The following is a 56,605-nucleotide window of genomic DNA, read 5'->3' on the forward strand; positions in this document are numbered from 1 at the left end:
TGTTGCTTGCCGATATTCCGAAAATTGGCTGATTGCTCTCGTCAACAAATTGGATATACCCGCCGGTCTCCGTTACCGCAAAGAGCACACGAGAGCAACGAGCAACGGCTACGCGGGACAGCGAATCACTGCGATATGCTCAATGAGACATGGACGATTGGCGCGTGCTGCTATCCTCGCCAGCGAACGAAAGGAGCACGCATGGACATAGAGGCAGTAGAGGCCCTGTCCCGGGCTGCATCGGCCCTAGAAGCAGCCTCTGAGGCAATAGTCGCAGACCCCGGGGAGCGGCCCGGGCTGTGCGGGATGATGGCGCTGTGGCTCGCCGAAGAGGCCGAGCGGGCACGCGATGCTGTCGAGGGCGCGTCTGGTTAGGCGGCCATGGGAAGCGCCTCGGGCCATGCGGGCTTGAGAATGACGCCCCTGTACATATCGTCGCTCGTCTTGCCCAGCAATCGCCGGGACACCCTGCGCTGTGCCCTGGTGACAGCGGCGCGCGTGAGGGCGTAGTAGTAGCGATAGCTGGTGCCCACGTTGGCGTGTCCGAGCATCGAGGCCACCAGCTCGATGGTAACGCCGGACTGGGCGGCGATGGTGGCCCAGGTGTGCCTGAGGTTCTTCATCGTGACCCTCGGCAGCCTATGCTGCTTGATCCACCTCTGTATGCGGTATGTGACCTGCCCCGGCTTCAGGGCGCCGATGATGCGGCCCCTCGGTCTGCCGCGCTCCACCCATATCTGGTGGAGCCTGTCCAAGGCCCAGGGCGGCAGGTACAGGTCGCGCTCGCCCTTGGCGGTCTTGGTGGGCCACAGGTTCAGGCCGTCCGAGGCCAGTTGGAGCGTCTTGCTCACCGGCACCATGCCCGTGCGCCAGTTGATGTCGCCCCAATCGACAGCGTAGCTCTCCCCGGGCCGCAGGCCCAGGGCCGCGCTCAGGACGAACGTGGCCTCGCACTCGCATCCGACCATCCCCCGGATGAGGCGCTTGAGCCGGCGGTGCGTCAGGGTCTCGGGCTTGTAGGCGGGGACGCGCGGCTTCTCGACGTGCTGGGTCGGGTCGTAGACCCGCATCTTCCACTTTGCCGACGCCCAGCGGATGATCTGCCTCAAACATTTGAAGGCCTTCCAGGCCCCGCCGGGGCCTGCGTCGGTCTTGGCCAGCTCGTCCACCCACGCCTGAACGTCGTCGGGGTCTATCTCGGCGATGGCCATATCGCCCCATCTCTTGTCAACGTAGAGCCTGATGCTGCTCTCGTATCCGTCGCACGTGTTGGTGCGCCTCCGCTGGCGCTTGGCTGGCAGGTAGTGGCTCCAGGCGATTTCTCCGATTGTCATGCTCATAGCGTTCATTGCTCCTCCTTGCCTTCATGGGGGCGCACTGCGCTGTGCGCTCCGCTGCGGTCTGCCTTGCAAAAAAATATCTGAAAGGAGGTGAGACTATTGGTTGATTTTTCTGTGCTGGCGTCTTGCGCGTTCACGGCGCTCATGGGGTTCATCGGATCGTGGGTGGCGTTCTCAAACCGCCTCACGCGGGTCGAGACGAAGATCGACTGCCTGAGTGATCGCGTCGAGAAGCACAACGGCGTGATCGAGCGTACCTACAAGGTCGAGAGCGACCTTAAGACCTCTTTTCGGCGTTACGACGAGATGCGGGGCGACCTGCACGAAATGAGAGAGAAGATCGATGAAAGGATGAAACATGATTAACTGGAAAGTTCGCGTCAAGCAGAAATGGTTCTGGCTGACTATCATTCCTGCCGTGCTGATGCTGCTGGACCAACTGTGGGGTCTCTTCGCGCTGCTCGGCAGCATCGAGGCGGGTCACCTCTACGACGGCCCCCTTATGGAGGCCCTGCTGTCCCTGGTCGGCACCGTCTTCGCGGTGCTCGTGCTGGTCGGCCTCCCTGTGGACACAACCACCGATGGATACGGCGACAGCGCCCGCGCCTTGGCGTACCGGGAGCCGGCGCCCAACGCCAGCGCCTACGGCCTCAAGGAGTACGAGGAGCAGTGCGCTGCGGCCGATGCGAAGATGGTTGACTTGTCAGATCTGGTTCACAGGGGACCTGTGGCGTGCACTATCTCGGCGGCCGAGCTGGCCGATGCCGTCTCTACCCCTGTGCGGCCGGCCGATGGGGAGGGGGCGGACGATGGCGACCGCTAAGGACCTGCTCGACTTCGCCGCCGGGGAAGTCGGCTACGACCGCTACGGCGACCCGCAGAAGGGCACCAAGTACGGGCGCTGGTACGAGGAGCACGTGGACGGCCGCGCCGACAACTACGACTTCGGGGCCAACGGCGTGGCGTTCTGCGCCATGTTCGTGAGCTACTGCCTCGCCATGGTCGGCGTGGAGTGCGCTGGGTTCCCCGGGGCGTACTGCCCGAGCATCCACCACAAGCAGCACCTCTCGGTGTCCGAGCTCAAAGCCGGAGACGTGGTGCTGTTCGACTGGGAGGACGACGGCACCGACGACCACGTGGGCTTCGTGGTGAGCAACGATCCGAGCGCCCGCGTCATCCATACCATCGAGGGCAACACCAACGGCGGCAAGGTGGCGCGCCGCACGCGCGCTTGGAGCACCATCTGCGGAGGAATCCGCCCGAAGTATGGCAACGCACCTGCATCGACGGCCAAGCCCGCGCCGACCAAGCCCGCAACTGCGACCAAGGAGGAGAAGGTGTATAAGTTTCCGACCATCCTAAAAGGCTCGAATGGAAACGCGGTGAAGCTGTTCCAGGCGGCCTACAACGCCCGCTACGGTGGCAGCCTCGCCATCGACGGGGATGCCGGGAAGAACACGGATGCGGCTATCTACGACGTCCAGAAGCGCACCGGCATCGAGACCGACCGCGTCTGCGGTCCAGATACGTGGGGTAAGATGTTCCTGGTCTAGTAATGGCTGTTCAGATGGCACCTTATATCGTTGGTGTAATATCGAGATCTTCGCCAGCTAGTCTTCGCTTGCAAGCGATAGGTTGAACGAACGGCGCCCCCGCCTCACCCGAGGCGGGGGCGCTTTGCATGCGAGGGGAGTGCCAGGTGCAACGAGGCCCCCGGAATATCCCGGGGGTCTCGTTGCGGCCACGGGGCGCGCCGCAAGGGGAGGAGGCGCGGCGATTCCCGATGGTCGGTGGAATACGTTGCGCCTCTTAGGCGGCGGGCATGGCGGTGCAGAGCGCGGCCGCCGCCTTGGCGAACACACCGGCGATGCCCTCATTGGCGGTGAGGGTGCCTTGATCGTAGGAGAAGATGCCCTCGACGGCATCGGCCCTTACGATATCGGAAGCGGCCGCGTCGTCGGCAGCTACGGCCATGGATGCCGGCTGCGCCTCGGGCGCGTCGGGCGATGGGCGCCCTTCTCGCCTGCCCCGTGCTCTTTCACGGCCACCGCAGCGCCCTCCCCGTGCGCCGCTTCTGTTGATTTGCCCCCCGCTTGCTTTCGGACGCGGCCCTTCTCGTGTATCGTAAGTCGCAACGGAAGATGGCCGCCTCCGTCGACGTGCGCGGGCGGTGCGCAGATGAGGTGAGGTTCGGCATGGCGTTCGTTGAGTTTCGCGATGTGAGCAAGATGTACCAGATGGGCGAGGTGTCGGTGGCCGCTGTGCGCGCCATGAGCTTCCAGATAGAGCAAGGGGAATTCGTCGTCATCGTGGGGCCCTCGGGCGCTGGCAAGACGACGCTGCTGAACATGCTCGGCGGCATGGACTCGGCCACTTCGGGCACCATCATGCTGGACGGGGCCGAGGTGAGCTCCTTCAATCGTCGGCAGCTGACCCAGTACCGCCGCCACGATATCGGGTTCGTGTTCCAGTTCTACAACCTTGTTCAGAACCTCACGGCCCGGGAGAACGTGGAGCTGGCGAGCCAGATATGCCGTGATCCGCTGCCGGCCGATGAGGTGCTGGCCGCCGTGGGGCTCGCCGATCGGGCGCGCAACTTCCCCGGACAGCTCTCCGGTGGCGAGCAGCAGCGTGTGGCCATCGCCCGCGCCCTGGCGAAGAACCCCAAGCTGCTGCTGTGCGACGAGCCCACGGGTGCCCTGGACTTTGAGACCGGCAAGGCCATTCTGCGGCTTCTGCAGGACACCTGCCGCACGACGGGCCGCACCGTCGTGGTGGTCACCCATAACAGCGCCTTCACGGCCATCGCCGATCGGGTCATTCATGTGCGCGAGGGCTCTGTGGCCGCAGTGGAGCGCAACGAGGCGCCCTTGTCCGCCGAGGTGCTGGAATGGTAGGGGATCGACCGACCCGCAGCGTCCTCGCGAAGGCGGAGGGGCGCCGATGAGGGCCTTCAGCAAGGACGTCGTCCGCTCCATCCGTCACTCTCTCGGCCGCTTCGTGGCCCTGGCGGCCATCGTGGCCCTGGGCACCGGCTTCTACGCTGGCCTGCGCATGGCGCCGCCCGATATGAATCTGGCCGCCGACGCCTACTACGACGGCACGGCTCTCATGGACGTGCGCGTCGTGTCCACCTTGGGGCTTACCGAGGAAGATATCGAGGCCCTGCGGGCCGTCGACGGTGTGGAGGCGGTCATGGGGGCCTATTCCACCGATGTGCTGGCCACTATGAATGACGAGCAGTACGTCATGCGCGTCCACTCCCTCTCGCCGAGCGCGGCGGCGAGCGTTCAGGAGGGCTCCGCCGTCGCCTCCGATGACAGCGACTACTTAAATCGCCTCGAACTGGCCGAGGGACGCTGGCCGGCGGCCCCGGGGGAATGCGTCATCTTCAACGATAAGGTCATGAGCGGGCCCTCGGAGCTGGGGGATGTCATCGTGGTGGACGCCTCGGTGGGCGAGGGGGCCGGAACCCTGGCGCGGACGGAGTTCACTGTGGTGGGCCGGGTGCACTCGCCGCTCTACGTGAGTTCCACGGCCATGGGCACATCAACCATCGGCTCCGGTGCCGTCGAGCAGTTCATGTACGTGATGCCCGAGGATTTCGATCCCGACCTGCCCTTCGTGGAGGCCTATCTTACCGTGGCCGGCGCCGCCGACCTGCCAGCGAACAGCATCGCCTACGACGATCGCGTGTCCGCCGTGGTGGCCGCCATCGAGGCCATCGCCCCCGAGCGGGAGCAGGCCCGCGTGGCCGGGCTTCAGGCCGAGGCCCAGGCCGATCTGGACGAGGCCCGGGCTGAGTTCGAGGAGGAGAAGGCCCGGGCCCAGACCGAGCTGGGGGATGCCCGTGCCGAGCTGGACGCGGCCAAGGCCGAGCTGGATGACGGCCAGCGCCAGCTGGATTCCGCGGCGAGCGCCCTGGCGGCCAGCGAGAAGAAGATCAGCGACGGCGAGAAGCGCTACGCCCAGGGTACCGAGGCCCTCGCGAAGCGCCGGGCCGATGCCGAGGCGCAGTTCGCCGAGGCCCAGGCGGCGGTGGAGGCCAACGAGGCGAACCTGGCCGAGGCGAACGCGGCCCTGCCGACTTTGGAGGCGTCTGTGGCCCAGGTGGAGGCGGCCCTGGCCGCGCCCGAGCTTCCCGAAGAGCAGCGGGCCCAGCTTGAGGCCCAGAAGGCGGAGCTGGAGAAGAGCATCGCCGATATCGCCGCAGCAGCTGCGGCCCTGGACGAGGCCAAGGCCCAGCTTGCGGCCCAGCGCACGGCCGCCGACGAGCAGATGGCCGCGGCCCAGAAGCAGCTCGACCAGGGCAAGCTGGACGTGGAAGAGGGCACGGCTCGCCTTCAGGAGGGCCGTGCCGAGTACGAGCAGGCCAAAGCCGACCTGGAAGCGGGCCGCGCCACGTACGAACAGGGCGTGGCCGACTACGATGTTGCGGCCGCCGAGGCCAACGAGAAGCTCGATGAGGCCGAGCGGGAGTTGGCCGACGCCCAGCAAAAGATCGATGACATCGAGCCGCCAGATTGGCTCGTCATGGATCGATCCAAGAATTTCGGGCTGGTCAGCTTCGAGAACGATGCCGCTCGCGTCGATGCCATCGCCTCCTTTTTCCCGCTCATCTTCTTCCTTGTGGCCGCCTTGGTGGCCCTTACCACCATGACTCGCATGGTGGAGGAGGAGCGCATGCTCATCGGCACCTTCAAGGCCCTCGGATACTCCCGGGGCCGCATCACGTCGAAGTACCTCATCTATGCGGCTTTGGCTGCCGGCCTCGGCAGCATCGTCGGCATCGGGGCTCTCTCCCAGCTGCTGCCTTGGGTCGTTATGGAGGCCTATTCCATCGTCTACTACGTACCGAGCGGCCCGTTGATCGTCGATTGGCCCATCGCCCTGGCCGCCGCCGGCATCGGCGTGGGCATCACCTTGGCCGCTACCTGGGCGGCCGCGGCAGCCACTCTGCGCGAGACCCCGGCCGCCCTCATGCAGCCGCCGGCCCCCAAGGCGGGCAAGCGCATCCTCCTGGAACGGGTCGGTCCCCTGTGGCGGCGCCTGTCGTTCTCGTGGAAGGTCACCTTTCGCAACATCTTCCGCTACAAGCGGCGCCTCGTCATGACCTGTGTGGGCATTGCCGGCTGCACGGCCCTGCTGCTCACGGGCCTGGGGCTCCAGAACTCCATCAACGACATCATCGATGTGCAGTACGGCGAGATCGTGGACTACAACGTCGTCATAACCGAGAAGGAGGACGCCTCCGATGCCGATCGCGAGGCCGCCCGCGTCCTGCTGGACGATGAGGGCCGGCTTCCCGTGGCCGTACGGGCCACTGAGGCCTCCCTGATCGCGGTGGGCGCCAATGGCACCGAGGCCATGACCACCATTGTGGCCCCCGACGACCCCCTGGCCTTCCAGGGGCTCTGGCACTTCCGCGCCCGCGAGGGCCATGAGACGCGCGACCTGACCGACGATGGCGCTGTCATTACCGAGAAGCTCGCCACCAAGCTCGGCGTGGCCGCCGGCGACGAGATCACCTTCGCCGAGCAGGACGACCTGGGCAACGCCACGGCCGTTACCTACACCGTGCCCGTGGCCGCCGTCGTCGAGAACTACATCGGCGACTACGCCTTCGTGACGCCCGCGGTCTTCGAGCGCACTTTCAGCGAGGAGCCGGCGAACTTGACCGTGTACGCCCGGGCCACCGATGACGCCGCCGAGCGCGCGGCCCTCTCCGAGGCGCTGCGGGCCACCGGGGCCGTGGATACGGTGGCCTTCAACGACGAGGTCATCGATTCCTATCGCCAGATGCTGAAGTCGGTGAACATGATCGTGGTGGTACTCGTGGTGGCCGCCGCGGCCCTGGCCTTCATCGTGCTGTACAACCTCACGAACATCAACATCACCGAGCGGGCCCGCGAGATCGCCACCTTGAAGGTGCTCGGCTTCACGCCGCGGGAGGTGAACGCCTACATCTTCCGCGAGATCGTGCTGCTCACTATCCTGGGGGCGCTTGTGGGGCTGGGGCTCGGCGTGGTGCTGGAGGGATTCGTGGTGGTCACCGCCGAGGTGGACCAGGTGATGTTCGGGCGCACTATTCACGCCGTCAGCTTCGCCGTCGCCTTTGCGCTCACCATGGTGTTCACGGCCGTGGTGATGGCTGCCATGCGGCCCAAGCTGGCGAAGATCGACATGGTGGAAAGCTTGAAGTCGAACGAGTAGGGGCCGCCCGGCCGCTGACCCCGGCAAGGGGGCACTGCGCTCGGGCAGGTCATCGCCTTGGGGAACAGCCCAGTGGACTGTTCCCGTCGCTGCGGAATCTGCGCGCTGACCCCCCTCGCCGAGGTCGGCGGCCTCCGTTGCCTCGGCCGCTCGCTACTTCGTGACCTTGCCCTCTTCCACCCACAGGCGGATGCGGTAGTTCACCCCCAGCTCGTCGCAGATGCGTTGGCACTCCGCTTCCTCCTCGGGGGTCAGGGTCGTCTCCACGGTGGTCATGGTCACACTCGGCACGTAGCGCTTCACCTCGCGGGCGAAATCGAGCATGGCGGGGAAGGCCGCCTCTCCGAACCGGCTGCGCGTGAGCTCGGCGTAGCGCTCGGGATTCGGCGTGTTCAGCGAGATGGACACCGCGTCCACCAGCCCCGCGAACTCCGGTGCGATGTCGCGTCCGCAGATGAGCGAGCCCTGGCCGTTGGTGTTCACACGCACCGGCAGCCCGAAGGCCTCCTTCACATAGGCGGCCACCCGCTTCAGCACCTCCCAGGCCTCGGTGGGCTCGCCGAAGCCGCAGAAGACCACTTCGTCGTAGCGGCTCATGTCGAACTTCGCGAACTCGTCGCGCACTTCCTCGAAAGTGGGCTCGCGCTCAAGCCACAGGCTGTCGGAGCCGCACACGCTCTCGCCCTGGCTGCGCAGGCAGAACGTGCAGCGGCACGAGCAGCGGTTCGTCAGGTTCACGTACAGGCCGTCATACACCTCGTACAGCAGGGTCATGGTGCGTGTCATGGGTCTTGTGCCTCCTTCGGCTTCTCTTCTCCGACGCAGGGCTTCCCGCCCGCATCGGCGGCGGTTAGTCCAGTTCCCGAATAACTTCCTCGAAGGCCACCCCGTCAGTGACGGGGATGCCCATCTCCGCCGAACGCTCGATGCATCGCCCGACGAAGGCCGCTGCCCGCTCCACCGAGGCGCGGAAGGCAATGCCGTTCACCGCGTCGGCGGCGATAATGGCCGCGAACACATCCCCGGTGCCCGAGCGATCGCCGCCGCACTGGGGCGTGGCCACGGTAAAGGAACCTTCGCCGCGCTGGAACCCCACGTTCACCACCTGCCCGTCACGCACGTTGCCGGTAATGACAACCCGAGTGGGGCCGGCCTCGCTCAGCCGCTCGGCCAGGGCGGCCACGTCCTCCAGGCTCGCATCGGCGCGATAGGGCTCGCCGGCCAGAATGCAGGCCTCGGTGAGGTTCGGCGTCATGATGTCGGCGCGGGCCGCCAGCTCGCCCATGCGCGCGCACATATCCGGCGTGTAAGTGGCGTAAGGGCGCCCGTAATCGCCCATCACCGGATCGACCACCACGGTGGTACCCGCTTCCGCGAATTCGCGGATGAACCCGTCGACGATGGCGATCTGGTCGGCCGAGCCGAGAAACCCCGTGCAGATGCTCGCGAACCGCAGATCCAGCTTGCGCCACTCGGCGATGTGCTCTTCCATGTGTGCGGTGAAATCCTGGATGCTGAAGCTGTCGAACATGGTGTGGTTGGAAAGCACCGCCGTTGGCAGCGGGCAACACTGCACGCCCAGGTGCGAGATGATCGGCAGCTGCACGGCCACCGAGCAGCGTCCGAACCCGGTATAGTCGTTCACGAGCGCGATCTTCTTCTGTCGGTTGTGCGGCACGGGGCCTCCTTTTCAGGGCGATGCCCTCTTCTGCTCTCTTGCGGGGCGCCTCCTATCATAGGCCTCGATGTTGCCCTCGGGTTTCGAAACTCCTCAGCGTTGGGAGGCTGCCCGCCAACGGCAGAGGCGGGGGCGCCGGATGAGAGGGGGCGGGACGGCTTTCGGCGAGCGCGGTTGCTCGGACGCTGGTTTTCGATTGCGGCATAGGGCTGGAGTTGCGCGGGTCCATGGGGCCTTCGCGCGCTGCTTATTTGTGGGCTTCCCCATGCGGGCGATGGGTCCGTGCCGCCTTGTGCTACCATAGCCCCCAAACCTTTTGAGGGGTCGCACAGGAGCGGCCCCCGTTCATGGAGAAGGAGCATTCAACCGTGAAAGTAACCGAGAAGAAGCTGGCCGACGGTGTCATCAAGCTCGACTGCGAGGCGACGGCCATCGAGGTGAACAATGCCTTGAAGGAGGCCGGCGAGGCCTTTGCGCTGTCTATGGGCGTGCGCCCCCAGCCTGGCAAGACCATCGAGCAGCTGTGCCAGGAGCAGATGGGCATCGCCGATCTGGACAAGATCGTCGAGACGAGTGCCATCGAGGTGCTCGTGCCCCGTGCCCTCGATCGCCGCAACCTCGTGCCCGCTTTCCCGCCCAAGGCCACGCCCGCCACGAAGTTCGAGCGCGGCAAGAAGTTCTCCTTCACGCTGAGCGTGACCGTGAAGCCCACCTACGAGCTGTCTTCCTACGATCCGGTCGAGGTCACGGTGCAGCCCTTCGCCTTCGACGAGAGCCCCATCAACCAGCAGCTGGAGGAGATCGCGAAGAATTCGGTGACCTACGTGGCCGCCGACGCGAAGCCGCTCACGGCCGGGGATGCCTGCTCCATCGCCATGAAGTGCTTCGACGACGGCGAGGAGATCAAGGCGCTCACCTGCGAGGATCGCACCTATCTCATGGGCCGCGGCTTCATGCCCGACGGCTTCGACGAGGCGCTCATGGGTATGGAACCGGGCCAGACCAAGGAGTTCACCTTCGAGGCGCCGCTGGGCACCGAGAACGGCGAGGTGGTGAACAAGCCCATCTCCTGCACCGTTACCGTGAAGGACATTCAGCAGGAGGTCGTGCCCGTTATCGATGATGCCTGGGTGAAGGCGAACATGCCCATGTTCCCGACCAAGGAGGCCCTCGTGGCCGATATGCGCCGCGTCTTCGAGGCCCAGCAGCGCGAGGCCTACGAGGGTTACGTGCAGCAGATGTGCGTCGGCCAGCTCACGCGCCGCTTCGAGGGCCGCATTGCCGACGAGATCTACGAGGCCACCCGCGACCACCTCATGCAGAACCTCCGCGCCGAGCTTTCCCAGGCCGGCATGACCTGGGAGCAGTTCGTGGCCGCCAACGGCGGTGAGCAGCAGTTCGGCATGATGCTCATGATGCAGACCCGCGAGGTGCTCGTGCAGGGCTTCTGCCTGGACGCAGTGTACCGCCACGAGCGCATGACGCTGACCGACAAGGACCTGGAAGACGCCTGCTACGGCATGAACCCCCAGGGCAACCCCAAGGCCATGCGCGAGGATTTGGAGGCCTCGGGCCGCGGCTTCGCCCTGCGCGAGACCGCCGAGCGCCTGAAGGCCGCCCGCTTCGTGGCCGCCAACGCCAAGATCACCGTGGCCGAGGCCCCCGCGGCTCCCGTGGCCGCCCCTGCTGCCGTCGAGACCCCCGCCGCCGAGCCTGCGCCCGAAGCGGCGGTCGAGAAGCCGGCCGCAGATGCGAAGACCGACGAGAACTAGCTGGCGCGCCCTCCCGGGCGACCCTACGCCATAAGATCTGCCAGGGCGGGGAGCTTCCCCGCCCCTTTCTATGAAGAAGGTAGCTGTGTCGAAGAAAACCCCATCGAAGCGCCCGATGTCTCCGAAGGACGAGAAGACCAGTCCCCGGCCATCGCGCAGCTCTGTGCCCGCCTCGGCCTTCTTGCCCACCACGCGGGCCGAGGCCGACGAACGCGGCTGGGACGAGCTCGATTTCGTCTATGTCTCGGGCGACGCCTACGTGGATCACCCCTCCTTCGGAAGCGCCATCATCACTCGCGTGCTGGAGGCCCACGGCTACAAGGTGGGCGTCATCGCCCAGCCCGATTGGAGCGACCCCGAGAGCATCGCCGTGTTCGGCGAGCCGCGCTTGGGTTTCCTCGTGTCGGCGGGCAACATGGACTCCATGGTGAACCACTACACGGTGAACAAGAAGCGCCGCCATGACGACGCCTACACTCCCGGTGGCCGCAGCGGGGCGCGGCCCAACCACGCGGCGGTGGTGTATTCCAATCTCATCCGCCGTACCTTCAAGAAAGCGCCCATCATCTTAGGCGGCATCGAAGCGAGCCTGCGCCGCCTGGCTCACTATGACTACTGGTCCGACTCGCTCAAACGCTCTATCCTCATGGATTCGGGGGCCGACCTCATCTCCTACGGCATGGGGGAGCGCTCCATCGTGGAGATCGCCGATGCGCTCGCCGCCGGTCTTGCGGTGGAGGACCTCACCTTCATCGACGGCACGGTGTACCGCACTCGCTCGCTGGATCATGTGGTGGACTACCAGATGCTGCCGAGTTGGGAGGAGGCGTCCGCCAGCAAGCGCGCCTTCGCGGAGAGCTTTGCCATCCAGTACCGCGCGAGCGATCCGGTGAAGGGAGGGCGGCTGGTGGAGGCCTATCCCCACGGCGTGTACGTGGTGCAGAATCCGCCCGCTGCCCCGCTGACCCAAAATGAGATGGACGCCGTCTACCGGCTGCCCTACGCCCGCACGTGGCACCCGTCCTACGACGAGGCCGGCGGTGTGCCGGCCCTTTCCGAGGTGAAGTTCTCCCTCACTTCCTGTCGCGGTTGCTTCGGCGAGTGCTCCTTCTGCGCACTCACTTTCCATCAGGGGCGCATCGTCACGGGCCGCTCCCACGAGTCGCTTTTGGAAGAGGCCCGCGCCATGACCGCCGAGCCCGACTTCAAGGGCTACATCAACGACGTGGGCGGTCCCACGGCGAACTTCCGCGGGCCGGCCTGTGCCAGGCAGCGTGCCCGGGGCGCCTGCGTCGACCGCCGCTGCCTGGGGGGTAGCCCCTGCCCGGCCTTGAAGGCCGACCATCGCGACTACACGGGTCTGCTGCGCAAGCTGCGTCGGCTGCCCGGGGTGAAGAAGGTGTTCGTGCGCAGCGGCATCCGCTTCGACTACGTGATGGCCGATCCCGATCCCGAGCGCACCTTTTTGTACGAGCTGGCTGCCCACCACGTGTCCGGCCAGCTGCGCGTGGCCCCCGAGCACGTGTCCGATAGGGTGCTTGCCGCCATGGGCAAGCCTCCGCGGGAGGTCTACGACGCCTTCTGCGACGCCTTCGACGAGGTCAACCGCGCGGCGGGGAAGGACCAGTTCGTGGTGCCCTACCTCATGAGCTCGCATCCGGGCAGCACGCTTGCCGAGGCCGTCGAGCTGGCGGAGTACGTGCGCGACATGGGCTTCAACCCCGAGCAGGTGCAGGACTTCTACCCCACGCCCTCCACCATCTCCACGTGCATGTACTACACGGGTCTCAACCCGCTGACCATGGAGCCCGTCTACGTGCCGAGAAGCCCTCGCGAGAAGGCCATGCAGCGCGCGCTCATCCAGTATCGCAACCCCGCCAACTACGACCTGGTGCGCGAGGCGCTGGAGAAGGCCGGCCGCCAAGACCTCATCGGCTGGGACGAGAAGTGCCTCATCCGGCCCATCCGTCCCAAGAAGCGCGACGAGGACGCGAGCGTCCCGCGCAAGGGGAAGGGCGGCGCGCCCGCGAAGGCGGCAAAGAGAAACGCGCCCGCGAAAGCGGCGAAGGGCGGCCGGTCGGAAGCGGGGAAGGGCGGTGCGCCGGGCAAGGGCGGCAGAGCCGAATCGGGCGCCCGCGACCCGAAGGCCGGCAAGGGCGCCGGCAAAGCAGGCGCCTTCAAGCCCGCGAAGGGCCGCCCTGCTCCGAAGGCCCAGCGCCCCGGCAGGCCCCCGAAGGCCAACGGCCGCAAGGGCGGCATCCGCAAGGGCCGCTAGGCAGGTTGCGCCACGCGAGCCTCAAGCGACGTGCGCGGAACATTTCGGCGCTCTTTCAGCCCAGGGAGGTGCTCGGCTCCCATACTCGTTACGAGCCTGGAAAAATCTGCTTCCCTCATGTCCTCTCCGATACTGGCGAGAAGATCGAGTATGTCGTTTGTGAGCAGTGCCGCCTCATTTTTCGGCAGCACGAGTTGAAGGTCGGACAGCGCATCGACGACGGAGATGTCGTGTCCCGGTGATACTCGCGCGCAATACAAGCGTTCTTCGTGGGCGCAGATATTGCGGAAGTCTTTTATGTGGTCATAGGCTTGCGTCAATCTGCGCGGTGAGACGTTGATTTTCTCTCCGTAGGACAGCTCGTAGAGAACGGCGAAGCCTTTGGCGATCTTATTGCGCATAGACTCGGTTTGGTAGCAGTAGAACTTGAATGTTTGCCCGAGGGTCATATAGCGCAGCAATACCCAGAGGGGCACCTCATCGTGGTTTTCAGATAATGCTCCAGATAGGCTTTGGGCTGCGGTTTTTTGCGGGGGTTTCTCGCAAGTGCTGACTCGAAATCGCTGATGAGCCAATCGACATAGGTGCGCTGGCATTCATCGTAGTTCGTGGCGTTAAGGTAAGGCTCGGGCTCGTCTTGGTGCGCTTCCGCAAAGTGATAGGCGCAAAGGGATTTGAGAGCTGCCTCGGCGATGGCAAAGTATCTGAAGAATGTTTGGCGCAACGCTCGATCGAATCGAAAGAGCCGACAGATGTCTTGGAAGGTTGTACCTTTGCGAAACACATCTTCGCCGGCGGTTTTGGTTGCCGCAGGATCGAGGTAGAGATCTTTGTAGCCGTTGACTACCGAGTAATATCCCTCGCGGGCGAGCACTTCCGGCGTTGACTTGTCGGTGGCGACGCCACGCGAGTTGAGGATGGCGATCTGCTCCTCAATGGTACGAAACGGCTTGTCCATCATGCTCCCTCCAGAACGCAAGAGGCCGCCTTGCGGCGGCCTCTGCGAACTTGGCCGGACGTACCGTCGCCAAGTCTCTTCACGCCGCTAACTTTATCAGCAACGGCGCCGCTCAGTCAACCGCCGGAGCGCATTTTCTTGCCGAGACGGCACTTATCGCGCTGCCTGCAGGCCCGACCGCGGCCGCCCTACAGCGCAGCGCTCCGGCAGGCCTCCGAAGGCCAACGGCCGCAAAGGCGGCATCCTCAAAGGCCGCTAGGCAGACTGCCCCGTGCGTGCCTCCAGCGACGTGCGCAGGGCGGCCACGGTCTGGAGGTGCGCCGGGCTGCCGTAGTCGTCGCCGAACAGGTTGGCGAGCAGCGCATCGGTCTCTTCTGCAATGAGGGAGGCGTATTGCAGGCCGATGGCCGTGGGTGTTGCCTCCACCTCGCGTCTGCTCGCTCCGGCTTGGCGCGAGATGAGGCCGCGATCGGCAAGGGCGGTCAGGGTGCGTGAGAGCGTCGGTGCGTCGAGGCACAAGTGCCCTCGCAGCTCCTTGGCGGAAATCGACTCCCGCTGCGCGACATGCACGAGGGCATGAGCCTGAATCGAGCTGACGCCTTGACGTTTGCACAGCCGCCCGAATTCGATGGATATCTGTTGGCAGGTCATAATGAACGTGCTATCGCCGCGCACGAGGTTGCCCATCATTCGTTTCTTGTCGCGGCGCTTGCAGGCGCTGAAGAGCAGGTGCATGGCCCGAATGCGTCCCTCGCCCTCAAGAGGATCCAGCGCTATTTTGGCTATGCCCATGAGGCTCTGATCGAATGCCGCTATGCGCTGCGTGCCTGTCGCGGTGAGAGAGATGAGGCTGCGGCGGCCATCGTCCTCCGAGGTCGTTTTCGCGATGGTGCCCGCTTGCGCCAGCTGGGCAGCGCATTCGGCGGTAGTGGTGTAGTTCAGCTCCAGCACATCGGCGGCAGCGCCCACGGGTATTCGGGGGCGCTCGCTGGCGAGGAGCAGTATCCAGAACTGGTTGATGCTTCCGGCGCCTTCATCGCGCAACGACGCGGCGATAGCTCTCATCCATTGATCGAATATGAGCGCGGTCTCGGTGGCCAGCTCCCACGAATTTAACGATGTACCCATTAAGACCCCTCCTGTCTTCGGGTTGCGCCCATCTTACGCTCGCTGCCCTCCCTTTGGAAAGATATTCCAAATGCGCAATGGTCGCTATGGACGCCATCGTGCACGATGGCGTCAACAATTGATCCATTGATGCAACCTTTGCCGCCCTTTGGCGGTCTGTGTAATCTTTCCGTCTGTCTGATCCCGACTTGAAAGGAGAAAAAGGGATGGGGAAGACGCAAGGAGAGAAGGAGATGCGCAGCATCGATCGACGTTCGTTCTTCAAGCTGGGCGGCCTGACCGCCGGCGCTGCGGCCCTTACCGGTGGCATGCTCGCCGGTTGTGCGCCTCAGAGCCAGACCGACATGGCGGCTACCGGCGGCGAGAACGAGACGGTGGACGCGGCGGTGCCTTACGCGGTGTTCGACACCGACATTCTTGTCATCGGTGCAGGCTATGGCGCCAGCTTTGCGATGCAGGAGGCATGTAAGGCCGGTCAGAACATGCTGGTGATCGACAAAGCTCCCTACGGCTTCGGCGGCGCGTTCGGTATGAACTTCGACATCATGAACACGTGGGTACCCGGGGCCTTCTATGAAACCGAAGAGGAGGTGCCCGTTGCCACCAAGATTCGCAACGAGAGCCTCTACCGCAAGACTGGCGTTCAGAACGAGGTCGAGCTGAACCCTGACGTGGTCTGCGCCAACTGGGGCGAGATCCTCTCGGCGCGCAACGAGGACGGTACGCCCTTCTACATCTATGACTTTCCGACGACGCGTGGCTTCGAGCACTCGATGACGCGCCATTGGTCCGACCACTTCCGTGCCAAGGACTACATCACGGTGCATGATCGCACCATGATCACCGACCTCATTATCGAGGGCGGCCGCTGCCTGGGTGCGGTGGGCCTTCATATTCCCACTGGTGAGTATCGCGTCTACCGCGCCAAGGTGACGCTGACGGCCACGGGCGGCTGTACGCAGTTCTACGGCTGGAACTCCACCTCGCCCACCACGAACAACGTGTGCGACAACACGGCCGACGTGGAAATGGCCCTTTTGCGCCACGGCGGCAAGATCGCCAACGCCGAGTTCGGCAGCTATGACATGATGGGCGCCTTCCCACGCAGCTTCGCGGCTTCCGAAGGCTCCATGGTCGGTGCCGACAGCGTGCATTCGGGCGACCTCATGGACTCCGAGGGAACGTACCTCAAGGATTACCCCGAGATTGCCGAGAAAGAGTACCTTGCCACCCAGTCGGGTGTCATGCAGGCGGTCGACGTGGTGGTGCGTGCCGGCAAGGGCAGTGAGAGCGGTGGCGTGTATCTGGACTGCAAAGAGGAATCCCTTGCTACCATGCGCTGGATGTACCAGCGCAACGCCCAGCTGCTGAAGGAGAAATTCGGCTATGACTTCACCGCCCAGCCGACCGAGGTGGTGCCGGAGATGTACGAGCATGGCGGCGAGCCCATTACCGACGACAATGCCATGTGCGTCGACGCCGAGGGCCTATTCTGCGTTCGCGCTAACGCTGGCAGCGAGGGCGGCATGATGAACATCACCAATCGCCGAATGGGGCGCTACGCTATGAAGAAGGCGCTCGAGTATCTGGCGACCTACGAAGAGCCCGCCTCCGTGACCTACGAGGGGGTGGCGGCCGAGATCGCTCGTCTTGAGGATCTGCGGACGCGCACCGTGGACGACCCGCTGCGCCCCATCACGGTACGCCGCAACATCCAGCACGCTTGCGCCGAGGCCGGCCGCCCCGTGCGGCCCACCGATGTTCTGGAGACGGCCAAGGCCGAGCTCGATCGCATCATGGCCGAGGATCTTCCCCGTATGGCATGCGCCGACGACAGCCTCGTTCAGAACGCCGACTGGAAGGACGCCATCGAAGTGGCGAATCTCCTCGACATCGCGCGCCTGACTGTGGAGGCATCGCTTGCGCGCGAGGAGAGCCGTGATGCGTTCATCCGTCCGGACTTCCCCGAGCCCGACGACGCGAACTGGAAGTGCGCCCTGGCCTATACCCGCGCCGAGGACGGCAGCCTGTCCTACGAGAAGATCGCCTACTAGTCGATGAGAGCTCTTGATTCCGAGGAGATAGACAATGAAGATTACTGTTAAGCGCTATGACCCCTCCAAGGACAACGCGCCCTACGAGGCCACCTACGAGGTTCCCCACGACGATGAGTACATGACCCTGTTGCAGGCACTCGTGTACATTCACGAGAACGAGGAGCCTCTGGCCTTCGACTTCTCTTGCCGCGGACGCATGTGCGGTCGCTGCGCGATGATGCTCGACGGCGAGCCGGTGCTCGCGTGCGTGGAGCCCCTGACCGACGGTGCCCATACTGTAGAGCCGCTCGCCGGCGTGCCGGTGGTGAAGGACCTGGTCGTGGACAAGAGCCAGGTGCAGGCCCGCATCGCCGAGACCTACAAGCGCGTGCGCGTGGCCCCTCTAACCGAGGAGGACATTCAGACCTACAACATGGACGACGCCGACGAGCTGTTCGGCATCAACTACTGCGCTCGCTGCCAAGTGTGCACTGCCGGCTGCCCGGCTCGAGCCATGAGCCCCGAATACATCGGCCCCTCGCATATGCTGGCCGTGGCCTTCCGCCACTTCGATCCCTATGATCAGGCCGACCGTATCATTGAGGCGGTGCAGGGCGGTCTGTGGGATTGCACTATGTGCGGCAATTGCACGGCCCACTGCAACCAGCTGGAGATCGACCATCTGACCATCTGGCAGAAGCTGCGCGACGCCGCCACCGAGCGCGGTTTCGTGAAGCAGGACTAACTCCGGAAAGGCGCGCTGATCCCCTCCCCACCGCGCCTTCATCTCCTTTTTAAGTGCCCTTCGGATCGCAGCCTCATCTGCTCCGAGGGGCGCTTCTCTGTGCACGTAAACTCTTGGCAAGTTCGTACCAAAGGGGGAGGGCCTCCGTTTTGCATCTCCCAGTTGAAGCGAGCCTGCCATCGGCTATTCCCTGTCTTCCCCGTATGTGGCAGAAATGTGGGGGAGCGCCGCCGGGCGAAAAACTTCTTGAATGCGTCATACCCCACGCCTATAATACATCTTTGCGTCTGTGTGCCTATGGATACACCCGGACGCGTGGTTAGACGGCGTCGCGACGGAGAGCCTCCATCTGCGCCGATCGGCAATCGCCTGACCACTTAAAGTAGGGGAGCTTCCGGTGTGCGGAGAGGCGCGCGAGCGGAAGGTCCGAAGTAAGGGGCAACGTCACGCGCACCGGTTGCCGTTACCGGCCGGAGCGGTGGGGAAGCCCGAGGTTAAGAAAGGTTGTTACTGTGGGAATCAAACAGTACAAGCCGACGAGCCCCGGCCGACGTTTTCAGACGGTCTCCGACTTCGCGGAGATCACCACGTCCAAGCCGGAGAAGTCTCTGCTGGCCCCGAAGCCGAAGAAGGCCGGTCGTAACTGCTACGGTCGCATCACCGTCCGTCACCAGGGCGGCGGCAACAAGCAGCGCTACCGCATCATCGACTTCAAGCGGAACAAGGACGGCGTGCCCGCCAAGGTCGCGACCATCGAGTACGACCCCAACCGTTCCGCCCGTATCGCTCTGCTGCACTATGTTGACGGCGAGAAGCGCTACATCATCCACCCGAAGGGCCTGAAGGTGGGCGACATCGTGGTTTCCGGCCCCGATGCCGACATCAAGCCCGGCAACGCGCTGCCCTTGGCCAACATCCCGGTCGGTACGCTCATCCACAACGTGGAACTGCAGCCCGGCAAGGGTGCCGCCATCGCCCGTTCCGCCGGCACCTCCATCCAGCTCATGGGCAAGGAGGGCAACTACGCCATCCTGCGCATGCCCTCTTCCGAGATGCGCCGCGTGCTGATCACCTGCCGCGCCACCATCGGCGAGGTGGGCAATGCCGAGCACTCCAACATCAAGATCGGCAAGGCCGGCCGCAAGCGTTGGATGGGCGTCCGTCCGACTGTCCGCGGTACCGTCATGAACCCGGTCGACCACCCGCACGGCGGCGGCGAGGGCAAGAACAAGTCCGCCGGTCGTCACCCGGTCACCCCGTGGGGCGTGCCCACCAAGGGCCATCGCACCCGCAACCCGAAGAAGGCTTCCAGCCGTCTCATCATCCGTCGTCGCAAGAAGTAGCGGAATAGAAGGAGTCTTAAGTGAGCAGAAGTTTGAAAAAGGGTCCTTTCGTAGAGCCGCGCCTGCTTGCCCGTATCGAGGCAATGAACGCGGCGGGCGAAAAGAACGTCATCAAGACCTGGTCCCGCGCCAGCACCATCTTCCCGGAAATGGTGGGCCACACCATCGCCGTGTACGATGGTCGCAAGCACGTGCCGGTCTATGTTACCGAGTCTATGGTTGGCCACAAGCTGGGCGAGTTCTCGCCGACCCGTACCTTCAAGGGTCATGCGGCCGACAAGAAGAAGCGATAGGGCATAGGTGAGAAGTTACATGGAAACTAAAGCAGTATCGCGTTACGTCCGTATCGCTCCCCGCAAGGCCCGCGTCGTGGTCGACCTGGTTCGCGGCAAGTCCGTTGCCCAGGCCCGCGAGATCCTGGCCTTCTGCGAGCGCGCCGCCGCCGAGAACGTCGCCAAGACGCTGAACTCCGCCGTGGCCAACGCCGAGCACAACAACCACCTTCGCGCCGACAACCTGGTCGTGAAGACCGCGTTCGTCGACGAGGGCCCCACCCTGAAGCGCATTCGTCCCCGCGCCAAGGGCTCCGCGTCGCGCATCAACAAGCGCACGTGCCACATCACCATCATCGTCGCACCCCGAGAGGAGGCATAAGGAATGGGTCAGAAAGTAAGCCCTACCGGATTCCGCCTCGGTATCACCGAGGATTGGCGCAGCCGCTGGTACGCCGGCAAGGACTACGCCGCCACGCTTGAGAACGACATTGCCATCCGCAAGTTCCTCGATGCGCGCCTCGCCCGCGCCTCCGTCTCCAAGGTGGAGATCGAGCGTGCCGGCGACAAGATCAAGGTCGCCATCACCACCGCCCGTCCCGGCGTGGTCATCGGCAAGAAGGGCGCCGAGATCGACGCCCTGCGCAAGGACCTGGAGAAGGTCGCCAACGGTCCGGTCTCCATCGACGTGATCGAGGTGAAGCGTCCCGAGCTGGATGCCGAGCTGATCGCCCAGTCCGTGGCCGAGCAGCTCGAGGGCCGCGTGGCCTTCCGCCGCGCCATGCGCAAGGCCGTGCAGTCCGCCATGAAGTCCGGCGCCAAGGGTATCCGTATCCAGTGCTCCGGCCGTCTGGGCGGTGCCGAGATGAGCCGCCGCGAGTGGTACCGCGAGGGTCGCGTGCCGCTGCACACCCTCCGTGCGAAGATCGACTACGGCTTCGCCACCGCCGCCACTACCATGGGCTCCATCGGCGTGCAGGTGTGGGTGTACCACGGCGAGGTGCTGCCGGGCCAGAAGGCCCCCCAGCCCGCGCTCGAAGGTTCTTCCCGCCCGAGCCGTTCCCGTCGTAACGATCGCCGCGAGAGGGGTGACAAGTAAATGCTCGTACCTAAGCGCGTCAAGCACCGCAAGGTGCAGCGTGGTTCCATGAAGGGCAAGGCCAAGGGTGGCACGCGCCTGAACCACGGTGAGTACGGTATCCAGGCCCTCGAGGCTCACTGGATCACCAACCGTCAGATCGAGGCTGCTCGTATCGCCATGACCCGTCACATGAAGCGTGGCGGTAAGGTGTGGATCACCATCTTCCCCGACAAGCCCATCACCTCCAAGCCCGCCGAGACCCGCATGGGTTCCGGTAAGGGCAACCCCGAGGGCTGGGTTGCTGTCGTGAAGCCGGGCCGCATCATGTTCGAGATCGCCGGTGTGGACGATGAGACCGCCCGCGAGGCTCTGCGTTTGGCCATCAACAAGCTGCCCATCAAGTGCAAGATCGTCACTCGTGAAACGGAGGGGCAGCAATAATGAAAGCAGCAGAGATTCGTGAACTTTCTGCCGAGGACCTGCAGGTGAAGTTGAAGGAGGCCAAGGCTGAGCTGTTCAACCTTCGCTTCCAGATGGCCACGAGCCAGCTTGACAACACCGCCCGCGTGAAGCAGGTTAAGAAGGACATCGCGCGCATCATGACTGAGATGCGGGCTCGCGAGCTGAGCGCGTAGATCAAGGAAGGTGCAAACAATGACTGAAGAGCGTAACCTGCGTAAGGTCCGTCAGGGCATCGTGGTCAGCGACGCCAACGACAAGACCATCGTGGTGGCTGTGGAGGAGCGCAAGCCCCACCCCATCTACAAGAAGATGATTACCTCCACCAAGAAGTTCCATGCCCATGACGAGAACAACGAGGCCGGTATCGGCGACACCGTTCAGATCATGGAGACGCGCCCGCTGTCCAAGATGAAGCGCTGGCGCCTCGTGAAGATCGTCGAGAAGGCCAAATAGTTTTAGTGCCCCGGCACGAAGGCTATTGTTAAGGAAAGTTAGGAACATCACATGATTCAGATGCAATCCATGCTCGCCGTGGCCGACAACTCCGGCGCTCGCAAGGTGCAGTGCATCAAGGTCCTGGGCGGCTCTAAGCGCCGCTATGCGGGCCTCGGTGACGTGATCATCTGCAGCGTCAAGGAAGCGATGCCCAACGGCAACGTCAAAAAGGGCGAGGTCGTGCGCTGCGTGATCGTGCGCGTGAAGAAGGAAGTTCGTCGCGCCGACGGCTCCTACATCCGCTTCGATCAGAACGCCGCTGTGCTGATCAATAACGACGGCTCCCCCCGTGGCACCCGTATCTTCGGGCCCGTGGCGCGCGAGCTGCGCGACAAGAAGTACATGAAGATCGTGTCTCTGGCACCGGAAACGCTGTAAGGGAGGTGTCAGAATGGCTCAGAACAAGATGACGATCCGCAAGGGCGACACCGTCAAGGTGATCACCGGCAAGGACCGCGGCAAGACCGGCAAGGTGCTCCGTTCCGTCCCCGAGAAGTCCCGCGTGGTGGTCGAGAAGGTGAACATGGTCAAGAAGGCCATGCGTCCCACCCAGCAGAATCCCCAGGGCGGCATTTCCTCCCTTGAGGCCCCGATCCACGTCTCCAACGTGATGCTCGTGTGCCCAAGCTGCGGTGAGGCCACCCGTGTGGCCCGTCGCCGCGACGAGGGCAAGCTCGTCCGCGTCTGCAAGAAGTGCGGCAAGGACATCCCGGCTGCCGAGTAGAGTTTTCGTGAAAATCCGCCCGTTCGTTGAGAGCGGGCGGATTTTTCCTTGGATAGAGTGCCCGCTTGTGGGACAATATTCAATCGCGCGCTCGCGCGCTATGGCCCTGGGAAGGTCCCAGGGACGCGGGGTCGGAAATCCCGCGTTTAATCCATCGAAGAAAGGCAAGAGAAGACATGGCTGAAACCCCTCGTCTGAAGGTCAAGTACACGACCGAGATCGTGCCGACTCTCATTGAGCAGCTCGGCATCAAGAACGTGAACTGCGTGCCCCGCCTCGAGAAGATCGTGGTGAACATGGGCGTTGGCGCCGCCGCCGGCGACTCCAAGCTGCTCGATGCCGCCATGAACGACATGCGCATCATCACCGGTCAGCAGCCCTGCGTCACCCGCGCGAAGAAGTCCATCGCCGGCTTCCATGTGCGCGAGGGCCAGGCCATCGGCTGCAAGGTGACCCTGCGCGGCGACCGCATGTGGGAGTTCCTCGATCGTCTGCTGGCCACCGCTCTTCCCCGCGTCCGCGACTTCCGCGGTATCTCGCCGAAGAGCTTCGACGGTCGCGGCAACTACACGCTCGGCATCACCGAGCAGCTGATCTTCCCCGAGATCGAGTACGACAAGATCGACCGTACCCGCGGTATGGACATCACCTTTGTCACCAATGCCGGCGAGAACGAGGGCGCCCTCGCGCTGCTGACGGCGCTCGGCTTCCCGTTCAAGAGCAAGTAAAACGGCAGGGCAGAAGCCCTCGTCGCGTAACCTCAGGTTTTGAGTCCGCGAAAAGGAATGCGGGCTTGAAGGCATAAGAAAGAAGGAATGCATGGCTAAGAAATCGATGATCGCCAAAGCCAAGCGCGAACCGAAGTTCTCGACGCGGCAGCACAACCGCTGCACCCGTTGCGGACGTCCCCGCGCCTACTATCGCAAGTTCGGCCTGTGCCGTATCTGCGTGCGTGAGTTGGCTAACAAAGGCGAGCTGCCCGGCGTGACCAAGGCTTCCTGGTAGGAACCGACCCACGTCAGGGTGTGCCAGCGTTACAGGCGGAGGCGCTATGGGCGCCGACGAACCGAACGCATGGTTCATCACGGATCAAAGGAGAAACCACATGACAATGACCGACCCCATCGCAGACATGCTGACGCGCGTGCGCAACGGCCAGTCTGCCGGCAAGGCGACGGTGTCCATGCCGTCGAGCAAGAAGCTCGTCGAGATCGTGCGCATCATGGAGCAGGAGGGCTACATCCAGCGCTTCGACGTGATCGACGGCGAGCCCCGCGCCACCCTTGAGATCACCCTCAAGTACGGCCCGAAGAAGGCCAAGACCATCCGCGGCATCAAGCGCATCTCCAAGCCCGGCCTGCGTATCTACGCCGGCAAGGACGAGCTGCCCCGCGTGCTCGGCGGTCTCGGCTGCGCCATTATTTCGACGTCCCGCGGCGTGATGACCGACCGCGATGCCCGTAAAGAGGGCATCGGCGGCGAGGTTGTCGCCTATCTGTGGTAGGAAAGGAAGGGATTGACCTATGTCTCGTATCGGTAAGATGCCCGTTCCCGTTCCTGCCGGCGTCGATGTGACCATCGACGGCCAGACGGTGACGGTGAAGGGCCCCAAGGGCGAACTGACCCGCACGTTCCTTCCGTCCATGACCATCGTCCGCGAGGGCGACGAGCTCATCGTGACCCGCCCCGACGACACCCGTGAGTCCAAGAGCGCTCACGGCCTGACCCGCACGCTGCTCGCCAACATGGTGGAGGGCGTGTCCGCCGGCTTCTCCAAGAAGCTGCAGCTCGTCGGCGTCGGCTACCGTGCCGCTCTCAAGGGCAAGGACCTCGAGATGCAGCTCGGCTACTCCCACCCGGTGCTGGTGGAGGCTCCCGAGGGCATTGCCTTCGAGGTTCCCTCCCAGACCGAGATCGTGGTCTCCGGCCCGAGCAAGGAGCAGGTCGGCCAGGTTGCCGCGAACATCCGCAAGTGGCGCAAGCCGGAGCCCTACAAGGGCAAGGGCATCCGCTACGAGGGCGAGCATGTCCGCCGCAAGGCTGGCAAGGCCGGCAAAGACTAAGCCTACTCGGTAGCTGATTGAAGGGATTAACCTATGAATAAGCAACAGAAGAAGCAGGCCGGTCTCGCCCGTCGCCATCGTCGCGTCCGCGGTAAGATCTCCGGCACTGCAGCCCGTCCGCGCCTTTGCGTGACGCGCAGCAACAGCAACATCTACGCTCAGGTCATCGATGACGTGGCCCATGTCACCATCTGCGGCGTGTCCACTCTCGGCCCCGACTTCAAGGCCACCGGCAAGTCCGGCGCCACCGTCGAGGGCGCAGCTGAGCTCGGCGCCATCGTCGGCAAGCTGGCCCAGGAGAAGGGCGTGACGGAAGTTGTGTTCGACCGTGGCGGCAACCTGTATCACGGGCGCATCAAGGCTCTGGCCGACGCTGCCCGCGAAGCCGGATTGAAATTCTAGAAGGGGTTTGGCATATGGCTCGTAACAACAACCGTCAGCAGGAGAGCACTACTCCTGAGCTGCAGGAGCGCGTCGTTTTCATCAACCGCGTGTCCAAGGTCGTCAAGGGCGGCCGCCGCTTCGGCCTGACCGCGCTCGTGGTCGTGGGCGACGGCAACGGCCGCGTGGGCGTGGGCATGGGCAAGTCCCAGGAAGTGCCCACCGCCATCAAGAAGGGCGTCGAGGACGCGAAGAAGAACATGTTCACCGTGCCCGTCACCGCCGAGGGCTCCGTGCCCCATGAGATCATGGGCGAGTACGGTGCCGGCCGCGTGCTCATCAAGCCGGCCGTTCCCGGTACCGGTGTTCTGGCCGGCGGCCCGGTCCGCGCCATCATGGAGCTTGCGGGCGTGCAGAACGTCATCACCAAGTCGCTCGGCACCAACAACGCCATGAACATCGTGAAGGCCGCTGCCGAGGGTCTCAAGAACATGGAGAGCCCGGCCGAGGTTGCCGCTCGCCGTGGTATCTCCGTGGCCGAGATGTTCGGCGGGAAGGAGAACTAATGGCTGAGACGAAGAAGACCCTGCGTCTGACCCAGGTCAAGAGCCCCATCGGCCGCAAGCCGAATCAGGGCCGCACCCTGCGCGCCCTGGGCCTGCACCACATCGGCGACACCGTCGATCAGGTCGACAACGAGAGCGTGCGCGGCATGATCTTCACCGTGAAGCACCTCATCACCGTCGAGGAGATCTAAATCTTCTCGCACCCCATTTGATGGTTTCCGGCGCACTCGAAAACGGGTGCGCCGTTGCCATGATAGAAGGAAGTTTGCTGGCGGCGAGCTGCCAGCACCGGTCAGAATTAAGAAAACACCTGGTCGGAAAGCGAAACAAAGGAGAAAGAACAACATGGAACTCAAGGATCTGAAGCCTGCTGCTGGCTCCACCAAGAACCGCAAGCGCGTGGGCCGCGGCCCTGCTTCTGGCACCGGCAAGACCGCCGGTCGCGGCATGAACGGCCAGAAGTCCCGCGCTGGCGGCGGCAAGGGCGCCGGCTTCGAGGGCGGCCAGACTCCGCTGGCCCGTCGCCTGCCGAAGCTGCCCGGCTTCCGCAACTTCAACCGTGTTGAGTACCTGCCCGTCAACGTGAGCCGCCTGGACGCCAAGTTCGAGGCCGGCGACGTGGTGGACGGCGATTCCCTGAAGGCCAAGGGCATCATCAAGCACGCCGACGCTCTCGTGAAGGTGCTCGGCGACGGTGAGATCACCAAGCCCCTCACCGTGCGCGTGGATAAGGTGTCCGCTACCGCCAAGGCGAAGATCGAGGCGGCCGGAGGAAAGGTCGAAGAGCCTTGCTAAGGTCAATTCTTGACGCATTCAAGGTTCCGGAGCTGCGCAAGAAGATCCTCTTCACGTTGGCGATTCTCGCGCTCTACCGCTTCGGGGCCTATGTGCCGGTCCCGGGCATTCCCTTCCACGAGTTTGCCACGGCCTTCCAGGACACCGGTGTGGCCATGACCATGCTGGATCTGTTCACTGGCGGTGCGCTGTCGAACTTCTCGGTGTTCTCCCTTGGGATCATGCCCTACATCACCGCATCCATCATCATGCAGCTGATGCAGGGCGTCATTCCCGCCGTGGGCCGCTGGGCCCGCGAGGGCGATACCGGGCGTCGTAAGATCACCCAGGTCACCCGTTATCTCACGCTGGGCCTGGGCCTCATCAACGCGGTCGGCTACTTGCTGCTGTTCAAGTCCCCGGCCTACGGCGTGCAGTTCTCCACCGAGGTGCCCGAGCTGCTCACGGATGCCATTATCGTGTTCACCCTCGTGGCCGGCACGGCGTTCATCATGTGGATGGGCGAGCTGATCACTCAGCGCGGCATCGGCAACGGCATGTCGCTCATCATCTTCGTGAGCATCGTGTCCCGTGTGCCTTCCGCCATCTTCTCGTCGGTGAACCTCACGAGCGACTTGGGCACGGGCATCGCCCTCACCCTGGTCATCCTGGCCGTGGTGCTGGTGTGCATCCCGCTCATCATCTTCGTTGAGCGAGCCCAGCGCCGCATCCCGGTGAACTACGCCAAGCGCGTGCAGGGTCGCAAGATGATGGGCGGTCAGTCCACCTACATTCCGCTGAAGGTGAACGCGGCCGGCGTTATCCCGATCATCTTCGCGAGCTGCCTCATCTACTTCCCGGCCCAGCTGGCGGCTATCTTCAATGTGGGCTGGCTGACGGAGTTCGCGAACTGGTGCTCCACCGGTTGGCTGAACTGGGTGCTCACGGTGCTGCTCATCGTGTTCTTCGCGTACTTCTACACCTCCATGGTGTTCAATCCCGAAGAGACCGCTGACAACATCCGCAAGCAGGGCGGCTTCATTCCCGGCGTGCGTCCTGGCACGGCCACGGTGCAGTACATCAAAAACGTCATCAATCGCGTGACACTGCCCGGCGGCATCTTCATCGCGGCCATTGCCGTGGTGCCCACCATCATCTTCTTCTTCACGAACAACCAGCTTATCCAAGCGTTCGGCGGCACGTCCATCCTCATCATGATCGGCGTGGCCCTGGACACCATGAGCAAGATCGAGAGTCAGCTGAAGATGTACAACTACGAAGGTTTCTTCAAGTAAGAGGAACCGCAGGTAGAAACGAAAGGATGTTTCCATGAACATCGTGCTTCTTGGGGCTCCCGGTGCTGGCAAGGGCACCCAGGCAGCCAAGCTGGTAGCGGAGTTCGAGCTGCCCCACATCTCCACCGGCGACATGCTGCGCGCGGCGGTGAAGGCGGGCACGCCGCTCGGCCAGAAGGCCAAGTCCTACATGGACGCTGGCGATCTGGTGCCCGATGACGTCATCATCGGCCTGGTGACCGAGCGCCTCCAGGACGGCGACACCGCCAACGGCTTCATCCTCGACGGCTTCCCGCGCACTTCGGCCCAGGCCGTGGCGCTGGACGCCGAGCTCTCCAAGCTGGGCCGCCCCCTGGACGCCGCCCTGCTCATCGACGTTGACCCCGAGGTCATCGTCGGTCGCCTCACCTCCCGTCGCATGTGCCGCGACTGCGGCTACATCGGCAGCGCCGCCGACGGCGATACCTGCCCGAAGTGCGGTGGCGAGATGTACCAGCGCGACGACGACAACGAGGCCACCGTGCGCAACCGCCTGGATGTGTACGAGACTGCCACGAGCCCGCTCATCGACTACTACCGCGGCTGCGAGCTGCTCGTCACCATCGACGGCGACCGCGACCCGGAGGTCGTCTACGCGGACGTGAAGGAAGCGCTCGCCTAGGTTGCGGCCTCGCCGCCGTTGGTCGTCCCATGAGGTAAGGCGTTTAACCTCTGAAACCCGCATCCCGCGAAGGGGTGCGGGTTTTCTCTATATAATAGGCCCATGCCCACTGTGCGCGAGAACATAGCCTACACCTTCGAGCATTTCATGCTCATCTACCGCGGCACCCTGCTGCGGGCGGCTCGGGCCGTGGCGCTCATCGCGCTATTGGCCGCCGCCTGCGAGGTGTTCGTCTTCAATATGAACTACTTCACCAGCGCCGACTACCAGACTATCAACCTCACCGATCGGCTGTCCCTGGCCCAGAACGAGGACGGCACCTACAGCCTCACAGACGTGGACCACGTCATGGAGTTCTCGAACCTCAATACCGAGGTGCACAACATCAAGCTGGACTTCGCCGCGAGCCAACCGGCCCAGCTGGTCTCGGTGAAGATCCAGTTCACGGATGGGGCCCACCAGACCTACTTCGACTCCACGGAGTACACCGTGGGGGTGCCCCTGGCCGACATATCCACGAACGTGGAGCAGAGCAAGTTCGTGAACCTCCAGACCGCCGGCCGCGTGGACAACCTGCGCATCGAGATCGCGGGGGAGGAGCTGGGAGCCGAGGTGTCCTACCCCATCCTGCTCGACGGGCTGTATCTGAACGCCCATCGCCCCTTCGCTTTCAACGGCTGGCGCTTCGCGGCCGTGCTCATGGTCATGCTCGTGGGCTACGGCTTCCGTCCGAAATCGGCCATCTACCGCATCCGTATCGTGGAGAACCCCCGCAAGTCCAAGGCGGGTATTATCTTCGCCGTGTTGGTGGAAGTGGCGCTGCTGACCGGATTTCTGTTCTACGGGTCGAACCTAGTGGGCGTGGCCACCTCGAGCTACAACTACGGCTCCTGGGACGGTGCGTCGGTGGTGAACACCTTCGAAGTGGGCGGCGACAATGCCCAGCAGTACGCCGAGCTGGCCCGGGCCATGGCCGAGGGGCGTCTGTACCTGGACGAAGAGCCGCCCCAGTGGCTCCAGGACATGGAAGATCCCTACGACAAGGGCGCTCGGGATGAGGCCCAGAAAGCCACCGGCGAGCCCTACCTGTTCGATGTGGCCTACTATGAGGGCCACTACTACGTGTACTTCGGCGTCGTGCCGGTGCTCCTGTTCTACCTGCCCTTCTATTTGCTCACGGGGGCGAACTTTCCCACGGCTATCGGCGTGCTCGTTATGGCCATCGCCTTCGTGCTGGGGGCCACGGCTCTGCTCGACCGCTTCGCCCGCTACCACTTCCGCTCGGTTTCCCTCGGTGTGTACCTCCTGTTGCAGATACCGCTCGTGGCCTGTAGCGGCATCTTGTACCTGGTGAAGTTCCCCACCTTCTATTCGCTGCCCATCATGTGCGGGCTCGCCTTCTCGGTGTGGGGCCTGTACTGCTGGAACCGAGGGAGTGTGGGGCGCCATCGCCGTCCGTGGCTGTTCACCGGGTCGCTGTGCATGGCTCTTGTGGCCGGGTGCCGACCGCAGCTGCTGGTGCTGTCGTTTCTGGCCTTTCCGCTGTTCTGGCGCACCTACATCACCGAGGGGCGGCTGCGCACCCGGGCGGGTGCGGGGGAGTTCGCCTGCCTGGTGGCGCCCTACCTGCTGGTGGCCGCCGGCATCATGGCCTACAACTACGCGCGGTTCGGCTCGCTGACCGATTTCGGCGCCAACTACAACCTCACGGTGAACGATATGACCAAGCGCGGCATGAACCTGGGGCGCCTGGCGCCGGCCTTCTTCACTTACTTCCTGCAGCCGCCCTCCATGGTGGGGGTGTTTCCCTTCCTCCAGCCGGCCCCCTTCGACACCACCTACATGGGCCAAACCATCAAGGAGGTCACCTTCGGCGGCATCTTCGCCTGTCTGCCGCTTCTGTGGGTGCTCGCGTTCTCGAAGCGCATTCTGGGCATGCGGGTGCGGCAGCGCTCGACGCGCACCATTATGGGCGTGATCGTGGTGCTGCTGGCTTCTGGCGTGGTCGTGGCCTTGGCCGATGCGGAACTGGCGGGCATCCTCCAGCGCTATTATGCCGATTTCAGCTTCATGTTCCTGGCGGCCTCGGTGCTGCTGTGCTTCGTCGTGAACGAGCAGCTCTCCCACGCGCGGACCGGCTACGACCTCATGCTGAAGGTGCTTCTCGTGCTGGCGGCGGCGAGCGTCACCTACAGCCTGCTGCTGTGCCTCGTGCCCGAGACCGGCTGGTATTCGGACGTGTACCCCTGGGCCTACCAGGATCTGCTCCAGACCGTGCTGTTCTGGAAGTAAGGTAGCTCTTTTCCTAGATCGGCCGTGCTTCTTTCATGGGGGTCGTGCCGAGGAATAGCAGCCCCGTCGCCCCAATGGGGTCGTAGCCGTCCAGCTGGCCGTCGTAGTAGGCCGTGGCTGTCTCGCGGTGGAACAGCGGGTAGAGCGGCACCTCGGCGGCGATGATGTCGAAGCACTGGTTCCACAGATCCTGCTGGGCGGCCTCATCGATGCTGGCTCGCGCCTCGGCCATGAGTTCGGATAGCTCGGCGAACTGGGGCGTAGCGGCCCAGCAGGTGCGGGCTCGCGTCCAGACATTGTCGCCGTACCACCAGCTCATGATAAGGTCGGGATCGTTGCCGAAGCAGGAGGGATCGCCGGGGGAGAGCACCACATCGAAGGGCAGCAGCGTGGCGGCCTCTGGTGGCGTGGAGATGTCCTCGAACAGCGCTGCGGCATCCAGCGGCACTACCTCGGCGGTCACGCCCACGGCCTTCCAGTCCTCGATGATCATCGGTGCCAGCGCGCTCACCCAGTTGTCGTTCACGCGCAGGGTAAGGGCGAGCTCTTCCACGCCCGCCTCTGCCAGAAGCTTGCGGGCCTTCTCCGGGTCGTAGCTGTACACCGTGGAGGCGCGGTGGTAGCCGCGGAAGTAGTCGGGCAGAAGCGAGGTGGCCGGCCGAGCGTGACCGGCCATGACCTGACCGATCATGGAGTCCACGTCCAGAGCATACAGGAGCGCCTGGCGCACGCGGGCATCGTCGAAGGGGGGCCGAGCGCAGTTGAACATGAGGAAGGGCAGGTTGCAGCCGGGCACGTAGTCCACCGACGCCCCCGCCTCGGCGATGGCATCGGCGAGCACCTCGGGGGCCGCCTCCATGGCCAGCACGCGCTTCTCGGTCAGCGCGCGGGTGCGCTCTTCGTCATTAAGGATGACCGACCAGGCCATGCGGTTGCAGGTGGCGGGGTAGGGGCCCTCGTAGCGGTGGTTGGGGGTGAAGGTGATGGTCCCGCCGTCGGCGGCATTCACGGTGTCGTAGCACCATGGGCCGCTTCCGATAGGACGGCTTGTGAGTTCCTCGTCGGTGGCGGTGGCGGGGAAGATGCGCACGAGGGCGAGGCGTTCCCGCAGAAGCGAGCCCATGGGGGCGGTCAGGGCGAAGCGCAGGGTGCGGTCGTCGGTGGCGGTCACAGAGCGGATGAACGAGAGGAAGGGCCCGTAGAGCTCGTCGGCCATATTGCGGTTGAAGGCGTTCACCACGTCGTCCACGGTAAGGGGGCTGTCGTCGGAGAACACGGTGCCCTCCCGCAGGGTCACCTCGAAGGCGAGGTCGTCGATCTGCACCGGGTCGGCCGCGGCCAGCCCCAGCTCGGCGCGGTAGGTGTGCATGTCCAGCTCGTAGAGCCCTTCGAACACGTGCCAGTTCGCGGCCAGGAACAGCCCCGAGGCGCAGCCGATGGGGTTAGGCGTGCCGTCCTCGTAGGCCACGGCCGCCGTCAGCGTGCCAGCCACGCCGCTCTCGATCTCGGGCGCGGCGGCGTGGGCGTCGGGCGCCGGTGCCGGTGCGGGCTCGAGGGGCTGCTCCACCGAGCAGCCGCCCAGGGCCACGGCCGTCGCAGCGGAAGCGGCCCCGGCCACAAAGGCCCGACGGGTAAGAGGGAGGGCGGCGGCCTCGGGCACCGCGAGGAGCGCAGAGAGCGGAGAGGGGACCACGGGCATCCTTTCTCATCGTGATTTCCCACTATTATAGAAGGGCGCCGCGCCTCGTCCGGAAATCCCACAGCAAAGCCAAGGAGCGGGTGCCCCATTGGGTCATCGAGGTCGCCGCCTTTTGAGTCGCCTGATGCGCACAGGGCCGCGCGAGCACTCCGGGTGCGGGGCGCGTCTGTCGAGGGCGGGGATGCCCCGTGGTGGGCGCGTGTCCTCCCGCCGACCGACGGGTCAGGGCTGTGGCGGGGGAGGGGAAACGTTGACGGTGCGTCAACGGTTGCCTCCCTGCTATTATCAGACAGGTATTTCTGTTCGCAGAGCAAATCCGACTCGCCGGTCGGTGCGCTTCCGTCCTCTCGACCTCTCCGCGACAGTACCACCCCGCGGATGTTCGCGAGGCCGCAAGCCGGCCGATCCCGCGCGGGCCAGATGCAAAGGAGAGGAACATGACGAGAGTTCTGAAGTCGATGGACGGCAACAACGCCGCGGCGCACGTGTCCTACGCGTTCACCGAGGTTGCCGGCATCTACCCCATCACTCCCTCAAGTCCCATGGCCGACTTCGTCGACATTTGGGCTGCCCAGGGCCGCAAGAACATCTTCGGCACCACGGTGAAGGTGTGCGAGATGCAGTCCGAGGGCGGAGCGGCGGGTGCCGTGCACGGCTCGCTGGCCACCGGCGCGCTGACCACCACCTACACGGCCAGCCAGGGCCTGCTGCTCATGATCCCCAACATGTACAAGATCGCCGCCGAGCAGCTGCCCACGGTCTTCCATGTGTCGGCCCGCACCGTCTCCACCCAGGCGCTCAACATCTTCGGCGACCACTCCGACGTCATGGCCTGCCGCCAGACCGGCTTCGCCATGCTCGCCGAGGGCAACGTGCAGGAGGTCATGGACCTGTCCGCCGTGGCCCACTTGGCCGCCATCAAGGGCCGTGTTCCCTTCCTCAACTTCTTCGATGGCTTCCGTACCTCCCACGAGGTGCAGAAGATCCAGGTGTGGGACTACGAGGATCTGGCCGAGCTGTGCGACATGGATGCGGTGAATGCTTTCCGCGAGCATTCCCTGAACCCGGAGCGCCCGGCCATGCGCGGCTCCCACGAGAACGGCGACATCTTCTTCCAGCACCGCGAGGCCTGCAACTCCATCTACAACGATCTGCCGGCCGTGGTGGAGGAGTACATGAGCAAGGTGAACGCGAAGCTGGGCACCAACTACCAGCTGTTCAACTACTACGGCGCGCCGGACGCCGAGCGTGTCATCGTGGCCATGGGAAGTATCTGCGACGTGGCCGAGGAGGTCATCGACTACCTCACCGCCCAAGGCGAGAAGGTGGGCCTCGTGAAGGTGCGCCTGTACCGCCCCTTCGTGACCGAGAAGTTCGTGGCTGCCCTGCCCGCTAGCTGCAAGAAGATCGCCGTGCTCGACCGCACCAAGGAGCCCGGAAGCATCGGCGAGCCCCTGTACATGGATGTGGTGAACGCGCTGTCCGTGGAAGGCCGCGAGGGCATCACCGTGACCGGCGGCCGCTACGGCCTCGGCTCCAAGGACACCCCGCCCGCGTCCGTGTTCGCCATCTTCACCGAGCTTGAGAAGGACGAGCCGCGCCGCCAGTTCACCATCGGCATCGTGGACGACGTGACGGGCCTGTCCCTGCCCGAGGTGCCCGCCCCCAACACCGCCGCCCCCGGCACCATCGAGTGCAAGTTCTGGGGCCTCGGCGGCGACGGCACCGTGGGCGCGAACAAGAACTCCATCAAGATCATCGGCGATCATACCGACAAGTACGTGCAGGCCTACTTCCAGTACGACTCGAAGAAGACCGGCGGCGTGACCATCTCGCACCTGCGCTTCGGCGACGCCCCCATTCGCAGCCCCTACTACGTGAACAAGGCCGACTTCGTGGCCTGTCACAATCCGTCCTACATCACCAAGGACTTCCCCATTGTGCGCGATGTGAAGCCGGGCGGCGCCTTCCTCATCAACTGCCAGTGGACCCCCGAGGAGCTGGAGCAGCACCTGTCGGCTGACGCGAAGCGCTACATCGCCGAGAACGACATCAAGCTGTACCTCATCAACGCCATCGATTTGGCCATGGAAATCGGCATGGGCAAGCGCACCAACACCATCCTGCAGTCCGCCTTCTTCACCCTGGCCGGCGTTATGCCCCAGGAGGAGGCCATCCGCTACATGAAGGACGCGGCCACGGCCTCCTACGCCAAGAAGGGCCAGGATATCGTGGACATGAACCACAAGGCCATCGATGCCGGCGCTACTGCCTTCGTGGCCGTGGAAGTGCCCGCTTCTTGGAAGGACGCCGAGGGCTCCGTTAAGGCCGCTTCTGCCGAGGGCCGTCCCGAGACCGTGAGCCTTGTGGAGAACATCATGTTCCCCGTGGGCCGCATGGACGGCGACTCCCTGCCCGTGTCCGCCTTCATGGGCTATGAGGACGGCCAGTTCCCGCTGGGCGCCTCGGCCTACGAGAAGCGCGGCGTGGCCGTGCAGGTGCCCGAGTGGAACGCCGACACCTGCATCCAGTGCAACCAGTGCGCGTTCGTGTGCCCTCACGCCACCATTCGTCCCTTCGCCCTGACCGAGGCCGAAATGGCCGCGGCCCCGGCCCAGACCAAGCATATTCCTGTGAAGGGCAAGGTGGGCGCCGACATGCAGTACGTGCTGGCCGTCTCGCCGCTCGACTGCATGGGCTGCGGCCTGTGCGCCATCCAGTGCCCCACCGATTCGCTGACCATGATGCCCATCGCCGATGAGCTGAACGAGCAGCCGGTGTTCGACTACTGCGTGAAGGACGTTGCGCGCAAGGAGGAGCTGGAGGGCACTTCGGTGAAGGCCAGCCAGTTCAAACGGCCTCTGCTGGAGTTCTCCGGCTCCTGCGCCGGCTGCGCCCAGACCTCCTACGCCCGCCTGGTCACCCAGCTGTTCGGCGATCGCATGTACATCGCCAACGCCACGGGCTGCTCCTCCATCTGGGGCGGTCCGGCGGCCACCTCGCCTTACACGGTGAACGCCGACGGCCACGGTCCGGCCTGGTCCAACTCGCTGTTCGAGGACAATGCCGAGCACGGCATGGGCATGCTGCTGGGCTACGAGGCCGTGCAGGACAAGGTCGTGGCCGACACCGAGGCCCTGCTGGCCTGCGAGGGCGCGGCCGGCGAGCTGGCCGACGCGGCCCGTGCGTGGCTCGAGGCCCGCACTGGCGCCGAGGCCTCCAAGGCGGCCGCGGCGGCCTACATCGCGGCCCTGGAGACCGCCGCTGCAGGCGAGGGCGACCTGGCGGCGCTGGCCGCCGGCATCCTGGCCAACAAGAGCTACCTGACCAAGAAGTCCGTCTGGATCTTCGGTGGCGACGGCTGGGCCTACGACATCGGCTACGGCGGCCTGGATCATGTGCTCGCCTCCGGCAAGGACGTGAACGTGTTCGTGTTCGACACCGAGGTGTACTCCAACACCGGCGGCCAGGCCTCCAAGGCCTCCAACCTCGGCCAGGTGGCGCAGTTCGCCGCGGCCGGCAAGGACGTGAAGAAGAAGAGCCTCGCCGAGATCGCCATGACCTACGGCTACGTGTACGTGGCGCAGATCGCCATGGGTGCGAACCTGAACCAGACTATCAAGGCCATCACCGAGGCCGAGGCCTATCCGGGTCCCTCGCTCATCATCGGCTACAGCCCCTGCGAGATGCACTCCATCAAGGGCGGCATGACCAACTGCCAGACCGAGATGAAGAAAGCCGTGGACTGCGGCTACTGGAACCTGCTGCGCTTCAACCCGCAAGGTGCCCCGGGCAAGAAGCTCGTCATCGACTCCAAGGAGCCGGTGGAGGGGGAGTACCAGAACTTCCTCATGAACGAGGCCCGCTACAGCCGTCTGACCCGCGAGTTCCCCGAGCGCGCCGGCGAGCTCTTCGCCGAGAACGAGCGCGCCGCCATGGATCGCTGGGATCATCTGCAGAAGCTCAAGGACCTCTACGCCGCCGAGTAGGGCGAGCGAACGCCAAAGCTTGCCGGCCCAACCCTGGGCCGCAACCGAAAAGGGAGCCTTCGGGCTCCCTTTTCATTCGTCTGCGCAAATCGCTCAGCGTCAGAAGCGCGATTTTTCTGCGTTAGACACATCTCCGTTTTAGACACACATAACGTGATATTCTTTCCGTATTAGCGACAAACCCCAGATCATGAGCGCAACGAGATGCCCCGTCCTCTCTCTTGGTAACGATCCTTACAAGATGGGATGTGCAGGGCATTGTCAGAGACGGCGTAGACAACTGCGTCGCTTCCGCGTTCGCGTCAAGATTGCTCTCGAGGCGGCTTAAGCGGCCGCGGCGGTCTCCAGGTCGAGCTCGGTAGCGGGGGCGGTTGCCTCGGCGCGCCGGTCTGCCAGTGCCTTAGCCGAGCGCAGCACCACGTAGGCGCCCATGACCGCCGAGTACACAGCGATGGACACGACGGCCACGGTGTTGCCCACCAGGGCGCTCGGCATGAGCAGCAGCGCCAAATGCACATAGGTCAGCACGTAGAAGGGGTAGGCCAGACGCTGAATGCGCTTCCAGGTGAGGGCCTTCATGCCGTGCTTCACCACCTGGAACGAAGTGATCCACAGCACCGCCATGAGCGCCGTGATGAGCGCGGCCAAGCCCAGCGAGAAGGCCAGGTTCCCGGAAAAGGCACTCGTGATGCGCGGGATATAGGAGGCGCTGTAGAAGACGATGTGCCCTACGGCAAAGATACAGGCGAGGATGGACAGCTGCCGGCGAATGGGCATGAGGTGGGCGCGCAAAGGGTTTCGCTCGTTCAGAACGCCTACGAACATGACGATGGAGAAGAGCAGAAACGCCAAAGCGCAGCGCTGCATGAGCGGCTGAAAGTAAGACCACGCCTCGCCGTGGATATTCACCGCGGTGCCCCAGAAGTACAGGGCCAAAAGGGCCGCGGCACCCAGGTAGAAGGGAGCGGGGTGCTTCTTCAGGGGTTTTGCGCATACCCACACCAGGGCAAACGATAGGATCAGTGCGATGACGAATCTCATAGTGCCTCCTCCGGGCCTCCTCCAGGCCCCTTCGCGAGCTTTCTCCCTTGTTGTCACAATAGCATAGGATAGATGACCTGTCAGCCCAACATTGGACATATGCAGGGAGTTGTGGGGGTTTCGATCGCATCCCTTGAGGGGGCATAGTCGTGCAGTCAGATCACGACAGAGAAAGAAGAGGCGGAAAGCAAAGGGGTGGTGCAGAATGGGTGGCAAGCGTATTGCCTCGCCATAAGGTTGTCCTCAAGAAAGATAGCATGAAACCAGCGATCCCGTTGACTGTCCTACTCATGCATGATAGTATAGGCGCCGTAACCGTCATACAAGTTTAGGACGGTTTCACCTATGCATGGGTCGTATCGAGAGAGAAGGGGAGGCGACCGTGTCCGGGCGCTTTCCCGCACGACTAGAAGAGGGAGGGTCAAGAATGAGCAACGAATTGACTCGACGCAGCTTCGTCAAGTGGGGCACGGCCACTGCTGGCGCCGCAACCCTCGCGGGCTTGACTGCCTGCGCGAATTCACCAGCATCGTCCGAGATCTCATTGGGCGACACCGGCATCGAATCCTATCCGGGGGAGAAGGGCGATGGCCAATGGCTGACGGGCGCATGCATGAACAACTGCAGTTGCGAGCACTCCCGCTGCCTTTTGAGGGTGTATGTGGAGGACGGCGTGCCGCTGCGCATCCGCACCGATGAGGAGGAAGACTCTATCGAGGTGCCCCAGCGCCGCGCCTGCCCGCGCGGACGAGCGCAAATTAGTAATATGATGTCACCGGCGCGCATCAAATATCCCATGAAGCGCAAGGGCTGGAGCCCCGATAATCCCAACGGCGAGATGCGCGGCCGCGATGAGTGGGAGCGCATCAGCTGGGATGAGGCGCTGGATATCATAGCGAGCGAGATGCAGAAGGCCTACGACAACTGGGGTCCGAAATCTATTCTTGCCGCGGCCTACTCCGATATTGGCGAGGAGTACTTCGACCCCATCGTGTGCTTGCTGAATGCCAAGGGCGGTGCGGTGCATCACGATCTGGGCACCGTATCGCTTGGAGCATGGCCTTGCGTCGAGCTGTTCATGACGGGCAGCATCTTCGAGGCTCCCGACGCCCTGAGTCTCGCCGAGAGCCAGCTCCACTTCCATTTCGGCAACAACTGGGCAGCCAACAAGGCGGGCAACACACCGCTCCAGTTGAGCTACGCGCAGTCCGAGGGGGGTCGCCTCGTTATTGTGGATCCGTGGCTCAATCAGACGGCCGCCGCCATTGCCGATGAGTGGGTGCCCATCCTGCCCGGCACCGATACGGCGTTCTGCCTCGGTATGATGTATCACCAGGTGGAGAACAATCTGCAGAATCAGGAGTTCTTGGACACCTACTGCGTGGGATTCGATGCCGAGCATATGCCCGAGGGCGCCGACCCCAAGGAAAATTTCAAGGACTACTTGCTGGGTACCTACGACGGCGAGCCCAAGACGCCGGAGTGGGCCGAGGCCATCTGCGGTGTGCCTGCAGCAACAACGCGCCGCCTGGCTGAGGAAATCGCGAAGACTGAAAAAGTCGATTTCTTCGCCGGCCAGTCTACGACCAAGATTCCCGCCGGTGAGATGTTCGGTCAGGCCTTCTACACCTTGGCCTTCATGCATGGGGTGGGAACGCCGGGCAACTATGTCGGCTGGCTCGGCATGCACGAGCACGGCTATTCCACCACGCCCTATTGCTTTGCGGGAGATGCCTCCAACGGGGCCGGCAAGAACCCCGTCAATCCGCTGGCGCCTCCTGTCATTGTGCTCGTGCCCAATTGGGGCGAGATAACTGACAAGGATTCTTGGGAAAAGGTGGACTACACCGAGTGCTGGCAGTCGATTCTCGATGGCGCCTACGGGCGCGATTCCTGGCCTGGCGGGAAAAAGCCCATCGACATTCACGTCATTTACACGGGCGGTTATCAGAACAGCCTCAACTCGCTGCCCAATGCGAATGCCGGCATCAAGGTGTTCCGCAAGGTTGATTTCGTGTGGGGTGTCGGGCCGTTCTTCGATGCCTCGCGGCAGTACTGCGACGTGGTATTGCCTGCGGCCACGTGGTGGGAGAAGGGCAATATCGCCTGGAGCGTGAATGCCGAGACCGTGTATTGGGCTGATCGCATTATGGAGCCGCTGTACAAGGCGCGCCCCGAGACTGAGATCGCCGAAGAGCTGGCAAGCCGTCTTGGCCTGGATCCGAAGACGGTGAACACCATGACCGATGCCGAGCGCACCTATCACTCCTTCGCCGGCGCCATTAAGATGACTGATCAGGCCACGGCGGCCTATGAGCCGCTGTTCACCATCACTCAGGAAGACATCGATGCCCTGGGTGTGGAGGGCAAGCCCCAGGAGGGCAGCATCACCATCGCAGAATTCAAGGAGAAGGGCTGCTACAAGACCCAGCGATCCAAGGGCGACGCCCTTACCTATCGGCCCTTCGCGGCGTTCATCGCCGATCCCGAGGGCAATCCGGCGGCCACGGCGTCGGGTAAGTTCGAGATCCATAGTGCCACACTCTCGGCGGTCGTGAGCTCGCTCGGTTACTCCGTCATTCCGCCCATCGCGAAGTGGCAGATCGGTGATCCCGACCAGGGCGCCGGTACCCAGACTGAGGAGTATCCGCTGCTGCTGTGGACGCCCCATTCCCTGCGTCGCTCCCATACGGTGAACGACAACGTCGTCTCGCTGCGCGAGGCGTTCCCCCAGGAATGCTTCATGAGCACCGTGGATGCCGAGGCACGGGGCATCAAGAACGGCGACTTGGTGCTCATGACGAGTCCCCACGGCAAGGTGCTGCGTCCGGCCAAGGTGCTGCCTACCATCGTTCCGGGTGCGGTGGCGCTCCAGGACGGCGCGTGGATCCGCATCGACGAGGAGACCGGCATCGACTTGGGCGGCGACCCGAACATCTTGCAGGCTCCGAAGGCCTCGGGGCAAGCTTCCCAGTCGTGGACGGGCACGCTGGTGCAGGTGGAGAAATACGACGGGCCGCTGACGCTTGAGCCCGACAAGAACACGCCCATCGTTACGCCCGTGGGCATCGAGGAATAGGGGAGGTGCGCTATGACTCAGTACGCATTTCATTTGGATGGCGGCAAGTGCACGGGCTGCAAGACCTGTCAGGTCGCGTGCAAGGAAACTTATAGACTGCCGGCGACTAATCTCTATCGCAAGGTGTACAGCTATCAGGGTGGCAGTTGGGATGCAACAGCGGCGGGTCATTACGTCCCTAATGGGGTGTTCGGCTATTTCATCTCTCTGGCGTGCAATCACTGCACGAACGCCGCCTGTGTGGAGAATTGCCCGACGGGCGCTATGCAGAAAGACCCTGATACGGGTATTGTGTGGACCGATCATGAAGTGTGCATCGGGTGCAAGACCTGTCAGACCGCCTGCCCCTATAAAGCCTCCACCTTCAACGAGGAAGAGGGCTACATGCTCAAGTGCGACATGTGCCGTGGCGAGGTGGCCACGGGCGGCAAGCCCATCTGCGTAATTGGCTGCCCCATGCGAGCATTGGACTTCGGGCCCCGCGAGGAACTTGTTGAGAGGTACGGCGAGGGCGATATCGAAGTCGAGCCGCTGCCCCAAGACACCACGGGTCCCAATCTGATCCTGACTCCTCATCGCAACGCCCAGAAGTCTGGTGTCGGTACCGGTTCGGTGGTCAACCTCCAAGAGGAGCTGTAGCGTTCTCGGAAGGTGCTCCGCTGTCTCGGGGGAATTGCGGGGTGCGGGTCGCTGCGCGAAACGGCAAGATCTGTGCCCCTTTCATGAACCTTTCCAATACCGAGGAGAATACCTTTCAACCCTGTATAATCCCACGTTAAGGCGGGCACCGGACAGATTCACCCCCCTCCCTCCCGATTTGCCCGGTGCCCCGCCTGTTCTTTTAGAGGTGTCCTATGATCGCTCCCCTTTCTTCCGATACGCTGGCTGCGGCCGAGGTCTGCTTCGCTGTCGCCTCTTGGCTGCTGTATGTCGAGCCGGACATTTCGTCGGTGGCCGAGCAGGTTGCAAGCCGTCAGTTCGCCAGCGCCCCCTTCGGCGAGGAAAGCGATGACGCGCGGCAGGGCCTTCGTTTTCTGGACGGCTGGTGTGCCGCCGCTCTGCGCGCATCTGAGGTGCCCGAGGGCGCAAGCACTGATAGTGCGGCCGCCTTCCTTGGGGAAAGCCCTGCGTTCGCCGAGGCCGTGGCTGAATTGCGTCGCGAATGGCTGCGTCTGTTCGTGGGTCTGGGCACGCCTGAGGCATCGTGCTTGGAGTCATACTACGTGGAGCCGAACCGGCACGTGTTCGGCAAGAACGTCATTGCTGTGCGCGAGGTCTACCGTCGTCACGGCCTTGAGGTCGAACGACTGCATCGGGAGCCCGACGACCATTTGGGGCTCATGCTCGGCTTCCTCTCTCGCCTGATTGCCGAGGAACGCGAGGCCTTGGATGCCGGCGAAGGTCAGCGAGCTGCCGCGTTGGCCGGCGAAGGGGACGCTTTCCTGACGGAGCATGTCCTTCCCTGGTTGGCCCCCTGGCGCTATGCTGTCGAGAGGCATGCACGTACCGGGTACTACCGTGGTGTCGGAGCGTTCGTTTTCGGCTTGATCGCCTGCTACGCCGAGCGCTTCGGCATTTGCTTCGACGGAGAGGCCCGCGCGTTTCGGCGCAGGAAGTAACGTCGGTGCCTTGAGGGGAGGTGCGTATGCTGGGGACGTTCGTGGTTCTCTACCTGTTTCTGGGCGGTTGCGGTGCCGGCACACTACTTGTGACAACCGCCTGGTCGCTCCTGTTCCACTGCACGAAATCGCGCACCTTTCGGCAGAGCCGTGCCTTTTGGGGCCTGGCGGGCAAGCTGTACCTCGCCAGCTTCGGGCTTCTGGCCCTCTCGGCATTCTGCTTGCTGGCGGACTTGGGCAGTCCCCATCGTTTCTTTTTGCTGTTCCTCCGACCGACGGTATCGCTGCTATCGGTGGGCTCGTTCATCCTGCTGGCGTCGCTGCTCGTCTCGGCTTGCGTGGCTGCGGCCCATGTCCTCGGTTGGCCGCTGCCCTCCATGGCTCGCAAGGGGCTGGAAGTGCTCGGCGCGCTTCTGGCGGCGGTGCTCATGGTCTACACCGGCCTGTACCTGGCGTGGATGGAGGCGGTACCCCTGTGGAACAACGCGGCGCTTCCGGCGCTGCTTGCCCTCTCATCGCTTTCCTCCGGCTCGGCGATCGTGCTTCTGCTTGCGCCCTTCGGTCGCGATTGGGCGCTTCTGGCCGGCTGGGTAGACGGTCTGCATCGGGTTCATCTGATAACCTTGGGACTCGAGTTCGTGGCGCTTGCCGCCTTCATCGTCCTGGCTGCAGCGAACTTGTTCGCGGGCCCGGGCCTCGCGCAGCTGATTTCGCCCGAGGGCCAAGGTTCCTGGTTCTTCGGGGGTTTCGTGCTAGGCGGCATTGTCGTGCCCTTTGGCATCGAGGCGCTGCGTCCCTTCGCGGGTCGTGTCGCACCGGTCGCAGCAGCTGAGGCCTTGTGCCTCTTCGGAGGGCTAATTCTGCGGTTCTGCCTGGTGTTGGCCGGAAGTCATTGGCTCGGGTGATACAATGCGAGCCGATATGAAACAGAAGCGCCCGGCAGGCGCCCAAGCAGGAAGGCTGCGGAGAGCCCATGGCCCTGTTCGAGATAGACGAGTCGAGCGGACTGCCCGTATGGGTGCAGCTGCGCAATCGGTTCGTTTACCTCATCAAGACCGGCTACTACCGGCCTGGCGATCAGCTGCCCAGCGTGCGCACCTTGGCCGCCGAGGCCGCCATCAACTACAACACCGTGAGCAAGGTATACGTCAACCTGGAGAGCGACGGCTATGTCGAGTCCGTGCGCGGTCGGGGCGTTTTCGTGCGCGACATCGGCGGGAAGGCCGATGATGTGTGTTCCATTGCCGACACGGAAATAGAGGGTTGCATCCGGCGCTGCCTGGCCCTGGGAATGACCATCGATGAAGTCACGCTGTGCATGATGGATGTGGCTCATCGTTTGAAGGATGAGAGGTCCTGATCCTCGAAGAGGGGGGAGAGTCCCATGCTGAATCGTACTGAGAAGACCGAGCGCGAGGGTCGCGCCCGACGCGTTGCCGGCATCGAGAAATACAATTCCAACGTCGATCGTCGCACATCTCAGAACGGACCGCTCGTTTTCGCGGTCTTCATCGCTGTGACGGTGTTCGCCTGCGTGCTGGGTCTCGGGTTCGCACTGGGGGGAAAGCTCGATGTCTGGTGGCTTTTTGGTGCGCTGGCGGCGGCCTGGGCCGCTACCATGGCGGTGCACATCGCCATGGAGTGGGAGAAGGTGGTGGTGTTTCGCCTCGGTAAGTTCTCCCGCGTGAAGGGACCGGGGCTCTACTTCACCATCCCCTTCATCGAGCAGACGGCCCTGAAGGCCGACCAGCGCATCATGGTCACCGGCTTCGGCGCCGAGGAGACGCTGACGAGCGATTTGGTGCCCATCAACGTGGATGCGGTGCTGTTCTGGATGGTGTGGGACGCGAAGAAGGCGTGCCTGGAGGTGGAGAACTACTACAACTCCGTGTCGCTGGCGGCCCAGACGGCCCTGCGCGACGCCATCGGCCGGGCCAGCGTGTCGGAGGTGGCCATCCGCCGCAACCAGCTCGACCAAGAGCTTCAGGAGGTCATCGAGGAGCGCACGAGCGTGTGGGGCATCACGGTGCTATCGGTGGAAATCCGCGACATCGTCATTCCCGCCGAGCTGCAGGAGGTCATGTCGGCCGAGGCCCAGGCCGAGCGGGAGAAGAACGCCCGCATGGTGCTGGCCGAAGTGGAGAAGGACATCTCGGCCATGCTCGTGGATGCGGCCAACGTGTACGAGGAGAACGAGCTGGCCGTGCGCTTGCGCACCATGCACCTGCTCTACGAGTCGGTGAAGGGCAGCGGCGGCACCGTGGTCATCCCGAGCGCTTATTCCGAGGGCTTCTCCGATGCGGCGCTGGACAAGGCCATCGACGGGTTGAAATCGGGGAAGTAGGGGTATGGCAGCCGGGCGCGGCTGCGGGGCGCCTTCATTTGCTCGGATGGTCATCGCTTTGGGGGCAGAGCGCGTGGTCCTGCTCCCGTCGCACGTCGGCGCCCGGGCGAAGCGGGGAAGCGCCCTTGGGGCAAACGGCGCTCGGCCAGGGTATCTGGGGCTCCCTTACGTGTTTTTCCGCCCTTTGAAGTATTGGTCGTACCAGATGACGAAGCAGTAGGCGCTCCAGATCTTCTTCATGTTCGACCGCATGCCGCGCTGGTGCTCGTCCAGAAGAGCGTTCAGGCGGTCGCCGCGGAAAAACATCCGGGCCGTCTCGCTGTTCAGCACCTCGCGCACCGAGGCGGCCCAGGGGTCCTCCCGCAGCCACTGGGCCAGAGGCGTGAGGAAACCCTTTTTGGGCATGGCAGCCGTGACGGCCGGCAGGGTGCGGGTGGCGGCGCGCCGCAGGGCCACCTTGGTCTCGCCCCGGGTCACCCGCAGGGCCGTGGGCAGCGTGCGGGCTACGGCGAACACCTCCCGATCGAGGAAGGGCACGCGCAGCTCAAGCGAGGCGGCCATGGACATCTTGTCCGCCTTCAAGAGAATGTCCTGCTGCATCCAGGTGAGGATGTCGGCGGTCTGCATGGCGGTGACCTCATCGAGTCCTGCGGCGCCCATCTCGGCGAACAGCGGGGCCGTGACTTCCCAAGGGGCCGGCGCCGCCGCTCCCCGGGCGCCCAACTCCGGTGTGAGCAGGCCCAGAGCCTCGGTCCAGGGGAAATTGTACTCCAGGCGGATGTAGCGCTCGGAGAGGGGGCGGGCGCCCCGCATGAGGAAGCGGCGCCCCCGAACGCCGGCCGGCAGGCGGGCCGCTGCGGCCCCAAGGCCCCGACGCAGGGATGCGGGCGCGGCCATGTAGGGCTCGAAGGCGAGGCACTCCTGGTAGTACGGGTAGCCGCCGAACAGCTCGTCGGCCCCTTCACCTGACAGCACTACCTTCAACGACTGGGCCGCATGGGCGCACAGGTGGTACAGCGGCACGGCCGAGGGGTTGGGCAAGGGCTCGTCCAGGGCGTACTGCACAGCGGGCACCGAGGCGAAGAACTCCTCGGCGCCAAGAGTGCGCCCCTCGTTGGCCAGGCCGATGGCTCGGGCGAAGGAGGCCGCCTGCTCCAGTTCCGAGAAGCGCCCGTCGTCGTAGCCGATGGAGAACGTGCGGGCATCCATGAGGCGGCTGGCCTCATGGGCTACCAGACTGGAATCCACGCCGGCGGAGAGGAAGCAGCCCACGGGCACATCGGCCGCGGCATGGGCGGCCACCGATCCGCGCACGGCCTCGGCGATGGCCTCGGCGCTCTCATCGAGGCTGCAGCCCTCGTCGGGGGCGAAGGACGGGGCGAACCAGCGGCGGTACTCGGCGCGGCCGTCCCGCCAGCGCAGCCAGTGGCCGGCCGCTAGCTTGCGCACGCCAGTGAAGAGGGTCTCCTCGTCGGGTAGGTATTCCATGCACAAGTAGTGGGGCAGTCGCCGCTCGTTCAGGCTCCGCTCCAGACGCGGGTAGGGGAGCAGCCCCTTGATCTCGGAGCCAAAGACGATGCGCCGGCCGATTTCCGCATAGTACAGGGGCTTGATGCCGAAGGCGTCTCGGGCCAGGAAGAGCTCGCCGTCGGCGGGTCGGTACAGGGCGAGGGCGAACATACCTCGCAGCCGGTCGAGTACCGCCGGCCCCCACTGCTCGAAGCCGTGGAGCACCACCTCCCCGTCGCCGTCCGTGGAGAAGCGATGCCCGGCCCGGATGAGCGCCGACCTCAGTTCCCGGTAGTTGTAGATCTCGCCGTTGAAGACGAGCACGAGGGAATCGTCCTCGTTGCGCAGGGGCTGGCGAGCCCCCTCCAGGTCGATGATGGCCAGGCGCCGGAAGCCGAGGGCCGCCCGCCCATCGGTAAAGTAGCCCGCATCGTCGGGGCCGCGATGGGCGATGGAGTCGGCCATCGCGCGGACCGTCGCCCCGTGATCTAGCGTGCCGTCCTCGCCGGCGAATCCTACGAAACCGCACATGGGCAGTCCCTCCTACCTGGTCGTGTTGCAAAACGCGGAAAACTTGCCAAGCCAATGACCTGGTGAAATAAGAAGAAACCGCAGATAAAATAACTAGTTTGGAAGTGGCAAGATTTCGGAGTTTTTCAACGGGCGCCCAGCATGCTCGATGATGCGATCGGCCAATATGTCCAGGGCGTCTATCACGGGCAGGCCCGCCGCCTCGCCGCGACCTCTAAAGGCCAGCGATAGCTCGGTGCAACCGAGCACCACCCCGTCGCAGCCCATGGCGCAAAAGGGGGCAGCCAGCCCGTCCAGGGCGGTCGGGTCAACGGGCAGTCCCGCCTTCACCTGGTCGAAGATGATCGAGCTTACGGCCCGCTGTCCCGCGCGATCGGGGTAGTGGGCCGCCACGCCCGCCTCGGCGCCCGCCCGGCCGTATACGTCGGAAAGCACGGTGCCGGCTGTGGCCAGCACACCTACCCGGCGCAGACCCATCGCGGCCGTTGCTGCCATGGTCTCGCGCACCATGTGGATGAGGGGAACGGAAAGGGCGCTCTGCACCTCGTCGAAGAACGAATGGGCCGTGTTGCAGGGCAGTGCCAGAAGATCGCATCCGCAGGCGGCCAGCAACTGTCCGTCCTCGACGAGCGCCGCCACCGGGGAGCGAGAGCTCGCGCCGGTGAGGAATGCCGTGCGATCGGGAATGGCCGTGTCGTTGAAGGCGAGGGTGCGCACGTGGTCCTGGTCGCAGCGGGCGTCGGTGCGCTCCACGAGCCGTCGCAGGAAGTGGGCCGTGGCCCCCGGGCCCACGCCGCCGAGCACGCCCACCAAATGGGCGGTCACAGGATCGCTCCCGCCCAGCAGTCATCGGTCCCCTTGAATGCGGCGGACGCAGGCGCGCCGTCGGCGGAGGGCGCGGAGGCCTCCTGCCCGCAGTCGGGGCTCCCATCAGGCGCAGGCCCGTGCCCAGCACGGGCCGGGTGCGGGGTTACCCCGCACCCGAAAGAGACTTCCCCGCGCATTTCCCGGGCCCGTTTGGCGGCCAAGGCCGCTCGACAGGTGCGCCATTGGCGGGCAGCGAACACGAGGGGGTAGAGTCGTCGCCGCAGACTGCGCTCGGCCTCATAGTCCAAAGGGTCGGCATCGCGGCCCAAGGCGTACAGGCCGCGCACCTCGCGCCTAAGGTCGTCGTCTCGGATGTAGTCCATTAGGATGGCCTTCGGCACCACGGTGTACAGCGAGTCGGTGGTGCGGGCTACGGTGAGCCCGGCCGGAAGCCCGCGGCCCTCCACGAGGTCGTCCACGAGCCAGCGGGCCACGTTGTAGCCGGCGGCCGTCACATAGTAGTTGCTGCGGCCGAGCCGCGTGTTGATCTCGAAGAACACGTGGCTGCCGTCGCGCGGATCCACCTTGATGTCAAAGTTCGCGAAGCCGGTGTAGCCCACGGCCTCCAAAAGCCGCGTCGCCTCGGCCACGACGGTCTCGTCCACCCGGCTCACAATGGCCAGCGGGTTGCCCACCCCCATGGGCCGCATGTCTTCCAGAAGCGTCTGGCCGAAGGCGGCGAAGCGCACTTTTCCCGTCTGATCGGAATAGGTGGTCAAGATGCGCATGTGGGTGTCGTCGCCGGGAATGGTCTCCTGAATGAGAAACGATCCGTCGTAGCGGCTTTTCTGCACGGCGCCGAGCACGCGGGCGAGTTCGGCGCCGTCGCGGGGGAAGAACACCTTCTCCTTGCCGGGAAAGTCGGCATAGTGGTAGGCCGCCGAGGAGGCGGGCTTGGCCACGACGGGGAAGGGGAAGGGGAGCTTCAGCGCGGCGGGGTCGGCATCGGGGTCGCCTACGTCGAAGATAACGGTGCGCGGGGTGGGCACGCCGACTTCGGCGCACAGGGCGTAGAAACGCTCCTTGTCGGTGAGGCGGTTTAGGAGATCCTCGCCGATGTAGGGGATGATGAAGGCGTCTTCGAGCTGGGCGCGCATCTCCACGATGGTGCGCACGTACCAGTCGCCGCAGCCGAGCAACAGCAGGGGGCGGTGGTCGAAGCACTCGGCCACATCGGCCAGGGTGGACAGCAGCACCTCGCGGCGCTCCAGATGCGGTACCACCCGGTTCACGAGGATGGAGGAGTCGCCGCACATATGGCAGTCGGCCTGGGACAGCACGAGGGACACGATGCCGTAGGCCTCATGGAAAGCCCGCGCCAGGCTGTAGGCACCGATGTCGCCCCCGAGTATGACGGGTAGCACGTCCGGGGCGTCGGTTCTCTCCATAGGTCTCATCTCCTGCATCGGCGAGGGTTTCGGTACAGGAAAGATGATAGAAAAAGCCCTCATTACGCATCCCATAGCAAATGCTGAAGAAAGCGTAAGGAGGGCGAAACTTTTCCTTACGAAGGGAACGGTCGTCGACGAATTCCTCGCGTGCAGGGTCGGGGCGGCCGGTGTTTCGACCGAGCGAGTTCCGCAGCGACCGGGAGTGCCCGGTGGGCACTCCCGCAAAGCGAGGACTGTCTGAGCGAATCGGAATACCGGGCGCCCCGACCCGAAGGGGTAGCCTACGCTGCGACCAGCCGCTCCAGCGCGGCTAGCTTCACGCAACAGCAGAACACGTCCATGGCGGCGTCCAGCTCCTCGAGGGGCGGCAGCGACGGCGCGATGCGGATGTTGGAATCGGCCGGGTCGTCGCCGTAGGGCCAGGTGGCGCCCGCGCCGGTCATGGTCACGCCGGCCTCCTTCGCCAGGGCCACGATGCGGCGGGCGGTGCCCTCGGGCCCCTCGAAGCTCACGAAGTAACCGCCCCGGGGGTTCGTCCACGTGGCAATGCCGGCCTCGCCCAGCTCCTCGTCCAGACGGCGGCACACCAGGTCGAACTTCGGCGCCATGAGCTCGCCGTGGCGCGCCATGTGGGCGGCAAGGCCCGCGCCCTCGTCCAGGAACCGGGCATGGCGCAGCTGGTTCAGCTTGTCGTGGCCGATGGCCTGGGCGCTCATGTGGCGCTTGATCTCCGCTACGTTGGCGGGACTCGCCGCCACGGCCGCCACGCCGGCCCCGGGGAAGGTGATCTTGGAAGTGGAACCGAACTTCAGGTAGCGGTCGGGGTTGCCCGCCTCGCGGCAGGCCGTGGCGATGTCGAGCACGGTATCCTGCTCGGCCGCATCGGCGGAGAAGTGGTGCACGGCGTAGGCGTTGTCCCAGAAGATGCGGAAGTCAGGCGCGGCGGCGTCCATGGCCGCCAGGCGGCGCACCACGTCATCGGAGTAGGTGACGCCCGTGGGGTTCGAGTACTTCGGCACGCACCAGATGCCCTTCACGGCTGCATCGGCGGCCACGAGGCGCTCCACCTCGTCCATGTCCGGGCCGTGCTCGTCCATGGGCACGGGAATCATCTCGATGCCCAGAGCCTCGCAGATGGCGAAGTGGCGGTCGTAGCCCGGCACGGGGCACAGCCACCTCACTCGGGGCAGCCGGCTCCAGGGCCCGTTTCCCTGGGTGCCGAACAGCATGTATCGCACCATGGCGTCGTACATGGCCGTGAGGCTGGCGTTGCCCAGCACGATGACATTTTCGGGCTCATCGTCCAGCAGCGTCGCCATGAGCCGCTTCGCCTCGGGGATGCCGTCGAGCACTCCGTAGTTGCGGCAGTCGGTGCCGTCCTCGGCGGTAAGGTCGGCGGTTGCGTCCAGAGCGTCCAACAGGGGTAGCGACAGCTCCAGCTGCGCCGCCGACGGCTTGCCGCGGGCCATGTTCAGGGAAAGCCCCCGGGCGACCATCTCGTCGTAGCGGGCCCGCACGGCCGCGAGCTCGGTCTCCAATTCCGTCTTCGTCATGGCTGCGTAGCGCGGCATCTTCCGTCCTTTCGCCGTAAAACTGCTCGTCTGCATAAGATGATGGCCTTCACTCCATCGCGGTAAAGTATAATCCCAACGGTAAGGTTATCGGCACGGAATATGGCACTTCGCAAGAATGGCTGGCTATACGGTGTCGGTTTCGGCAGGGGGTCCGCGCGCAGATTCCGCAGCGACGAGAACAGTCCAGGGGGCGGTTCCCCGAAGCGAGGACTGCCCGAGCGCGGCGCCCCCTGCCGAAACCGACCCCCGGGGAGTCCCAAGCGTGTTGAAAAGGTTCTCGCAGAAGGGGGAAATATGATCGAAAGCGACTTCTGGGTAGTTTTCGCCATGCTCATCTACTTCGTCGTCGTGGTCGTCATCGGCTTCGTCTACGCGCGGCGCTCCAACTCGTCGAGTGAGGAGTACTTCCTCGGCGGGCGCGGGCTGGGCCCGTGGCTCACGGCCCTGTCGGCCGAGGCCTCGGACATGTCGGGGTGGCTGCTCATGGGCCTGCCCGGCGTGGCCTACTTCACCGGTGCGTCCGATGCCATGTGGACGGCCATCGGCCTGGTTATCGGCACGTACCTGAACTGGAAGTTCGTGGCCAAGCGCCTGCGCAAGTACTCCGAGAAAGCCGGTAACGCCATCACGGTGCCCGACTTCTTCAGCAACCGCTTCCACGACAAGAAGCACATCCTCATGACCATCGCCGCGGTCATCATCCTTTTGTTCTTCACCATCTACACGGCCTCGTGCTTCGTGACCGTGGGCAAGCTGTTCGCCACGCTGTTCGGCTGGGATTACGCGGCCATGATGGTCATCGGCGCCATCATCGTGTTTCTGTACACCTTCATGGGCGGGTATCTCTCGGTGTGCACCACCGATCTCGTGCAGGGCACCCTCATGTTCTGCGCGCTCGTGACCATCTTCGTCGGCAGCGTCACGGCGGCCGGCGGTGTGGAGAACACTGTGGCGTTCCTCCAGTCCATCCCCGGCTTCCTGTCGGCTACCCAGATCGCCACCCCCGTGCTCGACGAGGGGGGCGCCCAGGTCATGATCGACGGGCTGCCGCAGTTCGGCGACGCCAACACCTACGGCATCATCACCATCGTAAGCGGCCTGGCCTGGGGCCTCGGCTACTTCGGTATGCCCCAGGTGCTCATCCGCTTCATGTCCATCCGCCACTCCGACGAGATCAAGAAGTCCCGCCTCATCGCCATGATCTGGCTCGTGGTGTCCATGAGCGCCGCCGTGTGCATCGGCCTTATCGGCCGCGCGTATCTGCCCGACGCCTTCGCCACCCAGGCGGCGGCCGAGAGCGTGTTCATCGTGCTGGCCCAGATCCTCTTGCCGTCGTTCTTCTGCGGCCTGGTGGTCTCGGGCATCTTCGCGGCGGCCATGAGCTCGTCGTCCTCCTATCTGCTCATCTCGGGCAGCGCGGTGGCCACGAACATCTTCAAGGGCCTTATCAAGCGCGACGCCACCGACCGCCAGGTCATGATCGTGGCCCGCGTGACGCTCACCTGCATCCTCGTGCTCGGGTGCTTCTTGGCCATGGATCAGAACTCCTCCATCTTCAACATCGTGTCCTACGCCTGGGCCGGCTTCGGCGCCTCGTTCGGCCCGCTCATGTTGTGTTCGCTGTATTGGCGCCGCACCACGCTGCCCGGCGCCATCGCCGGCATGCTCACCGGTGCCGCCACGGTCATCATCTGGAACAACTTCATCGCGCCTCTGGGCGGGTGGTTCGCCGTCTACGAGCTTTTGCCCGGCTTCGTGCTGGCGCTGCTGGTGATCATCGTGGTCTCCAAGCTCACGCCCGAGCCCAGCAAGGAGGTCACCGACGACTTCGACACCTACATGGAGCTGGATGTGTAGCAGCGTATCCGCACCGCGCGTTATCGAGCCGCCTCCGGGCGGCTCCTTTTTCGCGCCGTTCTCTCCAAACAGTTCCCCAACAAGCGACCGCGCGGCAGGACAGCGGGCGGTATCTGGGCTACCATAGGCCGGTAACCGACGAACAAAGGGGAGCTCATGCTGAAAGCCGTTGAGATCAAGCCGGATGTGTTCTGGGTGGGCGGTGTGGATTGGAACGAGCGCAACTTCCACGGCTATACCACCGAGCGCGGCAGCACCTACAATGCCTACCTCATCCTCGATGAGAAGATCACCCTCATCGACACCTGCAAGCGCCCCTTCGTGGGCGAGCTCATCGAGCGCATCGGCACCATCGTGGATCCGGCCAAGATAGACTACATCGTGTCGAACCACGTGGAGATGGACCACTCCGGCGGCCTGCCCGAGATGGCGGCCATCGCGCCGAACGCCACCATCGTCACCGGCGCCCCCAAGGGCGTGGCGGGGCTCACCGCCCATTATGGCGAGGGATTGAACCTCCTGGGCGTGAAGACCGGCGACACGCTGAACATCGGCAAGCGCACCCTCACCTTCGTGCAGACGCCTATGGTGCACTGGCCCGATTCCATGGTCACCTACGACGAGTACGACCAGATCCTCTTCTCCAACGACTCCTTCGGCCAGCACTACGCCTCCTCGAAGCGCTTCGACGACGAGGTGGGCCTGCCCGAGGTGCTCGTTCAGGCCCAGAAGTACTATGCGAACATCGTGATGCCCTATGGGAAGAACGTGGAGGCGGCCCTGAAGGCCCTCGCCTCCCTCACCTTCGACATGATCGCGCCGGCCCACGGCATCATCTGGCGCAGCCACGTGCCCGAGATCTTGGCCATGTACCGGAAGTGGAGCAGCGGCGAGCCCGACGAGTATGCGCTCGTGGTGTACGACTCCATGTGGCACAGCACCGAGGCCATGGCCGTGGAGATCACCGAGGCCTTTGTGGAGATGGGCATCCCGGCGCGCTTGCTCGATCTGAAGGTGAACCACATCTCCGACATCATGGCCGAGGTGCTGATTGCCCGCTACATCGCCGTGGGCTCACCCACCCTGAACAAGACCATGATGCCCACGGTGTCGGCCTTTCTCTGCTACATGCGGGGCCTTGCGCCTGCGGGCCGGGTGGGCCTGCCCTTCGGCAGCTACGGTTGGGCGCCTATGGGTCCCAATGAGGTGTACCAGCAGCTGGAAAGCTGCAAGTTCACTCTGCCCGAGGCCCCCTTCACCCATCAATGGGTGGAAGACGGGGAGGGCTTGAACCACCTCCATGACGCCGTGGTCGACTTCGTCTCCCTGTTCCACGACAAGGTGCAGTAAGAAAATAGGGATCGGCTCTTTCTGCGAGCTTGGGCGGGAGCGGCAGCCGTGCGGCGGGTAAAAAAAGGAACTCCCGGTGTGGGGAGTTCCTTTCAGGTAGGCTCTTGCGGTGCCGTAAAACTCGGGGAGCCAGCGAGCGGGGAGGGGAGGGGATGCCGGCTCCCGAGCAGATCGGAATGGACTGCCTAAGCTGGCGCTCCTCCCGTGCTGGCGCCAGGCCCGCCCTCGCCGCCTGGGGCTCCAGCGGCTCCGCCGCCTTCGCCCGGAGGAGGTCCTTGCATGCCTTTGTCGGACTGCTTGATATCGGCGTTTCCAGAACCCAGGGTGCAGTAGCGATTGAAGTCCTCGGTGGCCAGAAACTCGCCCAAAGTGTAGCCCAGGCACAGGCACATGCCGATGGACACGCCGTTCATGATGCCGTTGTAGCCCATGGGGAAACGGCCGCCCGAGGTGTTACCACAGGCGAACAGGCCCTTGATGGGCTCGAAGCCCTGGCCCTGCACCTGCTGGCGACCGGTGACGAGCAGGCCGGAGGTGGCCACGAGCGAGCCGCCGCCCACGCGCTTGCCGCAGGGGTATCCGTAGAAGGGGCCTTGGCTGATGGGCCACATGGTCTCGGGGTCGCGGCCGAACTCGGTGTCCTCGCCTTTGTCATGGGCGGCGTTCCAGGCCTCCACGGCAGCGAGCGCGTTGGCCTTCACGCCCTCTTCCATGCCCATGAAGTCGCACAGCTCCTCCAGGGTGTCGGCGCAGTACAGGAATTTGCCCGAGGTATCGTCGCCCTCGGCGCCCGAGTCCACGGCGGCCTCCATGGTGGCCTGCACGTTGGCGATGGTCTCCTCGTCCCACTCCTTGGGGGCAAGATGTCCCGCCAGCTGATTGAGGAACACCTCTTTCCAGTCGGCGCCCCAGATAAGGTAGGCGCGGTCGCCCGGCTCGCGAGCACCGGCGCAGCCGGACAAGAGAGGGCCGCCGAAGGCCTCGTTGCAGTAGCGCTCGCCGTACTTGTTCAGCCACAGGCACTCGATGCCCTCCATAGGGGACAGGGGGATGAAAGCGTGGCTGCCCATGTCGCCGCCGGTGGCGATTTCTACCTTGGCGCCGATGCGCATGGCCATGGCAATGCCGCTGCCGTCGCGACCGGACATGGCAGCGCAGTCCTTGTACTCGCCCAGCTCGTAGTTCTCGCGGCAAATGGCGTTGTACATGGCGGAGTTGCTCCCGATGTCGCCGCAGGCCAGCACCACGGCATCGCCGTTGTACTGGTGGTATTCGCCCGTGCCGGAATCCTGGGCGATAACGCCCGTTACTTCGGTGCCGTCCTCGTTGTGCACGAGGCGCACGGCGGCCTGGCCGTAGATGAACTGAGCTCCGGCGGCCTTCGCCTTCTCCTGGGAGCGCTTGACAGCATCGGTCATGCCCACGGAACCCCCGAACTGGCAGGTGCCCACGTAGGAGGTGAAGCCATTCTTCTTGTAGTTGTAACCATCAACCACGGGCCAATTGAGGGGAATGAGCTCGTCTTTCTCCTGCTCGGTATAGCCGTCGATGAACCAGTCAAGGGCCTCGCCGGAGCGGTTCGCGAACTGGGAGAGCAGCGTGGGCTGGGTGCGGCCGGCAGCGTACATCTGGTACTCGTTCATGAAGTCGACGACGCTGTACTTCGGAATGCCTACACGGTCGAGCTGCCAGGAGGAGTTCAGGTGGCCGATGTCGTTGCCCAGGGCACTGAAGGTCTCTTCCGGCTGCATTTCCACGACAACCACCTTCTTGCCCAGCTCACTCGCGCGTCGGGCCACAGCGGTGCCTGCATGGCCCGCGCCGCAGACGATGATGTCCGCGTCGGTTACGCTGACAATGGCGTCGGCGGCTATCTCCGGCTCTTCGCCAAGCCATCCGGCGCCGAGCACCTCGCCCATGGTCTTGCCCTCGTTGCCAGTGGGCGCTGCTGCGCCCGTGGCGGCCATGGCCGGATCGTCGGCTGCGCCCCTGGCCGCAGCCGACTCCTGGGGGCTGCATCCCGCGATCATGCCGGCGCTGGCGGCGCCCAGGGCAATGGCCCCGGCACCGGTTAGGAAGTTGCGGCGGCTGAGCGGAATGCGCCCGCGGCCATCGGCGATGTCGCCGTTGCGATGGTTCGTCATACCCCATCCCCTTTCCTTCGGTTCTCTCGTTGCATCCATGGCAGCCGCCCTTGGGACGGCTTTCGGTGACTATGCCCCGTTCTCAGCCTCCGATCCATACCGATGGGATGGTGAAATGATGGGAAATCGCCTCACCACGAGAAGGTGAATTCGGTGTTTTACCTGATAAGAGCTTCAGGTCATTTTCGATGCCAGGGAAGGTGCCAACGTTATAATGCTAATGGAATGAGGCGGGCGCAATTGCAAGGGAGGAGCGGGCTGTGACCGAGGAGAGGAACAACGGTGCCGCAGGGGATTCCGATTCGGGGGTGCGCGGAAGGCGGGAGGGCGGCGGACGGATCGCCGGTGCCCCGGATGCCCGATCGACCCGGGAACCCTTCCTCTCCGTTTCTCTCTGCGGGGCTAAGGGCCGGCTGCTCTTCGGCTTCGCAGCTTTCGTCTCCTGGACTAATCTGCTCATTTGCTTCGAGGGGCTTCTGCGCGACAGCGTCGCCTACGGTGGCGGGGTCGTACACGATCCGTTTCTCGTGGGTGCTTGCGTCACAGCCGCCCTGTTGCTCGTTGTCGCCGCATTCAGGCGTGCGGGCTCGCAGGGCGGGAGGGCTGCTGTCTCCCGTGTTCGTCGGCGACTCCCCGTTATCGCAGCCAGCGCGGGGGCGGTTTGCGCGATAGCCGCCGTGTTGCTCAGCGCCATCGCCGTCTCCAACGGTCCCCATATATGGTTCTTGGCGACGATCCTGGGGGCGGGCGCTGGGTGCTTCGTCGCCTACTTCACCTTGGCCTGGGGGTCGGTCATCGCCGCCTTCGATATGCGCGACATCCTCGCTGTGCTCTGTGCGGCGCTATGCCTTCAATGGGCGCTCTTCGTGCCCGTGGTTCTTTTCGGCCCCGAGGTAAAAGTTGCCCTGGCCGGCATATTGCCCTTCCTGTCATGGGGGTGCTTGCGCGGCTTCGACGACGGAGGCGTCGAGGAGGGTTTGCCGAGAATCGCCCCTTGCACCCCTAGCGGCAAGGGGACCGAATGCTGCGACGGCGTTGTCCCGCGCTTGTCTGCCGC

At 64.3% G+C, this 56,605-nt stretch carries 52 protein-coding genes and 1 pseudogene (1 of these 53 cut by a window edge); 40 read left to right on the plus strand and 13 right to left on the minus strand.

The window, feature by feature from the left end:
• The first annotated feature begins 201 nt into the window (after nt 1–201).
• Nucleotides 202–375: a hypothetical protein gene (locus tag F8D48_RS11585; RefSeq protein ID WP_170272717.1), complete on the plus strand. Its 174-nt coding sequence runs from the start codon at nt 202–204 to the stop codon at nt 373–375.
• Here F8D48_RS11585 and F8D48_RS04255 read toward each other — a convergent pair.
• Entirely contained in the window at nt 372–1,349 is a 978-nt protein-coding gene (locus F8D48_RS04255; protein ID WP_151430092.1) for a tyrosine-type recombinase/integrase, read from the minus strand. The two genes, F8D48_RS11585 and F8D48_RS04255, sit on opposite strands and share 4 nt — an antisense overlap.
• Before the next feature lie 90 nt (nt 1,350–1,439).
• Between F8D48_RS04255 and F8D48_RS04260 the strand changes: the two genes are divergently transcribed.
• Genes F8D48_RS04260 through F8D48_RS04270 form a run of 3 tightly spaced genes read left to right on the plus strand, consistent with a single transcriptional unit; the run spans nt 1,440 to nt 2,893 of the window.
• A complete protein-coding gene (locus tag F8D48_RS04260; RefSeq protein WP_205717322.1) occupies nt 1,440–1,706 on the plus strand; it encodes a hypothetical protein in 267 nt (88 codons plus the stop codon).
• Complete coding sequence (locus F8D48_RS04265; RefSeq protein ID WP_151430093.1) at nt 1,699–2,163, plus strand: phage holin; 465 nt, start codon at nt 1,699–1,701, stop codon at nt 2,161–2,163. Before F8D48_RS04260 ends, F8D48_RS04265 begins: the two co-directional genes overlap by 8 nt.
• Nucleotides 2,150–2,893 carry a CHAP domain-containing protein gene (locus tag F8D48_RS04270; protein ID WP_170272718.1) on the plus strand — a complete coding sequence of 248 codons (744 nt, stop codon included), beginning with the start codon at nt 2,150–2,152 and terminating at the stop codon, nt 2,891–2,893. Before F8D48_RS04265 ends, F8D48_RS04270 begins: the two co-directional genes overlap by 14 nt.
• Nucleotides 2,894–3,149: 256 nt before the next feature.
• On the opposite strand, the gene F8D48_RS11590 is transcribed toward F8D48_RS04270, so the two are convergent.
• Entirely contained in the window at nt 3,150–3,314 is a 165-nt protein-coding gene (locus F8D48_RS11590) for a hypothetical protein (RefSeq protein ID WP_170272719.1), read from the minus strand.
• A 221-nt stretch (nt 3,315–3,535) separates the two neighbouring features.
• Here F8D48_RS11590 and F8D48_RS04275 point away from each other — a divergent pair, with 221 nt between their 5' ends.
• Nucleotides 3,536–4,237: an ABC transporter ATP-binding protein gene (locus tag F8D48_RS04275; protein WP_135971148.1), complete on the plus strand. Its 702-nt coding sequence runs from the start codon at nt 3,536–3,538 to the stop codon at nt 4,235–4,237.
• Nucleotides 4,238–4,283: 46 nt separating this feature from the next.
• Entirely contained in the window at nt 4,284–7,553 is a 3,270-nt protein-coding gene (locus F8D48_RS12110) for an ABC transporter permease (RefSeq protein ID WP_151430095.1), read from the plus strand.
• A 153-nt stretch (nt 7,554–7,706) separates the two neighbouring features.
• On the opposite strand, the gene F8D48_RS04285 is transcribed toward F8D48_RS12110, so the two are convergent.
• Nucleotides 7,707–8,339 (minus strand): TatD family nuclease-associated radical SAM protein, encoded by a 633-nt coding sequence (locus F8D48_RS04285; RefSeq protein WP_201757610.1) that lies wholly within the window; start codon nt 8,337–8,339, stop codon nt 7,707–7,709.
• A 64-nt stretch (nt 8,340–8,403) separates the two neighbouring features.
• Complete coding sequence (locus F8D48_RS04290) at nt 8,404–9,231, minus strand: pyridoxamine kinase (RefSeq protein WP_151430096.1); 828 nt, start codon at nt 9,229–9,231, stop codon at nt 8,404–8,406.
• Between the two features lie 368 nt (nt 9,232–9,599).
• Here F8D48_RS04290 and F8D48_RS04295 point away from each other — a divergent pair, with 368 nt between their 5' ends.
• Together F8D48_RS04295 and F8D48_RS04300 are read left to right on the plus strand one after the other, a co-directional pair.
• A complete protein-coding gene (locus tag F8D48_RS04295; RefSeq protein WP_170272720.1) occupies nt 9,600–11,003 on the plus strand; it encodes a trigger factor in 1,404 nt (467 codons plus the stop codon).
• A gap of 85 nt (nt 11,004–11,088) precedes the next feature.
• Nucleotides 11,089–13,278 (plus strand): YgiQ family radical SAM protein, encoded by a 2,190-nt coding sequence (locus F8D48_RS04300; RefSeq protein WP_240806221.1) that lies wholly within the window; start codon nt 11,089–11,091, stop codon nt 13,276–13,278.
• Here F8D48_RS04300 and F8D48_RS12250 read toward each other — a convergent pair.
• A pseudogene (locus tag F8D48_RS12250) lies at nt 13,275–14,239 on the minus strand (Abi family protein). The gene F8D48_RS04300 and the pseudogene F8D48_RS12250 overlap by 4 nt on opposite strands.
• A 252-nt stretch (nt 14,240–14,491) precedes the next feature.
• Nucleotides 14,492–15,364 carry a MarR family winged helix-turn-helix transcriptional regulator gene (locus F8D48_RS04315; RefSeq protein WP_136432282.1) on the minus strand — a complete coding sequence of 291 codons (873 nt, stop codon included), beginning with the start codon at nt 15,362–15,364 and terminating at the stop codon, nt 14,492–14,494.
• A 206-nt stretch (nt 15,365–15,570) separates the two neighbouring features.
• On the opposite strand from F8D48_RS04315, the gene F8D48_RS04320 reads away from it, so the two are divergent.
• From F8D48_RS04320 to F8D48_RS04425, 22 genes are all read left to right on the plus strand, one after another.
• On the plus strand, nt 15,571–17,418 hold the full coding sequence (locus F8D48_RS04320) for an FAD-dependent oxidoreductase (RefSeq protein ID WP_151430100.1): 1,848 nt from the start codon (nt 15,571–15,573) through the stop codon (nt 17,416–17,418).
• Nucleotides 17,419–17,452: 34 nt separating this feature from the next.
• Nucleotides 17,453–18,145 (plus strand): succinate dehydrogenase/fumarate reductase iron-sulfur subunit, encoded by a 693-nt coding sequence (locus F8D48_RS04325; protein ID WP_151430101.1) that lies wholly within the window; start codon nt 17,453–17,455, stop codon nt 18,143–18,145.
• Nucleotides 18,146–18,657: 512 nt separating this feature from the next.
• Entirely contained in the window at nt 18,658–19,488 is an 831-nt protein-coding gene (rplB, locus tag F8D48_RS04330) for a 50S ribosomal protein L2 (protein ID WP_135970794.1), read from the plus strand.
• 20 nt (nt 19,489–19,508) lie between these two features.
• Nucleotides 19,509–19,781, plus strand: a complete 273-nt coding sequence (rpsS, locus tag F8D48_RS04335) for a 30S ribosomal protein S19 (RefSeq protein ID WP_135970795.1) — start codon at nt 19,509–19,511, stop codon at nt 19,779–19,781.
• A 19-nt stretch (nt 19,782–19,800) separates the two neighbouring features.
• Entirely contained in the window at nt 19,801–20,142 is a 342-nt protein-coding gene (rplV, locus tag F8D48_RS04340) for a 50S ribosomal protein L22 (protein WP_135970796.1), read from the plus strand.
• A 3-nt stretch (nt 20,143–20,145) separates the two neighbouring features.
• Complete coding sequence (rpsC, locus tag F8D48_RS04345; RefSeq protein ID WP_135970797.1) at nt 20,146–20,859, plus strand: 30S ribosomal protein S3; 714 nt, start codon at nt 20,146–20,148, stop codon at nt 20,857–20,859.
• On the plus strand, nt 20,860–21,282 hold the full coding sequence (rplP, locus tag F8D48_RS04350) for a 50S ribosomal protein L16 (protein ID WP_016309215.1): 423 nt from the start codon (nt 20,860–20,862) through the stop codon (nt 21,280–21,282). It abuts the gene before it with no gap.
• Entirely contained in the window at nt 21,282–21,476 is a 195-nt protein-coding gene (gene rpmC, locus F8D48_RS04355) for a 50S ribosomal protein L29 (protein ID WP_016309214.1), read from the plus strand. The genes rplP and rpmC overlap by 1 nt, the downstream gene beginning before the upstream one ends.
• A gap of 19 nt (nt 21,477–21,495) precedes the next feature.
• Entirely contained in the window at nt 21,496–21,756 is a 261-nt protein-coding gene (gene rpsQ / locus F8D48_RS04360; RefSeq protein WP_135970798.1) for a 30S ribosomal protein S17, read from the plus strand.
• Between the two features lie 51 nt (nt 21,757–21,807).
• A complete protein-coding gene (gene rplN, locus F8D48_RS04365) occupies nt 21,808–22,176 on the plus strand; it encodes a 50S ribosomal protein L14 (protein ID WP_022740329.1) in 369 nt (122 codons plus the stop codon).
• 13 nt (nt 22,177–22,189) lie between these two features.
• Nucleotides 22,190–22,522, plus strand: a complete 333-nt coding sequence (gene rplX / locus F8D48_RS04370) for a 50S ribosomal protein L24 (protein ID WP_440132284.1) — start codon at nt 22,190–22,192, stop codon at nt 22,520–22,522.
• Between the two features lie 176 nt (nt 22,523–22,698).
• Entirely contained in the window at nt 22,699–23,250 is a 552-nt protein-coding gene (rplE, locus tag F8D48_RS04375; RefSeq protein ID WP_151430102.1) for a 50S ribosomal protein L5, read from the plus strand.
• Nucleotides 23,251–23,341: 91 nt separating this feature from the next.
• A complete protein-coding gene (locus F8D48_RS04380; protein ID WP_013980746.1) occupies nt 23,342–23,527 on the plus strand; it encodes a type Z 30S ribosomal protein S14 in 186 nt (61 codons plus the stop codon).
• 100 nt (nt 23,528–23,627) lie between these two features.
• Entirely contained in the window at nt 23,628–24,026 is a 399-nt protein-coding gene (rpsH, locus tag F8D48_RS04385) for a 30S ribosomal protein S8 (protein WP_135970800.1), read from the plus strand.
• A 19-nt stretch (nt 24,027–24,045) separates the two neighbouring features.
• Entirely contained in the window at nt 24,046–24,585 is a 540-nt protein-coding gene (gene rplF / locus F8D48_RS04390; RefSeq protein WP_135970801.1) for a 50S ribosomal protein L6, read from the plus strand.
• Nucleotides 24,586–24,618: 33 nt separating this feature from the next.
• Nucleotides 24,619–24,987 carry a 50S ribosomal protein L18 gene (rplR, locus tag F8D48_RS04395; protein WP_135970802.1) on the plus strand — a complete coding sequence of 123 codons (369 nt, stop codon included), beginning with the start codon at nt 24,619–24,621 and terminating at the stop codon, nt 24,985–24,987.
• 14 nt (nt 24,988–25,001) lie between these two features.
• Entirely contained in the window at nt 25,002–25,532 is a 531-nt protein-coding gene (gene rpsE / locus F8D48_RS04400; RefSeq protein WP_135970803.1) for a 30S ribosomal protein S5, read from the plus strand.
• The gene (gene rpmD / locus F8D48_RS04405) at nt 25,532–25,723 is read left to right on the plus strand and encodes a 50S ribosomal protein L30 (RefSeq protein ID WP_135970804.1); all 192 of its coding nucleotides are present in this window, start codon (nt 25,532–25,534) and stop codon (nt 25,721–25,723) included. Before rpsE ends, rpmD begins: the two co-directional genes overlap by 1 nt.
• A gap of 154 nt (nt 25,724–25,877) precedes the next feature.
• On the plus strand, nt 25,878–26,327 hold the full coding sequence (gene rplO, locus F8D48_RS04410) for a 50S ribosomal protein L15 (protein ID WP_135970805.1): 450 nt from the start codon (nt 25,878–25,880) through the stop codon (nt 26,325–26,327).
• Nucleotides 26,321–27,601 (plus strand): preprotein translocase subunit SecY, encoded by a 1,281-nt coding sequence (secY, locus tag F8D48_RS04415; RefSeq protein WP_135970806.1) that lies wholly within the window; start codon nt 26,321–26,323, stop codon nt 27,599–27,601. The genes rplO and secY overlap by 7 nt, the downstream gene beginning before the upstream one ends.
• Nucleotides 27,602–27,635: 34 nt before the next feature.
• Nucleotides 27,636–28,262 (plus strand): adenylate kinase, encoded by a 627-nt coding sequence (locus tag F8D48_RS04420; protein WP_135970807.1) that lies wholly within the window; start codon nt 27,636–27,638, stop codon nt 28,260–28,262.
• A gap of 102 nt (nt 28,263–28,364) precedes the next feature.
• The gene (locus tag F8D48_RS04425; RefSeq protein ID WP_151430103.1) at nt 28,365–30,554 is read left to right on the plus strand and encodes a cytochrome C oxidase Cbb3; all 2,190 of its coding nucleotides are present in this window, start codon (nt 28,365–28,367) and stop codon (nt 30,552–30,554) included.
• Between the two features lie 13 nt (nt 30,555–30,567).
• On the opposite strand, the gene F8D48_RS04430 is transcribed toward F8D48_RS04425, so the two are convergent.
• Nucleotides 30,568–32,247, minus strand: a complete 1,680-nt coding sequence (locus F8D48_RS04430) for an ABC transporter substrate-binding protein (RefSeq protein WP_240806222.1) — start codon at nt 32,245–32,247, stop codon at nt 30,568–30,570.
• Between the two features lie 443 nt (nt 32,248–32,690).
• Between F8D48_RS04430 and nifJ the strand changes: the two genes are divergently transcribed.
• On the plus strand, nt 32,691–36,242 hold the full coding sequence (gene nifJ / locus F8D48_RS04435; RefSeq protein ID WP_151430105.1) for a pyruvate:ferredoxin (flavodoxin) oxidoreductase: 3,552 nt from the start codon (nt 32,691–32,693) through the stop codon (nt 36,240–36,242).
• A gap of 324 nt (nt 36,243–36,566) precedes the next feature.
• On the opposite strand, the gene F8D48_RS04440 is transcribed toward nifJ, so the two are convergent.
• Nucleotides 36,567–37,283, minus strand: a complete 717-nt coding sequence (locus tag F8D48_RS04440; RefSeq protein WP_151430106.1) for a ferric reductase-like transmembrane domain-containing protein — start codon at nt 37,281–37,283, stop codon at nt 36,567–36,569.
• A 427-nt stretch (nt 37,284–37,710) separates the two neighbouring features.
• On the opposite strand from F8D48_RS04440, the gene F8D48_RS04445 reads away from it, so the two are divergent.
• The 6 genes from F8D48_RS04445 (at nt 37,711) to F8D48_RS04470 (ending at nt 44,325) form a co-directional block, all read left to right on the plus strand.
• The gene (locus F8D48_RS04445; RefSeq protein ID WP_151430107.1) at nt 37,711–40,362 is read left to right on the plus strand and encodes a molybdopterin-dependent oxidoreductase; all 2,652 of its coding nucleotides are present in this window, start codon (nt 37,711–37,713) and stop codon (nt 40,360–40,362) included.
• A 12-nt stretch (nt 40,363–40,374) separates the two neighbouring features.
• Entirely contained in the window at nt 40,375–41,001 is a 627-nt protein-coding gene (locus tag F8D48_RS04450; RefSeq protein ID WP_151430108.1) for a 4Fe-4S dicluster domain-containing protein, read from the plus strand.
• A gap of 215 nt (nt 41,002–41,216) precedes the next feature.
• The gene (locus F8D48_RS04455; protein ID WP_151430109.1) at nt 41,217–41,981 is read left to right on the plus strand and encodes a TorD/DmsD family molecular chaperone; all 765 of its coding nucleotides are present in this window, start codon (nt 41,217–41,219) and stop codon (nt 41,979–41,981) included.
• A gap of 26 nt (nt 41,982–42,007) precedes the next feature.
• The gene (gene nrfD / locus F8D48_RS04460) at nt 42,008–42,886 is read left to right on the plus strand and encodes an NrfD/PsrC family molybdoenzyme membrane anchor subunit (RefSeq protein ID WP_151430110.1); all 879 of its coding nucleotides are present in this window, start codon (nt 42,008–42,010) and stop codon (nt 42,884–42,886) included.
• A gap of 68 nt (nt 42,887–42,954) precedes the next feature.
• On the plus strand, nt 42,955–43,341 hold the full coding sequence (locus F8D48_RS04465) for a GntR family transcriptional regulator (RefSeq protein WP_135970819.1): 387 nt from the start codon (nt 42,955–42,957) through the stop codon (nt 43,339–43,341).
• Nucleotides 43,342–43,365: 24 nt separating this feature from the next.
• On the plus strand, nt 43,366–44,325 hold the full coding sequence (locus F8D48_RS04470; protein WP_135970820.1) for a slipin family protein: 960 nt from the start codon (nt 43,366–43,368) through the stop codon (nt 44,323–44,325).
• A gap of 165 nt (nt 44,326–44,490) precedes the next feature.
• Here F8D48_RS04470 and asnB read toward each other — a convergent pair whose 3' ends face one another.
• From asnB to F8D48_RS04490, 4 genes are all read right to left on the minus strand, one after another.
• Nucleotides 44,491–46,365 carry an asparagine synthase (glutamine-hydrolyzing) gene (gene asnB / locus F8D48_RS04475; protein ID WP_151430111.1) on the minus strand — a complete coding sequence of 625 codons (1,875 nt, stop codon included), beginning with the start codon at nt 46,363–46,365 and terminating at the stop codon, nt 44,491–44,493.
• A 93-nt stretch (nt 46,366–46,458) separates the two neighbouring features.
• Nucleotides 46,459–47,190 carry a cysteate racemase gene (cuyB, locus tag F8D48_RS04480; protein WP_170272722.1) on the minus strand — a complete coding sequence of 244 codons (732 nt, stop codon included), beginning with the start codon at nt 47,188–47,190 and terminating at the stop codon, nt 46,459–46,461.
• Nucleotides 47,187–48,620 (minus strand): carboxylate--amine ligase, encoded by a 1,434-nt coding sequence (locus F8D48_RS04485; RefSeq protein ID WP_170272723.1) that lies wholly within the window; start codon nt 48,618–48,620, stop codon nt 47,187–47,189. The genes cuyB and F8D48_RS04485 overlap by 4 nt, the downstream gene beginning before the upstream one ends.
• Before the next feature lie 284 nt (nt 48,621–48,904).
• Nucleotides 48,905–50,194, minus strand: a complete 1,290-nt coding sequence (locus F8D48_RS04490; RefSeq protein ID WP_151430114.1) for an aspartate aminotransferase type Ic — start codon at nt 50,192–50,194, stop codon at nt 48,905–48,907.
• A gap of 297 nt (nt 50,195–50,491) precedes the next feature.
• Here F8D48_RS04490 and putP point away from each other — a divergent pair, with 297 nt between their 5' ends.
• Together putP and F8D48_RS04500 are read left to right on the plus strand one after the other, a co-directional pair.
• The gene (gene putP / locus F8D48_RS04495) at nt 50,492–52,054 is read left to right on the plus strand and encodes a sodium/proline symporter PutP (RefSeq protein WP_135970666.1); all 1,563 of its coding nucleotides are present in this window, start codon (nt 50,492–50,494) and stop codon (nt 52,052–52,054) included.
• 156 nt (nt 52,055–52,210) lie between these two features.
• Nucleotides 52,211–53,404, plus strand: coding sequence for an FprA family A-type flavoprotein (locus F8D48_RS04500; protein WP_135970665.1), 1,194 nt, complete (start codon nt 52,211–52,213; stop codon nt 53,402–53,404).
• Between the two features lie 185 nt (nt 53,405–53,589).
• Here the strand turns inward: F8D48_RS04500 and F8D48_RS04505 are convergent, their stop codons facing one another.
• Nucleotides 53,590–55,548: an FAD-binding protein gene (locus tag F8D48_RS04505; protein ID WP_170272724.1), complete on the minus strand. Its 1,959-nt coding sequence runs from the start codon at nt 55,546–55,548 to the stop codon at nt 53,590–53,592.
• Between the two features lie 260 nt (nt 55,549–55,808).
• Between F8D48_RS04505 and F8D48_RS04510 the strand changes: the two genes are divergently transcribed.
• Nucleotides 55,809–56,605 carry the start of a response regulator transcription factor gene (locus F8D48_RS04510; protein WP_151430116.1) on the plus strand. The gene runs 799 nt beyond the window's last position, so the window shows 797 of its 1,596 coding nt (coding positions 1–797); its start codon is at nt 55,809–55,811; its stop codon lies beyond the right edge, outside the window.

This window comes from Adlercreutzia muris, from assembly GCF_008831045.1.
Lineage (GTDB): Bacteria > Actinomycetota > Coriobacteriia > Coriobacteriales > Eggerthellaceae > Adlercreutzia > Adlercreutzia muris.

Excerpts from the sequence above, each read along its gene's own strand:
- F8D48_RS11585 (WP_170272717.1), top strand. The coding sequence starts at position 202 with ATGGACATAGAGGCAGTAGAGGCCCTGTCCCGGGCTGCATCGGCCCTA.
- F8D48_RS04255 (WP_151430092.1), bottom strand. The coding sequence starts at position 1,349 with ATGAACGCTATGAGCATGACAATCGGAGAAATCGCCTGGAGCCACTAC.
- F8D48_RS04265 (WP_151430093.1), top strand. The coding sequence starts at position 1,699 with ATGATTAACTGGAAAGTTCGCGTCAAGCAGAAATGGTTCTGGCTGACT.
- F8D48_RS04270 (WP_170272718.1), top strand. The coding sequence starts at position 2,150 with ATGGCGACCGCTAAGGACCTGCTCGACTTCGCCGCCGGGGAAGTCGGC.
- F8D48_RS11590 (WP_170272719.1), bottom strand. The coding sequence starts at position 3,314 with ATGGCCGTAGCTGCCGACGACGCGGCCGCTTCCGATATCGTAAGGGCC.
- F8D48_RS04275 (WP_135971148.1), top strand. The coding sequence starts at position 3,536 with ATGGCGTTCGTTGAGTTTCGCGATGTGAGCAAGATGTACCAGATGGGC.
- F8D48_RS12110 (WP_151430095.1), top strand. The coding sequence starts at position 4,284 with ATGAGGGCCTTCAGCAAGGACGTCGTCCGCTCCATCCGTCACTCTCTC.
- F8D48_RS04285 (WP_201757610.1), bottom strand. The coding sequence starts at position 8,339 with ATGACACGCACCATGACCCTGCTGTACGAGGTGTATGACGGCCTGTAC.
- F8D48_RS04315 (WP_136432282.1), bottom strand. The coding sequence starts at position 15,364 with ATGGGTACATCGTTAAATTCGTGGGAGCTGGCCACCGAGACCGCGCTC.
- F8D48_RS04320 (WP_151430100.1), top strand. The coding sequence starts at position 15,571 with ATGGGGAAGACGCAAGGAGAGAAGGAGATGCGCAGCATCGATCGACGT.
- F8D48_RS04325 (WP_151430101.1), top strand. The coding sequence starts at position 17,453 with ATGAAGATTACTGTTAAGCGCTATGACCCCTCCAAGGACAACGCGCCC.
- rplV (WP_135970796.1), top strand. The coding sequence starts at position 19,801 with ATGGAAACTAAAGCAGTATCGCGTTACGTCCGTATCGCTCCCCGCAAG.
- rpsC (WP_135970797.1), top strand. The coding sequence starts at position 20,146 with ATGGGTCAGAAAGTAAGCCCTACCGGATTCCGCCTCGGTATCACCGAG.
- rplP (WP_016309215.1), top strand. The coding sequence starts at position 20,860 with ATGCTCGTACCTAAGCGCGTCAAGCACCGCAAGGTGCAGCGTGGTTCC.
- rpmC (WP_016309214.1), top strand. The coding sequence starts at position 21,282 with ATGAAAGCAGCAGAGATTCGTGAACTTTCTGCCGAGGACCTGCAGGTG.
- rpsQ (WP_135970798.1), top strand. The coding sequence starts at position 21,496 with ATGACTGAAGAGCGTAACCTGCGTAAGGTCCGTCAGGGCATCGTGGTC.
- rplN (WP_022740329.1), top strand. The coding sequence starts at position 21,808 with ATGATTCAGATGCAATCCATGCTCGCCGTGGCCGACAACTCCGGCGCT.
- rplX (WP_440132284.1), top strand. The coding sequence starts at position 22,190 with ATGGCTCAGAACAAGATGACGATCCGCAAGGGCGACACCGTCAAGGTG.
- rplE (WP_151430102.1), top strand. The coding sequence starts at position 22,699 with ATGGCTGAAACCCCTCGTCTGAAGGTCAAGTACACGACCGAGATCGTG.
- F8D48_RS04380 (WP_013980746.1), top strand. The coding sequence starts at position 23,342 with ATGGCTAAGAAATCGATGATCGCCAAAGCCAAGCGCGAACCGAAGTTC.
- rpsH (WP_135970800.1), top strand. The coding sequence starts at position 23,628 with ATGACAATGACCGACCCCATCGCAGACATGCTGACGCGCGTGCGCAAC.
- rplF (WP_135970801.1), top strand. The coding sequence starts at position 24,046 with ATGTCTCGTATCGGTAAGATGCCCGTTCCCGTTCCTGCCGGCGTCGAT.
- rplR (WP_135970802.1), top strand. The coding sequence starts at position 24,619 with ATGAATAAGCAACAGAAGAAGCAGGCCGGTCTCGCCCGTCGCCATCGT.
- rpsE (WP_135970803.1), top strand. The coding sequence starts at position 25,002 with ATGGCTCGTAACAACAACCGTCAGCAGGAGAGCACTACTCCTGAGCTG.
- rpmD (WP_135970804.1), top strand. The coding sequence starts at position 25,532 with ATGGCTGAGACGAAGAAGACCCTGCGTCTGACCCAGGTCAAGAGCCCC.
- rplO (WP_135970805.1), top strand. The coding sequence starts at position 25,878 with ATGGAACTCAAGGATCTGAAGCCTGCTGCTGGCTCCACCAAGAACCGC.
- F8D48_RS04420 (WP_135970807.1), top strand. The coding sequence starts at position 27,636 with ATGAACATCGTGCTTCTTGGGGCTCCCGGTGCTGGCAAGGGCACCCAG.
- F8D48_RS04425 (WP_151430103.1), top strand. The coding sequence starts at position 28,365 with ATGCCCACTGTGCGCGAGAACATAGCCTACACCTTCGAGCATTTCATG.
- nifJ (WP_151430105.1), top strand. The coding sequence starts at position 32,691 with ATGACGAGAGTTCTGAAGTCGATGGACGGCAACAACGCCGCGGCGCAC.
- F8D48_RS04440 (WP_151430106.1), bottom strand. The coding sequence starts at position 37,283 with ATGAGATTCGTCATCGCACTGATCCTATCGTTTGCCCTGGTGTGGGTA.
- F8D48_RS04445 (WP_151430107.1), top strand. The coding sequence starts at position 37,711 with ATGAGCAACGAATTGACTCGACGCAGCTTCGTCAAGTGGGGCACGGCC.
- F8D48_RS04450 (WP_151430108.1), top strand. The coding sequence starts at position 40,375 with ATGACTCAGTACGCATTTCATTTGGATGGCGGCAAGTGCACGGGCTGC.
- F8D48_RS04455 (WP_151430109.1), top strand. The coding sequence starts at position 41,217 with ATGATCGCTCCCCTTTCTTCCGATACGCTGGCTGCGGCCGAGGTCTGC.
- nrfD (WP_151430110.1), top strand. The coding sequence starts at position 42,008 with ATGCTGGGGACGTTCGTGGTTCTCTACCTGTTTCTGGGCGGTTGCGGT.
- F8D48_RS04465 (WP_135970819.1), top strand. The coding sequence starts at position 42,955 with ATGGCCCTGTTCGAGATAGACGAGTCGAGCGGACTGCCCGTATGGGTG.
- F8D48_RS04470 (WP_135970820.1), top strand. The coding sequence starts at position 43,366 with ATGCTGAATCGTACTGAGAAGACCGAGCGCGAGGGTCGCGCCCGACGC.
- asnB (WP_151430111.1), bottom strand. The coding sequence starts at position 46,365 with ATGTGCGGTTTCGTAGGATTCGCCGGCGAGGACGGCACGCTAGATCAC.
- F8D48_RS04485 (WP_170272723.1), bottom strand. The coding sequence starts at position 48,620 with ATGGAGAGAACCGACGCCCCGGACGTGCTACCCGTCATACTCGGGGGC.
- F8D48_RS04490 (WP_151430114.1), bottom strand. The coding sequence starts at position 50,194 with ATGCCGCGCTACGCAGCCATGACGAAGACGGAATTGGAGACCGAGCTC.
- putP (WP_135970666.1), top strand. The coding sequence starts at position 50,492 with ATGATCGAAAGCGACTTCTGGGTAGTTTTCGCCATGCTCATCTACTTC.
- F8D48_RS04500 (WP_135970665.1), top strand. The coding sequence starts at position 52,211 with ATGCTGAAAGCCGTTGAGATCAAGCCGGATGTGTTCTGGGTGGGCGGT.
- F8D48_RS04505 (WP_170272724.1), bottom strand. The coding sequence starts at position 55,548 with ATGACGAACCATCGCAACGGCGACATCGCCGATGGCCGCGGGCGCATT.